Source organism: Oceanicaulis sp. HTCC2633, from assembly GCF_000152745.1.
GTDB lineage: Bacteria > Pseudomonadota > Alphaproteobacteria > Caulobacterales > Maricaulaceae > Oceanicaulis.
Genome location: NZ_CH672428.1, coordinates 1,978,774 through 2,034,742 on the forward strand (window position 1 = coordinate 1,978,774; position 55,969 = coordinate 2,034,742).

56 protein-coding genes and 1 pseudogene (2 of these 57 running past the window's edge) are annotated in these 55,969 nt (G+C 64.5%); 25 read left to right on the forward strand and 32 right to left on the reverse strand.

Annotation, left to right across the window (positions count from 1 at the left end; genetic code table 11):
• The 7 genes from recF to mutM all read right to left on the reverse strand — a co-directional run.
• Nucleotides 1-894: the 5' portion of a DNA replication/repair protein RecF gene (gene recF / locus OA2633_RS09410; protein WP_009802306.1), read on the reverse strand. 273 nt of this gene lie to the left of the window's left edge; only the first 894 of its 1,167 coding nucleotides appear in the window; the start codon lies at nt 892-894; the stop codon falls past the left edge of the window.
• Nucleotides 891-2,009 carry a DNA polymerase III subunit beta gene (dnaN, locus tag OA2633_RS09415; RefSeq protein WP_009802307.1) on the reverse strand — a complete coding sequence of 373 codons (1,119 nt, stop codon included), beginning with the start codon at nt 2,007-2,009 and terminating at the stop codon, nt 891-893. Before dnaN ends, recF begins: the two co-directional genes overlap by 4 nt.
• Before the next feature lie 124 nt (nt 2,010-2,133).
• A complete protein-coding gene (gene dnaA, locus OA2633_RS09420) occupies nt 2,134-3,570 on the reverse strand; it encodes a chromosomal replication initiator protein DnaA (protein ID WP_009802308.1) in 1,437 nt (478 codons plus the stop codon).
• A gap of 457 nt (nt 3,571-4,027) precedes the next feature.
• Nucleotides 4,028-4,297: a 30S ribosomal protein S20 gene (gene rpsT / locus OA2633_RS09425; protein WP_009802309.1), complete on the reverse strand. Its 270-nt coding sequence runs from the start codon at nt 4,295-4,297 to the stop codon at nt 4,028-4,030.
• 120 nt (nt 4,298-4,417) lie between these two features.
• Nucleotides 4,418-5,194, reverse strand: a complete 777-nt coding sequence (locus tag OA2633_RS09430; RefSeq protein WP_009802310.1) for an enoyl-CoA hydratase — start codon at nt 5,192-5,194, stop codon at nt 4,418-4,420.
• A 123-nt stretch (nt 5,195-5,317) separates the two neighbouring features.
• The gene (locus tag OA2633_RS09435; protein WP_009802311.1) at nt 5,318-6,217 is read right to left on the reverse strand and encodes a TraB/GumN family protein; all 900 of its coding nucleotides are present in this window, start codon (nt 6,215-6,217) and stop codon (nt 5,318-5,320) included.
• 109 nt (nt 6,218-6,326) lie between these two features.
• Nucleotides 6,327-7,187: a bifunctional DNA-formamidopyrimidine glycosylase/DNA-(apurinic or apyrimidinic site) lyase gene (gene mutM / locus OA2633_RS09440; RefSeq protein ID WP_009802312.1), complete on the reverse strand. Its 861-nt coding sequence runs from the start codon at nt 7,185-7,187 to the stop codon at nt 6,327-6,329.
• Between the two features lie 46 nt (nt 7,188-7,233).
• Between mutM and OA2633_RS09445 the strand changes: the two genes are divergently transcribed.
• The 9 genes and pseudogenes from OA2633_RS09445 to dut all read left to right on the forward strand — a co-directional run bounded on the left by OA2633_RS09445 (nt 7,234) and on the right by dut (nt 14,972).
• On the forward strand, nt 7,234-7,875 hold the full coding sequence (locus tag OA2633_RS09445) for a hypothetical protein (RefSeq protein WP_009802313.1): 642 nt from the start codon (nt 7,234-7,236) through the stop codon (nt 7,873-7,875).
• A gap of 61 nt (nt 7,876-7,936) precedes the next feature.
• Complete coding sequence (locus OA2633_RS09450; protein ID WP_009802314.1) at nt 7,937-8,710, forward strand: class I SAM-dependent methyltransferase; 774 nt, start codon at nt 7,937-7,939, stop codon at nt 8,708-8,710.
• Between the two features lie 108 nt (nt 8,711-8,818).
• Nucleotides 8,819-9,184 (forward strand): YciI family protein, encoded by a 366-nt coding sequence (locus OA2633_RS09455; protein ID WP_009802315.1) that lies wholly within the window; start codon nt 8,819-8,821, stop codon nt 9,182-9,184.
• Nucleotides 9,181-9,525 carry a YciI family protein gene (locus tag OA2633_RS09460; RefSeq protein ID WP_009802316.1) on the forward strand — a complete coding sequence of 115 codons (345 nt, stop codon included), beginning with the start codon at nt 9,181-9,183 and terminating at the stop codon, nt 9,523-9,525. The genes OA2633_RS09455 and OA2633_RS09460 overlap by 4 nt, the downstream gene beginning before the upstream one ends.
• Nucleotides 9,526-9,556: 31 nt before the next feature.
• Complete coding sequence (locus OA2633_RS09465) at nt 9,557-10,765, forward strand: RNA polymerase sigma factor (protein WP_009802317.1); 1,209 nt, start codon at nt 9,557-9,559, stop codon at nt 10,763-10,765.
• Between the two features lie 366 nt (nt 10,766-11,131).
• Nucleotides 11,132-12,661, forward strand: a complete 1,530-nt coding sequence (gene ubiB, locus OA2633_RS09475) for a 2-polyprenylphenol 6-hydroxylase (protein WP_009802319.1) — start codon at nt 11,132-11,134, stop codon at nt 12,659-12,661.
• Nucleotides 12,662-12,728: 67 nt separating this feature from the next.
• Nucleotides 12,729-13,900 (forward strand): annotated as a pseudogene (coaBC, locus tag OA2633_RS16730) (bifunctional phosphopantothenoylcysteine decarboxylase/phosphopantothenate--cysteine ligase CoaBC).
• Nucleotides 13,901-13,973: 73 nt separating this feature from the next.
• A complete protein-coding gene (locus OA2633_RS09485) occupies nt 13,974-14,465 on the forward strand; it encodes a hypothetical protein (RefSeq protein ID WP_009802322.1) in 492 nt (163 codons plus the stop codon).
• 60 nt (nt 14,466-14,525) lie between these two features.
• On the forward strand, nt 14,526-14,972 hold the full coding sequence (gene dut / locus OA2633_RS09490; protein ID WP_009802323.1) for a dUTP diphosphatase: 447 nt from the start codon (nt 14,526-14,528) through the stop codon (nt 14,970-14,972).
• On the opposite strand, the gene OA2633_RS15410 is transcribed toward dut, so the two are convergent.
• The 4 genes from OA2633_RS15410 to OA2633_RS09510 form a co-directional block, all read right to left on the reverse strand.
• Nucleotides 14,969-15,778, reverse strand: a complete 810-nt coding sequence (locus OA2633_RS15410) for a PIN domain-containing protein (RefSeq protein ID WP_009802324.1) — start codon at nt 15,776-15,778, stop codon at nt 14,969-14,971. The genes dut and OA2633_RS15410 overlap by 4 nt on opposite strands.
• Nucleotides 15,775-17,079 (reverse strand): ATP-dependent RecD-like DNA helicase, encoded by a 1,305-nt coding sequence (locus tag OA2633_RS16615; protein WP_305803876.1) that lies wholly within the window; start codon nt 17,077-17,079, stop codon nt 15,775-15,777. Before OA2633_RS16615 ends, OA2633_RS15410 begins: the two co-directional genes overlap by 4 nt.
• Nucleotides 17,080-17,152: 73 nt before the next feature.
• Complete coding sequence (locus tag OA2633_RS09505; protein ID WP_009802326.1) at nt 17,153-17,608, reverse strand: hypothetical protein; 456 nt, start codon at nt 17,606-17,608, stop codon at nt 17,153-17,155.
• 137 nt (nt 17,609-17,745) lie between these two features.
• On the reverse strand, nt 17,746-18,093 hold the full coding sequence (locus OA2633_RS09510; protein WP_009802327.1) for a hypothetical protein: 348 nt from the start codon (nt 18,091-18,093) through the stop codon (nt 17,746-17,748).
• Between the two features lie 106 nt (nt 18,094-18,199).
• On the opposite strand from OA2633_RS09510, the gene OA2633_RS09515 reads away from it, so the two are divergent.
• Complete coding sequence (locus OA2633_RS09515) at nt 18,200-18,976, forward strand: HesA/MoeB/ThiF family protein (protein ID WP_009802328.1); 777 nt, start codon at nt 18,200-18,202, stop codon at nt 18,974-18,976.
• Here the strand turns inward: OA2633_RS09515 and OA2633_RS16135 are convergent.
• The 3 genes from OA2633_RS16135 to OA2633_RS09525 all read right to left on the reverse strand — a co-directional run bounded on the left by OA2633_RS16135 (nt 18,900) and on the right by OA2633_RS09525 (nt 20,342).
• Nucleotides 18,900-19,154, reverse strand: a complete 255-nt coding sequence (locus OA2633_RS16135; protein ID WP_009802329.1) for a hypothetical protein — start codon at nt 19,152-19,154, stop codon at nt 18,900-18,902. The two genes, OA2633_RS09515 and OA2633_RS16135, sit on opposite strands and share 77 nt — an antisense overlap.
• Nucleotides 19,155-19,216: 62 nt before the next feature.
• On the reverse strand, nt 19,217-19,456 hold the full coding sequence (locus tag OA2633_RS09520; protein ID WP_156776205.1) for a hypothetical protein: 240 nt from the start codon (nt 19,454-19,456) through the stop codon (nt 19,217-19,219).
• A complete protein-coding gene (locus OA2633_RS09525) occupies nt 19,443-20,342 on the reverse strand; it encodes an MBL fold metallo-hydrolase (protein WP_009802331.1) in 900 nt (299 codons plus the stop codon). Before OA2633_RS09525 ends, OA2633_RS09520 begins: the two co-directional genes overlap by 14 nt.
• 139 nt (nt 20,343-20,481) lie before the next feature.
• Between OA2633_RS09525 and OA2633_RS09530 the strand changes: the two genes are divergently transcribed.
• The 3 genes from OA2633_RS09530 to fabB all read left to right on the forward strand — a co-directional run bounded on the left by OA2633_RS09530 (nt 20,482) and on the right by fabB (nt 22,934).
• Nucleotides 20,482-21,072 carry an SH3 domain-containing protein gene (locus OA2633_RS09530; protein WP_009802332.1) on the forward strand — a complete coding sequence of 197 codons (591 nt, stop codon included), beginning with the start codon at nt 20,482-20,484 and terminating at the stop codon, nt 21,070-21,072.
• A 114-nt stretch (nt 21,073-21,186) separates the two neighbouring features.
• Nucleotides 21,187-21,723 carry a 3-hydroxyacyl-[acyl-carrier-protein] dehydratase FabA gene (gene fabA / locus OA2633_RS09535; RefSeq protein WP_009802333.1) on the forward strand — a complete coding sequence of 179 codons (537 nt, stop codon included), beginning with the start codon at nt 21,187-21,189 and terminating at the stop codon, nt 21,721-21,723.
• Entirely contained in the window at nt 21,720-22,934 is a 1,215-nt protein-coding gene (gene fabB / locus OA2633_RS09540; RefSeq protein WP_009802334.1) for a beta-ketoacyl-ACP synthase I, read from the forward strand. The genes fabA and fabB overlap by 4 nt, the downstream gene beginning before the upstream one ends.
• 58 nt (nt 22,935-22,992) lie before the next feature.
• Here fabB and OA2633_RS09545 read toward each other — a convergent pair whose 3' ends face one another.
• Both OA2633_RS09545 and katG read right to left on the reverse strand, forming a co-directional pair.
• Complete coding sequence (locus OA2633_RS09545; RefSeq protein ID WP_009802335.1) at nt 22,993-23,907, reverse strand: hydrogen peroxide-inducible genes activator; 915 nt, start codon at nt 23,905-23,907, stop codon at nt 22,993-22,995.
• Between the two features lie 71 nt (nt 23,908-23,978).
• The gene (gene katG, locus OA2633_RS09550) at nt 23,979-26,153 is read right to left on the reverse strand and encodes a catalase/peroxidase HPI (RefSeq protein WP_009802336.1); all 2,175 of its coding nucleotides are present in this window, start codon (nt 26,151-26,153) and stop codon (nt 23,979-23,981) included.
• Between the two features lie 361 nt (nt 26,154-26,514).
• On the opposite strand from katG, the gene OA2633_RS09555 reads away from it, so the two are divergent.
• The 6 genes from OA2633_RS09555 (at nt 26,515) to OA2633_RS09580 (ending at nt 30,632) form a co-directional block, all read left to right on the forward strand.
• Nucleotides 26,515-27,060: a peroxiredoxin gene (locus OA2633_RS09555; protein WP_009802337.1), complete on the forward strand. Its 546-nt coding sequence runs from the start codon at nt 26,515-26,517 to the stop codon at nt 27,058-27,060.
• Between the two features lie 199 nt (nt 27,061-27,259).
• Nucleotides 27,260-27,790, forward strand: coding sequence for a carboxymuconolactone decarboxylase family protein (locus OA2633_RS09560; RefSeq protein ID WP_009802338.1), 531 nt, complete (start codon nt 27,260-27,262; stop codon nt 27,788-27,790).
• 129 nt (nt 27,791-27,919) lie between these two features.
• Nucleotides 27,920-28,225: a hypothetical protein gene (locus OA2633_RS09565; RefSeq protein ID WP_009802339.1), complete on the forward strand. Its 306-nt coding sequence runs from the start codon at nt 27,920-27,922 to the stop codon at nt 28,223-28,225.
• A gap of 100 nt (nt 28,226-28,325) precedes the next feature.
• Nucleotides 28,326-29,648 carry a dicarboxylate/amino acid:cation symporter gene (locus OA2633_RS09570; protein WP_009802340.1) on the forward strand — a complete coding sequence of 441 codons (1,323 nt, stop codon included), beginning with the start codon at nt 28,326-28,328 and terminating at the stop codon, nt 29,646-29,648.
• A gap of 6 nt (nt 29,649-29,654) precedes the next feature.
• Complete coding sequence (locus OA2633_RS09575) at nt 29,655-30,257, forward strand: hypothetical protein (protein ID WP_009802341.1); 603 nt, start codon at nt 29,655-29,657, stop codon at nt 30,255-30,257.
• A gap of 54 nt (nt 30,258-30,311) precedes the next feature.
• Complete coding sequence (locus OA2633_RS09580; RefSeq protein ID WP_009802342.1) at nt 30,312-30,632, forward strand: hypothetical protein; 321 nt, start codon at nt 30,312-30,314, stop codon at nt 30,630-30,632.
• Here OA2633_RS09580 and OA2633_RS09585 read toward each other — a convergent pair whose 3' ends face one another.
• Complete coding sequence (locus tag OA2633_RS09585) at nt 30,633-33,065, reverse strand: methyl-accepting chemotaxis protein (RefSeq protein WP_009802343.1); 2,433 nt, start codon at nt 33,063-33,065, stop codon at nt 30,633-30,635.
• A 209-nt stretch (nt 33,066-33,274) separates the two neighbouring features.
• Between OA2633_RS09585 and rarD the strand changes: the two genes are divergently transcribed.
• The 3 genes from rarD to OA2633_RS09600 are packed head-to-tail and all read left to right on the forward strand — an operon-like array spanning nt 33,275 to nt 35,920.
• Nucleotides 33,275-34,210 (forward strand): EamA family transporter RarD, encoded by a 936-nt coding sequence (gene rarD / locus OA2633_RS09590; protein WP_009802344.1) that lies wholly within the window; start codon nt 33,275-33,277, stop codon nt 34,208-34,210.
• Between the two features lie 17 nt (nt 34,211-34,227).
• Nucleotides 34,228-35,205: an alpha/beta fold hydrolase gene (locus OA2633_RS09595; RefSeq protein WP_040612601.1), complete on the forward strand. Its 978-nt coding sequence runs from the start codon at nt 34,228-34,230 to the stop codon at nt 35,203-35,205.
• 4 nt (nt 35,206-35,209) lie between these two features.
• Complete coding sequence (locus tag OA2633_RS09600) at nt 35,210-35,920, forward strand: NAD-dependent deacylase (protein WP_009802346.1); 711 nt, start codon at nt 35,210-35,212, stop codon at nt 35,918-35,920.
• Here the strand turns inward: OA2633_RS09600 and ftsY are convergent.
• The 3 genes from ftsY to dapF all read right to left on the reverse strand — a co-directional run bounded on the left by ftsY (nt 35,917) and on the right by dapF (nt 39,416).
• Nucleotides 35,917-37,230: a signal recognition particle-docking protein FtsY gene (gene ftsY, locus OA2633_RS09605; protein ID WP_009802347.1), complete on the reverse strand. Its 1,314-nt coding sequence runs from the start codon at nt 37,228-37,230 to the stop codon at nt 35,917-35,919. The genes OA2633_RS09600 and ftsY overlap by 4 nt on opposite strands.
• Nucleotides 37,227-38,540 carry a tRNA (N(6)-L-threonylcarbamoyladenosine(37)-C(2))-methylthiotransferase MtaB gene (gene mtaB, locus OA2633_RS16385; protein WP_050752867.1) on the reverse strand — a complete coding sequence of 438 codons (1,314 nt, stop codon included), beginning with the start codon at nt 38,538-38,540 and terminating at the stop codon, nt 37,227-37,229. The genes ftsY and mtaB overlap by 4 nt, the downstream gene beginning before the upstream one ends.
• 69 nt (nt 38,541-38,609) lie before the next feature.
• Nucleotides 38,610-39,416: a diaminopimelate epimerase gene (dapF, locus tag OA2633_RS16390; protein ID WP_009802349.1), complete on the reverse strand. Its 807-nt coding sequence runs from the start codon at nt 39,414-39,416 to the stop codon at nt 38,610-38,612.
• Between the two features lie 135 nt (nt 39,417-39,551).
• Between dapF and OA2633_RS09620 the strand changes: the two genes are divergently transcribed.
• The gene (locus OA2633_RS09620; protein WP_009802350.1) at nt 39,552-41,774 is read left to right on the forward strand and encodes a prolyl oligopeptidase family protein; all 2,223 of its coding nucleotides are present in this window, start codon (nt 39,552-39,554) and stop codon (nt 41,772-41,774) included.
• A gap of 149 nt (nt 41,775-41,923) precedes the next feature.
• The gene (locus OA2633_RS09625) at nt 41,924-43,069 is read left to right on the forward strand and encodes a hypothetical protein (protein ID WP_009802351.1); all 1,146 of its coding nucleotides are present in this window, start codon (nt 41,924-41,926) and stop codon (nt 43,067-43,069) included.
• Nucleotides 43,070-43,140: 71 nt separating this feature from the next.
• Here the strand turns inward: OA2633_RS09625 and pheT are convergent, their stop codons facing one another.
• From pheT to OA2633_RS09680, 11 genes are all read right to left on the reverse strand, one after another.
• Complete coding sequence (gene pheT, locus OA2633_RS09630) at nt 43,141-45,531, reverse strand: phenylalanine--tRNA ligase subunit beta (protein WP_009802352.1); 2,391 nt, start codon at nt 45,529-45,531, stop codon at nt 43,141-43,143.
• 25 nt (nt 45,532-45,556) lie between these two features.
• On the reverse strand, nt 45,557-46,114 hold the full coding sequence (locus OA2633_RS15415; protein WP_009802353.1) for a hypothetical protein: 558 nt from the start codon (nt 46,112-46,114) through the stop codon (nt 45,557-45,559).
• Nucleotides 46,115-46,123: 9 nt separating this feature from the next.
• Complete coding sequence (pheS, locus tag OA2633_RS09640) at nt 46,124-47,206, reverse strand: phenylalanine--tRNA ligase subunit alpha (RefSeq protein WP_009802354.1); 1,083 nt, start codon at nt 47,204-47,206, stop codon at nt 46,124-46,126.
• Between the two features lie 140 nt (nt 47,207-47,346).
• A complete protein-coding gene (gene rplT, locus OA2633_RS09645) occupies nt 47,347-47,706 on the reverse strand; it encodes a 50S ribosomal protein L20 (protein WP_009802355.1) in 360 nt (119 codons plus the stop codon).
• 47 nt (nt 47,707-47,753) lie between these two features.
• On the reverse strand, nt 47,754-47,957 hold the full coding sequence (gene rpmI / locus OA2633_RS09650) for a 50S ribosomal protein L35 (protein WP_009802356.1): 204 nt from the start codon (nt 47,955-47,957) through the stop codon (nt 47,754-47,756).
• A gap of 187 nt (nt 47,958-48,144) precedes the next feature.
• Nucleotides 48,145-49,905, reverse strand: a complete 1,761-nt coding sequence (locus OA2633_RS15420; RefSeq protein WP_009802357.1) for a hypothetical protein — start codon at nt 49,903-49,905, stop codon at nt 48,145-48,147.
• A 198-nt stretch (nt 49,906-50,103) separates the two neighbouring features.
• Nucleotides 50,104-50,565 carry a hypothetical protein gene (locus OA2633_RS09660; protein WP_009802358.1) on the reverse strand — a complete coding sequence of 154 codons (462 nt, stop codon included), beginning with the start codon at nt 50,563-50,565 and terminating at the stop codon, nt 50,104-50,106.
• A gap of 107 nt (nt 50,566-50,672) precedes the next feature.
• Nucleotides 50,673-51,611, reverse strand: coding sequence for a hypothetical protein (locus tag OA2633_RS16300; RefSeq protein ID WP_009802359.1), 939 nt, complete (start codon nt 51,609-51,611; stop codon nt 50,673-50,675).
• A gap of 229 nt (nt 51,612-51,840) precedes the next feature.
• Nucleotides 51,841-52,380 (reverse strand): translation initiation factor IF-3, encoded by a 540-nt coding sequence (gene infC / locus OA2633_RS09670; protein WP_040612604.1) that lies wholly within the window; start codon nt 52,378-52,380, stop codon nt 51,841-51,843.
• A 100-nt stretch (nt 52,381-52,480) separates the two neighbouring features.
• On the reverse strand, nt 52,481-53,467 hold the full coding sequence (locus OA2633_RS09675; RefSeq protein ID WP_009802361.1) for a glycosyltransferase family 9 protein: 987 nt from the start codon (nt 53,465-53,467) through the stop codon (nt 52,481-52,483).
• A 4-nt stretch (nt 53,468-53,471) separates the two neighbouring features.
• Nucleotides 53,472-54,590 carry a glycosyltransferase family 4 protein gene (locus OA2633_RS09680; protein WP_009802362.1) on the reverse strand — a complete coding sequence of 373 codons (1,119 nt, stop codon included), beginning with the start codon at nt 54,588-54,590 and terminating at the stop codon, nt 53,472-53,474.
• A gap of 107 nt (nt 54,591-54,697) precedes the next feature.
• Here OA2633_RS09680 and OA2633_RS09685 point away from each other — a divergent pair, with 107 nt between their 5' ends.
• Nucleotides 54,698-55,441 carry a carboxylesterase gene (locus OA2633_RS09685; RefSeq protein WP_009802363.1) on the forward strand — a complete coding sequence of 248 codons (744 nt, stop codon included), beginning with the start codon at nt 54,698-54,700 and terminating at the stop codon, nt 55,439-55,441.
• On the opposite strand, the gene OA2633_RS09690 is transcribed toward OA2633_RS09685, so the two are convergent.
• Nucleotides 55,438-55,969 carry the 3' portion of a hypothetical protein gene (locus OA2633_RS09690; protein WP_009802364.1) on the reverse strand. The gene runs 317 nt beyond the window's last position, so only the last 532 of its 849 coding nucleotides appear in the window; the start codon falls outside the window, past its right edge; its stop codon occupies nt 55,438-55,440. The genes OA2633_RS09685 and OA2633_RS09690 overlap by 4 nt on opposite strands.

A 55,969-nucleotide genomic window follows, 5' to 3' on the forward strand; every position in this document is an offset into this window, starting at 1 on the left:
ATCAGAAGCGGGCTGGGACTTGGCGCGATGCCGCGCGTCCAGCTCGGTGCGATGCGGTCCGGTCAGCGCCCGGCCCGCTGCGCCGTCGCGCGGTCGCACCCGCTGGAGCTCGTCCGCGAACCAGTCTTCCGCCTCGCCCGCCTTCAGACCTTCAGCGAGTTTGGCTTCCACCGCCCCATCAAGCGCCAGGTCCGCCTTGGGAAACTGGCTTTCAGGGCGCGTGTCGATCTCGTCCTGCAAGCGCGCGAGGGCATCGAGCCGCGCGGCGGCCAGCGCCACGCCGGACGCCGCCATTTCCGCCTCCAGCGCGTTAAGCCAGTCAGGGTCCGCCCGGCCGCCTTCGGCGACCCGGTCCAGAAGCCGCTGACGCTCCTTCATGGATTTCTCGTACGCGCTGGCCGAGCTGGCGTGATCCGGCGCGGCGGCCAGCACCAACCGGTCAAAGAAGCGCAAGCGGTCGGCCCGCGGCCCGGCCCAGAGCCTGTCTTCACGCGGGGTCAGCCACAGCATGGGGATCAGGCGCGCCAGCTCGGTCTGGGTCGCGGCGGCGCCATCGAGTTTCGTGCGGCGGCGGGTCGGGTTCTGAGGGTCGGCGCCGGTGGCGAGGCTGACCGGGCCTTCCGGCGTCATCGCCTCGGCATAGACCGCCCAGAGCGGGTCCACGCCCTGATCGGTGCGACGACGCACGGCGTCCGCCCCGGCGGCGCGCAATCCGCGCCCCGGCCCGAGAAAGGACACCGCTTCCACAAGATTGGTCTTGCCCGCGCCGTTCTCGCCAAACAGAGCAACCGGTCGCGCATCGAGCGCGAGATCGAGACGGGCGTAATTGCGAAAACCGGTGAGCTTGAGCCGCGTGACGGCGGGCCCACCGGTATCAGGGCCGCTCGAGGTCACACCCGCAGCGGCATCAGCACGTATTCCGCGTCCTTGTCGCCGGAATCGGTGACGCGGGTGGGCGAGCCGGAATCAGCAAGCTCGAAGATCGCTTCATCGCCTTCGATCTGGCTGGCCACATCCAGCAGATAGCGGGCGTTAAAGCCGATGGTCATCTCGTCCGCGCTGTAATCGGCGACCAGCTCTTCGCTGGCGGCGCCGCTTTCAGGGTTGTTCACGGTGAGGGTGACCTGACCCGGCGCGAGCGACAGCTTCACCGAGCGCGATTTTTCCTGGCTGATGGTGGCGACCCGGTCCACGGCCTGGGCGAAGGGCGCGCGATCAATGCGCATCACCTTGTCATTACCGCGCGGGATGACCCGCTCATAGTCGGGGAAGGTGCCGTCGATGAGCTTCGAGGTCAGCACCGCGGCGCCGAGCTGGAAGCGGATCTTGCCTTCAGAGACAGACACATCAACATCGCCGTCGAGATCCTCGAGCAGGCGGCGCAATTCCTGGATCGGCTTGCGGGGCACGATCACCGCCGGCATGCCCATGGCGCCGTCAGGCAGATCGGTTTCCGCCAGCGCCAGACGGTGGCCATCCGTCGCAACGGCGCGCAGGGTCTTGCGACCATCGCGCTCGGCGGCGTGCAGATGGATGCCGTTGAGATAATAGCGCGTCTCTTCGGTGGAGATGGCGAACTTGGTCTTGTCGATCAGGCGGGCGATCTCGCTGGCGGGCGCGGTGAAGCTGACCGCCAGATCCTCGCTCGGCATGACCGGGAAGTCGCCCGGCGGCAGGATCGGCAGATTGAAGCGCGAGCGCCCGGCCGACAGCAGGATGCGCGGATCATCGCCGCCCAGCTCCAGCGTCACCTGGCTGCCCTCGGGCAGCTTGCGGGCGATTTCATAGAGGGTGTGCGCGGGCGCGGTGATCAGCCCCTCGCGCTCCACACTGGCTTCGGCCTCTTCCACGATCTCCATGTCGAGGTCGGTCGCGGTGAAGCGGGCGAACCCGTCTGACGCATTGATCAGCACGTTGGACAGGATCGGAATGGTGTTGCGGCGCTCCACGACGGCCTGAACGTGGCCCAGAGCCTTGAGCAGGATCGCGCGCTCTATCGTGAGCTTCATGTGTCGCCTCGAACAGAGAATTCAGAACAGGAGGGCGAGAATCGCCTGATTTGGGTCAAGCACCATAGCCTAAAAAAAACGACCGCAAGAAGGGGGTCTTGCGGTCGTTTTTCAATGAAACTGCTTAACCCCGCAAGCGGCGGCGCAGCGCCTCCACATCCTCGGCCAGCACCGCGTCCGAGGTCAGGGTCTCGGTGATCTTGTTCACCGCATGAATGACGGTGGAGTGATCGCGACCGCCGAAGCGGCGACCAATGTCCGGCAAGGACCGCGTGGTCATGGTTTTCGCCAGATACATGGCGATGTGACGGGGGCGCACGACCGCCTTGGTGCGGCGCTTGGAGATCAGATCATCCACCGTGATGGAGAAATAGGACGCGACGCTTTTCTGGATATCGTCCACCGTGATGCGGCGCTCGGCCTTCACCGGCAGCTCGCCCAGCGCCTCCTCCACCGTCTCCATGGTGACGGGGCGGTTCATATAGGCGGTGCGCACGATGATGTTGTTCAGGACGCCTTCGAGCTCACGCGCCGAGCTGGTGACCCGGGCGGCGAGGAAGTCGCGCACGGTTTCGGGCACTTCCAGATCGGGGCAGTGATTGCGCGCCTGGGCGATCTTGCAGTCGAGGATCTTGCGGCGCAGATCGAGATCCGGGCCCTGGAGCGGACAGTTGAAGCCCCCCGCAAGAATGTTGCGCAAGCGATCATCGGAGACGCTGAGCTGGGAGGGCGCGCAATGGGAGGCGAGCACGACCTGCTTCTCGGCGCTGATCAGCGCAGTGACGGTCTGCAGGAACTCGTCTTCCGTGCGCGGCTTGCCGCAAATGAAATGCACATCGTCAATCAGCAGCATGTCGCAATCGCGCACCAGATCCTTGAAGGGCTGGACGTCGCGAGCGCGCAGGGCGGACTGGAAGCCGTTGAGGAATTCCTCCGCCGTCAGGTACAGCACCTTCTTGCGCTTGCCGCTGAGCGAGGCGGAATGAGCGATCGCCGCCAGCAGGTGGGATTTGCCCACGCCGTAATCGCCATGGAAGAAGACGGGATTGAAAGGCGGCGCATCCGCGCTGGCCACGGCCCGCGCCGCGGTCGCCGCCATCATGTTCGCCGAACCCACCATGAAGGTGTCGAAGGTGAAACGGGCCTCGCGCTTGGCCTCGGCCTCAACGGGTTCGGCCGGCGGCAGGGCCGCGGTTTCAGACACGCCGCCGGCATTGAGCGCGGCCACGGATACCGTCTGGGACTTGGCGGAGGAGAGCGTTTTCTCCGTACAGATCACGATATCGCAAGCCTGTTCGGCGACGCTGGCCCAGAGCGCGCGCAGGCGGACGCCCACATTGTCCTCGACCCAGGCGCGGCCGAACTCGTTCGGACAGATCACGCACACGCGGCCCGCCGCATCCAGCTCCACCCGGAGCCGGGCGATCTCGGCGGCGTACACCAGATCTCCGCATTCTTCACGCAAGCGCGCACGGACGGCGCGCCAGACGGTCACGATCGAGCTGGAATCCATCACGTCCATCCCGTCACGTCGCGCCGTCGCATCTTGAGAATACCCCATGTGCCCCAACCTTCATTCCACTCTGCGCGCCCCGGTATGCCCGCGGTCGCGGCTTTAATTTTGAACGCAGTTCTCCCGCACCCAGCACGCATGTTATCGTGCTCGGCAGACTGGCTTCGGTCCGTGTGGGGACAACTCCGTCGAGGTCGTCAGGTTACCGTCGCGAGCGCGCGAATCAACATGATTAACCCACGCATTTTTCGGATTCCGCGCTTGACAGGTTGATTCCTAAAGCAGGTCGGGCGTTTGCGATCTGAAAAAAAATTTCGCTGTTTTCAGGGCTTGCGCCGCGGGGATTTCTTGATCTAGCGACACGACCATCCCTGCTCTGAATATGAAAATTAATCTACTGTTTTTATTGGAATTTTGCATCCGCACAAAATTACCACAGAACAAAAAAGAACGCCCGCACAGCTCTGTGCGGGCGTTCTTTTTTCGTCCGGGTTTGGACCAGCTTTTAAGAAGCCGTCATCGACTTCACGCGGGCCGAAAGGCGCGAGACCTTGCGGGCGCCGGCGTTCTTGTGGATCACGCCCTTGCTGACCGCTTTCATCAGCTCGGACTCCGCGGTGCGCAGGGCGGCGCGAGCCTGATCCTGATCGCCGGTCGCGATGGCCGCGTCGACTTTCTTGACATAGGTGCGCATGCGCGTGCGACGGGCTTTGTTCAGGGCCGTGCGGCGCTCAATCTTGCGCGCCATTTTCTTGGCGGATGACGTGTTCGCCATGAGGTCTCCAGATCCGTATGATCAAGGGCGCCAGGCCAAAGCCGGCCGCCGGGTAAAACTATGAGGCGCGGCGTATACCGGTCTGCGGAGGTGCGGTCAACTGGTATACGCCAAGATTCATCACCGATGCTTGAAATGCGCAGCGCGTTTGTCAGCAAACGCAGCCATGCCTTCGGTCTGATCCTCGGTGGCGAATTGCGACTGGAAGACGCGCCGTTCAAAGCGCACGCCCTCGGCCAGACCCATTTCAAAGGCCATGTTGATGGCCTCTTTGGTCATCATGGCGATGGGCAGGGATTTGGAAGCGATCGTGGTCGCCGCTTCCATGGCGACGTCCAAGAGCTCTTCCGCCGGCACGATACGGCTCACAAGGCCCGCGCGCTCGGCTTCCTCGGCGGGCATCATGCGGCCGGTCAGGCACAAATCCATGGCCTTGGCCTTGCCCACAGCGCGCGGCAGGCGCTGGGTGCCGCCCGCGCCCGGCATGACGCCGAGATTGATCTCGGGCTGGCCGAACTTGGCGGTTTCGCTGGCGATGATGAAATCGCACATCATGGCGATCTCGCAGCCGCCGCCCAGCGCATAGCCGGACACCGCCGCGATGATCGGCTTGCGGAAGCGCGCCACGCTCTCCCAGGATTCCGCGAAGGGATCGTGCTTGTAGAGGGACACGAAGTCCTTCTCCTGCAGTTCCTTGATGTCGGCGCCGGCGGCGAACGCCTTGGCCGACCCGGTGAGGATCACGCAGCCGATCTCTTCATCACGCTCGAACGCGGCGAGGGCGTCCTTGAGCTCATTGGTGAGCTCGTCGCACAGCGCGTTCAGGGCGGACGGACGGTCAAGCGTGATGACGCCCACCCGGCCTTCGGTTTTCACTTGGATCGTATTGTAGGCCATGCGGCCCTCCGATGCGGTTACGCGCTCATCTGCGCGGGATATGCGTCAAAACGGGCGCTCTCATAGCGGAAGCCCGACCGGTGGTCACCCCCGGCGGGCCCCGCTTTTCGCAGACGCAGCGTGCTACTGGACGCGGCGGACCTCGAGACCCTGGTTCTGGAGGAGGGCGATGACGCCTTCCTCACCGGGCATGTGACCGGCGCCCACCGCAATGAGAACATCCTCGTCCCCGTCCAGCGCCGCGGCGATTTCCGGCGCCCAGTTGCGATTGCGCTGAACCAGGATCACCTCGTAGAGCTCCGGCGTCTGCTCGCGCATGTCCGAGTTCATGATCTCGTTGAGACGGTCCATGTCGCCCTCGGCCCAGGCTCCGACCAGATCGTCGAACATGTCGGGGTTCTCCACCGCCTCATGCAGGCTCAGCTCCAGATTGGCGAGCTGGGTCTCATAGGGCATGTCGGCGAAAAAGCGCAGCTGTTCCTCGACGGTCTCGAGATAGTGAAACGTCTTGCCCTGATCGGCCAGGCGCTGGTTGAGCACGACCTCGACGCCGCTGGCGGGATCATATCCGGCCGCCTGCATCTGCAGCACGGCCAGCTGGATCGTGGCGATCCAGGGCTGGTAGGGGTCAAGCGCGGCCCTGAGCTGGTCCGGGTTCGCGCCCAGACGTCCCGCAAACGTCGCCAGATCGGTGTTCGCCTCATCGCTGAGCCTCTGGGTCATCGGCGTGTCTGTGGTGTTGAGCCCCAGTTGCGGGATCAGCGTCGTCATCTGGGCGTTCGCTTCAGGCGACAACGTGTCCGCCTCGAACCAGACCTGCTCGACCTCTTCCAGCACCGTGTCGAGATAGGGCGTTCGCCAGTCCAGGTCAGGATGCAGGATATGAACCGTGCCCAGCAGATAGACCGTGCTGTCCTCGTCTGACATCGCCCAGATGGCCGGGGCCTCCGCCTCGGACTGCGCGACAGCGGGCGATACAGCGAGCATCAGGCCCGCGAGCGCGCCCAGAATTGGCTTGAACATTCAGAACCTCGTTCAGGTTTACTCTTCACCCACAGGGATAAACAGCGCCGCGCCCGGTTCAACCCAAACCGGTATGGTTAACAAAAGTTCATGTTAAGAACAGGTCGGCTCAACGCTGACAGGACGGGCAGAAGAAGGTGGATCGGCCTGACTGCACGATGCGTTCGACACGGCTGTCCTCGCAGCGATGGCACGGCTCGCCCTCGCGTCCATAGACATCGAAGCGGTGCTGGAAATATCCCATCGCGCCATCCGCTCCCGCATAGTCACGCAAGGTGGAGCCGCCCGCCTCGATGGCTTCTGAAATCACGGACCGGACCGCAGGCGCCAGACGCGCGGCCCGGGCGCCGGGGATGGACTGGCACAGACGGCGCGGGCTGATCTGCGCCCGCCAGAGCGCCTCGCAGACATAGATATTGCCCAGCCCCGCAACCACATGCTGATCCAGCAATCCCGCCTTGATCGGACTGCGGCGCCCCTTGAAGGCCGTGTTCAACAGGTCTTCTGAGAAACCGTTCGAGAGCGGCTCAGGCCCCAGATCCCTGAGATAGGGCTGGGCGGCTTCGGCGTCCGTCTCGAAAAGCGTCATGAAGCCGAAACGACGCGGGTCGTTATAGGTGACCGTCACCCCGCCCTCCATCTGGAAGACGACATGGTCATGGGCCGGATTGGCGGGAGCGGCATACACGAAATCCCCCGGCTGGCGGCTGATATCCTCCGCCGTCACCGAAAACCGTCCTGACATGCCCAGATGCATCAGCAGCGTCTCGCCCGATCCCAGGCGCGCCAGGAGATATTTCGAGCGCCGGTCGAGCCGTTCGACCACAGTTCCCGTCAGGCGCTCGGCGAAGCGGTCGGGGAAGGGGAAGCGCAGATCGGGTCGCCGCGCCTCGGCGCGCAGGATGCGTCGTCCCTCCATCGCCGGGATCAAACCGCGCCGCACCGTCTCGACTTCAGGCAATTCGGGCATCTAGACTGTCCTTGAACACCGGATCCTCGGGGGGAGGAGATAGGCCATGAGCGCCAGACGCGCGAGCCTTGTTGATGCGCGACAAGCAGGCCAGTGCGTGCAGGCGGCCCTGGTGGCGTTGACGGAGCGACGCGCGGGAGCGGATGCGCCCGTCGATTATGCCCGTCGGGTCCGCAATCCCTGGACCCGGGACCTGGCGGTCGAGCTGGCGCTGGAGATTGACCGCGTCATCCCGCACTCGGACGCCTTGCGTCAGGAAGTCTCCGCCAAGATGGGACCGCTCAACCGCGCCCTGCCCGAGCTGGGCGTCAGACTGGCCGAGGGCGGGCCCTATCCCGTGAGCTGGCGGGTCTATGCGGCGGATGACAGCGCGCTGCGCGATCAGCCCGCCGTGATCCATGCGCAATGGCGCGGGCAATGGCCCCATCTCAGCCGCGCCTGTGATGATCTGGCCCAGGCCCGCACCGGTTTGCGCGTACTGCTTACCCAGGCCGACCCGACGCGGGAGGTGGACGGGCTCGATCTGGTCACCGCCTGCGCCTATCGCCTCAGCGCCTATGCTCCGCCGGGCGATTGCGTGATGCTGGGCTTTTACAGCCCTGACGGGGGATGGCGGGAGCGCGCGGGCTTCACCCTGTTCCGCTATATGACCGGCGATCAGGCGGTCACCGCGCTTGAGACCGATTGAGGCGTTTGGGCGCGGTAGATCAGGCTGGCGTTGAGCGCTTTCGCGCACTAGCTTGCCCGTCATGACCCAGACCTCAGATCAAGACACCGTCTCCTTCGGTTTCCGCGATGTGGCCCGCACTGAAAAGCAGGGCCTTGTCCGCACTGTGTTTGACCGTTCGGCGCGCAAATACGACCTGATGAATGATCTGATGAGTCTCGGGGTGCACCGGGTCTGGAAGGACATCACGGTCACCAAGGCCGGGCCCCGCCCCGGCGCGCGCCTGATCGACGTGGCGGGCGGCACCGGCGATATCGCCCGGGCCTGGCTCGATCGCGCCGATGCGATGACCCTGCGGCGCGGCACGGATCAGTACGCCGAGGCCGTGGTCGCCGACATCAATGAACAGATGCTGCTGGCGGGTCTGAAACGCGGCGAGCGCGACCGGCTGGACTGGTGCAGGGCCAACGCGGAATGCCTGCCTTTTGACGACGGGGTGGCCGACGCCATCACCATCGGTTTCGGCATCCGCAATGTCACCGACCGCATCAAGGCGCTCAAGGATATGCGCCGCGTGCTCAAGCCCGGCGGACGCTTTGTGTGCCTTGAGTTTTCCCGTCCCACCACGCGTCCGCTTGAAAAGCTCTATGACGCCTGGTCCTTCGGCGCGATCCCCAAGATCGGCGAATGGGTGGCGAAGGATCGCGACAGCTATCAATACCTTGTTGAATCCATCCGCAAGTTTCCCCACCAGGACGCCTTTGCGGCGGAACTGGAAGAGGCCGGTTTCGCACGCGTCAGCGTGACGAACCTGTCCGGCGGCATCGCCGCCATCCATATGGGCTGGAAGGTCTAGGCGGACTTTTTCAACTTTTTTCACGCGCCCTGTCGAAACAGACCTGGCTCGCCCGTCCTTGGATCATCCCTGTCATGCCGGCAGGGAGAAACAGGGAGGGAGAGAGCGATGCAGTTTGCACTCCTGATTTATGAAAGCGCGGGCGATTTCGCCCGCAGGCGCGGGCCGGAGGCTGCGGCCTATTGGTCAAGCTGGGCGGCGTATTCGGGCGCGCTGGATGACCGCATGCCCCTTGGGGCCTGCCTTCAGGCGCCCGAGACCGGCGTGGTGCTGCGCCGTGGCGGGGAGACCCGCCAGATCACGGACGGGCCGTATTCGGACTCGCCTGAGCAGCTGGGCGGCGTCATCATGATCGACATGGACAGTGTCGAGGATGCGCTGAGCTGGGCGGAGCGTTGCCCGGCGGCCCTGAACGGCGCCGTTGAAGTGCGCCCTATCGAGTTCATCAATGACAGCGTGGAGACCCTGATATGAAATACGCCCTTCTGATCTATGGCGCAGAGAGCCAGTGGGCCGCCCTGAGCGAAGCCGAGCAAATGGCCATGTTTGAAAAGCACGGCGCTTATTCTGAAGCCCTTGCCGCAGCGGGCGTCATGGTCGGCGGCGAACCGCTGGACGCAGCTGCGACCGCCAAACGCGTCACCGATGCCGGCGTGCAGGACGGCCCCTATGCCGACACCAAGGAGCAATTGGGCGGCTTTTACGTGATCGAGGCGGACAGCATGAAGACCGCGCTCGACTGGGCGGCGAAATGCCCGCGTCTGCCCGGCGACCAGATCGAGGTCCGTCCCGTGCCCGCCTATGGCGACGCCTGAGACTGAGTCTGGAAACGATGAGGCGCGCGCGATGGCGGAGGCTGTCGCGCGCACGTCCTATGGACGCCTTGTGGCGAGGCTGGCGCGACGCTGGGGCGATCTTTCCCGCGCCGAGGACGCCCTGTCAGACGCCTTCGAGCGGGCCTTGCGCAGCTGGCCCGGGAGCGGACTGCCGGACCAGCCTGAAGCCTGGCTTCTGAAAACCGCACATCGTCGCCTGATTGATGGCGCACGCCAGTCCGGCGTGCAGGCCCGCGCCGAGCCGGAGATCGAGCGCTTGCTGGATGAGTTGACTGAGCGTGATGATCCGGACGCCCTGCCCGATGAACGCCTCGGGCTGATGCTGGCCTGCGCGCATCCCGATCTTGATCCGACGCTTCATACCCCACTGATGCTGCAAGCGGTGCTAGGGCTGGATGCGGCCCGGATCGGCGCCGCATTTCTGATCAGCCCCGCCGCCATGGGCCAGCGGCTGAGCCGTGGCAAGGCGCGCCTGCGCGAGCGCGGCGCCCGGTTCGACCTGCCCGGCAAGGACGAGCTGGCTGCGCGCATCACCCCGGTGCTGGACGCGATTTATGCCGCCTATGGCACGGGCTGGGACGAGATCGGCGCCAGTGAGAGCCGGGTGAGGGGCCTTGTGGGCGAGGCGCTCTATCTGAGCCGGCTTCTGACCGAGCTGGCGCCGGAGATCGCGGACGTCTGGGGGCTTTACGCGCTCATTGCCCATTGCGAAGCGCGCACCCCGGCAAGGCGGGACGCCGAGGGTCGGTTCATCCCGCTCTCCGAACAGGACCCGCAACTGTGGGACGCCGCGTTGATCTCTCAGGCCGAGAACGCTCTGCGCCGGTCGCTCAAGCTCGCCCCGCCCGCACGCTATGCGCTGGAAGCCTCGATCCAGTCGGTTCACGCCGAGCGGCGGGTAACCGCAGAGACCAACTGGCTGGCCGCCGCCGCGCTCTATGATGCCATGATCCGTCACGCCCCTAGCCTGGGCGCCCTGACGGCGCGCGCCTGCGCCCATGGCGAGGCGTTTGGGGCGGAGCGGGCGCTGGACAGTCTGGAAAAGCTTCAGGGTCAGGCGTCGGAGTATCAGCCGTACTGGGCGGCGCTGGCGCACTGGTCAGCGCGAGCTGGAAGACGCGAGGACGCCGCACGCGCCTATGACCGCGCCATCGTATTGAGCGCAGACCCGGCGGTGCGCGTCTATCTTGTCAAGTCGAGGGGCGCTCTACTGCGCTGATAGACGTTCCTGAACCGCATTCGGGCGGCCCATCAGGGCATCAGACGCCCCGTCCAGAAGTGGGTCCATGACAAGCGGGCCCAGAAAGAACACGCCGAAGAGCAGACCAAGCCAAAGGCTAGATGGCAGTCCGAGCCAGGCCCCAGGCTTGGTGTCGTTGTCCTCCATCATGGAGTTACGCTCCTGATCACAGCGCCCAGCTCTATCCAAAGTCGAGGCGTTTCTCCTGAAACACTATCTTTCGCTTGACCACTGAGCAAGCCCGTCGCAAATGCAGCCCCGTGGTCCTGCGGATCACCATGACGCAGCGCGCAAGGCGCCGCGCCCCCTCGCCAAACCCGCCCTAGCGCCCTAAACCTCTCCCTCGTGTTTGGAACCATCTCGAACGTCTTTCGCCTGACGCGCGCCGCCTGGACGCTGGCCCGTCATGACGCGATCTTCCCGGCTGAGTACCAGTCGGCGTTTCCGGCGCCGGCGCGGGTGCTGGGCAAGTTCGCGCGTCTGATCGCCATCCGCGACCGGGCGAAGAATCCCGGCGAACGTCTGGCCCATGCTCTTGAAAAGCTGGGCCCGTCCTATGTGAAATTCGGTCAGGTGCTGGCGACGCGCGCCGATGTGATCGGCGCGGAGTTCGCCCGCGGCCTGTCCCGGCTTCAGGACAAGATGGAGCCCTTCGGCATGGCGCAAGCGCGCGCCACGATCGAGGCCGAGTTCGGCCAGCCGGTCGAAGCGCTGTTGTCCGAGTTTGGCGAGCCGGTCGCCGCCGCCTCCATCGCGCAGGTGCACAAGGCGAAGACGCTCGATGGTCGCGATGTGGCGGTGAAGATCCTGCGCCCGGACGCGGCCGAACGGATCCGCCGCGATATTTCCGCCATGCGTCTGGGCTCAAGGCTCGCAGAAGGCCTGTTCCCCGCCTCCAAGCGCATGGAGCCCCGCGCCTTCGTGGAGACGGTGGCGCGCTCTTTGGTGCTGGAGCTCGATCTTCGTCTGGAAGCGGCCTCGGCCAACGAGCTGAGTGAAGCCGCCGTCGCGGCGCAGAACTTCTTCATTCCCGAAGTCGTCTGGCCTCTGACCGCCAAGAAGGTGCTCACCACCCAATGGATCGACGCCATACCGATGACCGATCTCGACGCGGTGCGCGCTGCGGGCGTGGATACGGTGAAGCTGGCGGGCGATCTCACCGACGCGTTCCTGTCGACCGCGCTCGAGCAGGGCGTGTTCCACGCGGACCTTCATGCGGGCAATCTGTTCGTGACGAAGGAAGGCCTGCTGTGGGCGGTGGATTTCGGCATTATCGGACGATTGGGCCGGGGCGAGCGGCGCTATCTGGCGCGCATCCTTCATGGCTTCCTGACCCGCGATTATGACGGCGCAGCGCAAGCCCATTTCGACGCCGGCTATGTGCCCGAACACCATTCCCGCGCCGATTTCGCGAGCGCCCTGCGCGCCGTGGCCGAACCGATCTTCGGCAAGAGCGCGGGCGAAACGCCCATGAGCCGGGTGCTCATGCAATTGTTCGAGATCACCGATCTCTATGACATGCATCTCCAGCCCCAGCTGGTGCTGCTTCAGAAAACCATGGTGCAGGCCGAGGGCGTCTGTCGCCTGCTGACCGATGACCACAACATGTGGCAGGCGTCAGGCCCCGCCGTGGAGCGCTTCATGCGCCGCGAGCTGGGCCCGCAAGGCCGGATCGAGGATCTCAGCGAAGCCTTTGACCGCGCCAAGTCCGCCATCAAGCGCCTGCCCGACACGCTGGACGAGCTGACCGAGACCGCCCGCGTCATGCGGGAACGCGAAACCCCGGATACGTCCGGCTCACGCTGGCTGATCGCCGGGCTGGGCGTGATCGCCGGCGCCTCAACCGCCATCGCGGTGCTGCTGGCGGTGATGTGATCCGTCCTCAGGTGACGTAAAGGCCTGTTCAGGGTAAGCCTGAGCTGAAACAGCCGCGGGGCATGTCATGGCGGACAAACGCATTCTTCTGATCATAGGCGGCGGTATTGCAGCCTATAAATCGCTCGAACTGATCCGCGAGCTGGCGCGCCGGTCGATCCGGACGCGCGCCATCCTGACCGAGGCCGGCAAGCAGTTCGTCACCCCGATGAGCGTGGGCGCCCTGACCGCCGACAAGGTCTATTCCGAACTGTTCTCGCTGACCGATGAAGCGGAAATGGGCCATATCGAGCTGTCGCGCTCGGCCGATCTCGTGGTGGTCTGCCCCGCCACGGCGAACCTGATGGCCAAGGCCGCCCACGGGCTGGCCGATGATCTCGCCTCCACAACGCTGCTCGCTACCGACAAGGCCGTGCTGATGGCTCCGGCAATGAATGTGCGCATGTGGACCCATCCCGCCACCCAGGCGAATGTGAAGACGCTGCGCAGCTATGGCGTCACCGTGATGGAGCCGGATGAGGGCGAGATGGCCTGTGGCGAGTTTGGTCCCGGCCGCCTGCCCGAACCCGTGCGCATCGCTGACGCCATCGAGGCCGCGCTCAAGTCATGAAGGCCATCGTCACCGCCGGCCCGACGCTGGAACCGATCGATCCGGTCCGCTTCCTTTCGAACCGCTCCTCGGGCCAGCAGGGCTACGCCATCGCCGAGGCCTTGCGCGATCTCGGCTTCGAGGTCGTGCTGATCTCCGGTCCTGTGGCGCTGAACGATCCCAAGGGGCTTCAGACCGTGCGCATCGAGACCGCGCGCGAGATGCTGGCGGCGGTGAATGACCAGCTGCCCGCCGACGTCTTCGTCTCCGTCGCGGCAGTCGCCGACTGGCGCCCGGCGGAAACGGCGGACAGGAAGCTCAAGCTCGACAAGGGCGCGATGGCGAGCCTGCCGCTGGCGGAGAACCCCGATATCCTGAAGACGATCTCTCATTATGGCCTCGGTCATCGCCCGCGTCTGGTGGTGGGGTTCGCCGCAGAGACCCATGACGTGGTCGCCCACGCCCGCGCCAAGCGAGATCGCAAGGGATGCGACTGGATCGTCGCCAATGATGTGTCCGGCGATGTGATGGGCGGGGCGGAGAACGCGGCGCTGCTGATCACGCCCGGCGGCGAGGAAGAGTTCGCTCGGGCGGCGAAGTCAGAGCTGGCCCGAAATCTCGCCAGTCGCATAAAGCAAGCGCTTTCATAGACTTCACACTGGGTTTGAATTCGCCCCTTTTCGCTTGTTAGGCTTGAGAGGTTAAGCAAACTCAGGACCTGACATGAAAACCGTACTGACTGCCCTCGCGCTTGCCGGCTTTGGCGCGACCGCCGCACAGGCGGACTGCTATTCGATCTACCCGCAAGGCGCCGGCCAGGAGCCGGTCCCGATGGTCGGGTACAGCGTGACTGAAGCCGCCGATCTGGAAGGGTTGATGGACGCCCCGCCGCTGGCGGAAGGCGCAAACGCCATCGCGTGTGAACGCGACAGCATCGTGCCGCGCCTGAACGATTTCGAGCTGGTGCGCTATCACTCCACTCCGCTTCTGATCTCCACCGGCGAGGGCGAGAACGCCCAGATGCTCATTCTGGGCTTCCAGCCGGCCATGGAGGACGAGAATGGCGAGATGACCGAGCCGCAATACCGCGTGCAAATGGCCCAGGGCGGGCTCAATGACGACGAGCGGACCGGCATTATCGGCGCGCTGGAAGGCTTTGCCGAAAGCGAGCAGGCGCTGGATGCGTATCTGCGCGCGCAAGAACAAGACAGCTGACTTCGCTCGCTTCAGGCGCTAACCCTTCCCGCACACTCAAGCGGCGGGAAGGGTTGCGTCATGAAGCTGAATGTCAAAACGCTCGAACATTTTGAAGGCCTTGAGCTTCCGGCCTATCAGACGGCGGGCTCCGCCGGTCTGGACCTGCCCGCCGCCGTGCCTGCGGATGAGCCCGTGGTGATCGCGCCGGGCGAATGGAAGCTGATCCCGACCGGCATCTGCATCGCCCTGCCTGAAGGCTATGAAGCCCAGATCCGCCCCCGCTCGGGGCTCGCGGCCAAGAAGGGGATTTCCTGCGTGAACACGCCGGGCACGGTGGACGCGGATTATCGTGGCGAGCTGCGCGTCAACCTGATCAATCACGGCAGGGAGCCCTTCGTCGTCCAGCGCGGCGAGCGCATTGCCCAGATGGTGATCGGCCAGTTCACCCAGATCAGCTGGAACCCGGTCGATGCGCTCGATGAAACCGCGCGCGGACAGGGCGGATTTGGCTCGACCGGCGTCTAGATCCCCAGCTTCTTCGCCAGCGATCCCAGTCGCGAGCGTTGCAAGGCCAGCGCAAAGCGCGGCGCGCTGAGGCCGAGCCTCTGCGCGGCTGTCAGAAGCGCCGCGCGGGCGGTCTCAGGCGCGAGACCCAGACGGGACGCGATGAAATCGCCGGACGGGCGTGCATACAGCCCCAGCGGTTTCAGCGTGGCGCGGGGGAAATCCTTCATGTTCTCGGTCAGGATCACCCGCGCCTGACCGGCGCTGGCGGCCTGCATGACATGGGCGTCGTCCGGATCAGGCAGCTTGCCGGTCACCTTGATCGCCATGGCGTCCTCGGTGGGCACCAGCGCTTCAGGATAGGCATGCTCGAGCGCCAGAACGAGGCGCGCGGCCTCTCCGGGACCATCCCGATCCGGCTTGCCGTCGACAATCCGGGCATGGGCGTGGCCGGTCTCGAACAGCACTTTCTCCGACCAGCGCGGATAGAAGAACCCGGCGTCAGCCAGCGCCAGCACCAGGTGCCGACGCACGGCGCCCGCCAGCACGCAGGCATCCAGAAACACGGCCGGCCGATCAAAGTCTTCTGGTAATTCAACCGCTTCAGGGGCGGCGATCACCGGCGCGTCCGAGCTGGACGGCGCCAGATGCAGGCCATCAATCCCGGCGAGGTCTTTCAGCGCCTGCGTTCGAACCCGGCGGCGCTGCTCGGCCAGCCGTTTGACGCTGCGTTCATCCAGCGCCTCGGCGAACTCGCCCTGCGCGACCAGCTGGTTGAGCCCCCAGGCATCAACCCCCAGCGCGATTTGCGCAGCCTCTGGCGTCATCCGCCAATCCCCAGCGGAGCCGGATCACAGAACGCCTTCACGTCAAACAGGCGCTGATCGGTGATGATGTCGGACGGTCTCAAGGCGCGCGACAGCTCCAGCCCTTCCAGCGAGCGGGCGCGCGACAGGGCCACATAGGCCTGACCATGCGCGAAGAGACGCCGGGATACATCGAGATAGACCTTGTCCAGCGTCAGACCCTGCGCCTTGTGAATGGTCATCGCCCAGGCGAGCCGGAGCGGATACTGGACGTAGGAGCCAATGGTCTCGCGCTTGAGCTTGCTCGAATTGCCGTCCGCCGCATAGCGGATGCGTTCCCAGCTGACCGGTTCGATGGTCACGACCTGATCGTTCACATGCACTTTCACGCCGTCCGAGGAGAAACCCAGAACCTCGCCGATGGAGCCGTTCACATAGCGCCCGCCCGGATCATTGCGGATCATCATCACCCGCGCCCCGACCTTGAGCACCAGCGGGTCATCGGTGGGGAAGAGACGCGGGTCGAACTCGCCCTCGACCTTGCCGGAAAAGCCGCGCGGCTCGCCCCGCAAGCCTTCAAGACGCGCCTGATTGATGGAGGAGGCGGCCTGATTGGTGGGCGTCAGCACCACATGGGTGCCAGACGCTTCGAGCCCGATCCGGCCCGTCACGCGCGCATTGAGGATTTCCGCGAGATCATCGGTCAGCTCGCCGTCGCGCACGGCATTGAGCACTTCGACGAATTCGGGATCCGCCTGGCGGTGGACCTCGGTCAGCTCCACCATGGTGAAACCGGCGTCGCGAAACGCGGGCGCGTGGAAGAAGAAGGGACCGCCATAGGTCTCTTCCAGGAACATTCCCTCCTCGCCCTGGGCGATGGGCGGAAGCTGCGCGAGGTCACCCACAAGGATGATGCGCACGCCGCCAAAGGGTTCATTGCTGTCGCGATTGAGGCGGAGGGAGAAATCGACCGCCTGCATCATGTCAGAGCGGACCATGGAGATCTCGTCGATCACCAGAGTGGTCAACGCCTTCACCGTCCGCGCATTGCGCAAGCGGCGGATATCGCCGGGCGTGATCAGGCGCGGCGGCAGGCGAAAGAAGCTGTGCAGGGTCTGTCCGCCCGCATTCATGGCCGCGACGCCCGTGGGCGCCACCACCGCGGCCTGCGGGCCAAGGCGTTCGAGGATCGCACGCGTGACCGTGGTCTTGCCCGTGCCCGCGCGACCGGTCAGGAACAGGTGCGCGCCGCCGCCAATGGCGTAATCGACCACGGCCTGCTGGTCAGGAGAAAGCGTAATTCCGGGGCGAGGGGTCAGCACGGTCTGGGCTCCTTTGAGGGAGCCCGACCCTGCCCTCATTCGGCGCTGCGATCCAGCGTGGAGCGCGGTGCGCCTAGCTGCGGATCGTCAGGCAGAGATCATTGGCGACCGAAACCGACTGGACGACCCCGTCCGGACCGCTGACCGCCTCGATGGTGCACAAAACCGGCGCATAGGCGGGGTTAGACAAGGGCGCGAAGGAGGATTTGCGCGTCTCGATCACGAGGCCATCGTCATTGTAGACCGATTGGGTCATCGTATAGGTCTGGGAGCGGGGCGCATTGGCCAATTGCGCGCGCGCTTGCGGGCTCAGCTGGCGAAGGTCCTCGCTCGACACGGTCTCGTAGACATAGAGCTGACGCCCGCCCTCAAGGGCCGCCACGCTGACCGGCTCGCCATAGGTGGCGCTGAGCTGGTCAACAGCGACGCCGACGAACTGGCGCGGCATGAAACCGGATGAACCCGTGCTCTGACAGGCCGTCAGAACCAGGCCGCCCAGCGCAGCCACGATCGTCAAGTTCACACGCATGCCGGATGCTCCTTATACGCGCAATAAGCGTCAAATCTCGCGTATCAGGATACAATCGGGTCCGCGTTCAATCATACAGTTCCTCGGCCACAGGCATCGCCGACAAGCGGAAGTCGCGCACGACACCGGCGGGATCATCACGATACGGGTCTCGCATGCACCCAGCGCGACTCGTCAGGCTCATACACCGTCTCGTCATAGCGCTCGATCCGCGTGTGGCGCTCGCCATTGGAATCCACATAGGTGACCCGGCGCTCATTGGGGATGGTGCGATAGCCGCCCGGAATGACGCGCTGCTCCTCGCGCATATAGCTCCAGACCTCGCCGCCATCGCTGAGCTCATCAACGCGGTCGGGCGAGCCGAACTCGACCAGAACCACATCCTGGGTGCGCCCCACAAGCTGGCTCATATGCTGGCGATAGCCCTCGGATGTGGCGCAGGCCGTCAGGACAAGGGCCAGGGCGGCGGCGATCTGGTATTTCATCTGTGCATCCCCATGGTTGGCGGTTCACTCTGAGCTACACTCGCCTTCATGAACGCAGGCTGAGCGCACAGGCGCCGCCCGTCAGCAAAGAGCAGGTCTGACCGAGATGAGCGTGGACGTCAAACGACATGCGAGACACATCGTGCTCAGGGAGCTGGGCGGACCAGGCCAGCAGAGACTGTCCCGCGCCCGCATCACGGTGATCGGCGCGGGCGGGCTGGGCGCGCCGGCGCTGCTGTATCTCGCCGCGGCGGGGGTGGGCCAGCTCAGGATCGTGGATCCCGATACGGTGTCGCTGAGCAATCTGCAGCGACAGATCCTGTTCAGAACCGAGGATGTGGACGCCAGCAAGGTGGAGCGGGCCGAGGCCGCGCTCAAAGCGCTTGATCCGGGCGTCGAGATCGAGGCCCTGAGCCTGAAGGCGACAGCGGACACCTTGCCCGATCTACTGGCGGACGCCGATCTGGTGCTGGACGGCTGTGACGATTTTCCGACCCGGTTTGCGGTGAACCGCGCCGCGATCAAGGCCCGCATCCCGCTTGTGTCGGGCGCTGTGGGCCGCTGGGAAGGGCAAGTCGGCGTGTTCGCCCCGCATCTTCAGGACAACGCGCCCTGCTATCAGTGCTGGGTGCCCGAGATTCCGCCCGATGCCGAGGATTGCGCCGTGATGGGCGTTGTGGGCGCGCTGACCGGCGTCATCGGCTCTATGATGGCCATGGAGGCGATCAAGCTGATTTCAGGGGCGGGCGAGCCGCTCACAGGCCGGATCGGGCTTTATGACGGATTGTCGGGCCGGATGCGGACGGTCAGTCTGCCGGCATCCCGCAGCTGCCCGGCTTGCGCATCGGACAGAACTGGCACCCTCCGCAGCCCCCTCGCTTGATGCGGAACCAGGCAATTCCGCCCAGCAGCAATCCGGGCGCGAGGCCCAGCAGCACCGCGAGCGTGAAGCTGCGCCCCAGAACGCCCACGACCAGCGCCACCGCCATCCCCAGAACCAGGAAGCTCAGAAGGGTCAGATCTGCGCGGCGGCGCGGATAGGTTGCGGTGTTGGTGAACATGGACGGAGGGCCTGAGACAATGTGTCTCTTCCCTACCCCAAACCGCGCTGCAACAGCAAGCGTCAGATCCGGCCGCGATGCTTGCCCTGATGATGCTGGGCGAGCGTTTTCGCGGCCCGGCGCGCATTGACGACGACGAACAGATAAATGCCGCCGGCGAAGACGAGGCCGACGGCCCCGCCATACGTCCAGCTGCCAAGCAGGCCCGTGAAGACGAGCCCCATGACCAGTGCGATCATGACGATCAGGGTCAGAATGCGCGGTTCCGGCATCCAGACCGTTTGAGTCTTACTCGATTTCACCCGTGATATCCCGATACAGCGTCCAGACCATGCGTTCGGTGGTGATGAAACCCCAATTCCAGTCATCATGGAAGTCCGCCAGCGGCGCCGCGTCCTGAACCTGCTGCAGGTTGAGGCCCTGATCCACCAGCGCCTGAACCCGGGCCTTGGCCTCGGTCAGCATGGCGATGCTGGCTTCGAGATCCGCTTCGGTCGACAGCGGCCCATGACCGGGAATGATCTGGGTGTCGGCGTCCGCCACGTCCACGATGGCCTGCATGCCGGCGATATAGCCGTCCACCGTGCCGCCATTATCGAGATCGATATAGGGGAACCAGCCCGAGAACAGCAGGTCGCCCGCATGGATGACATTGGCGTCCTCGAACACCACGAACAGATCGCCATTGGTGTGCGCCGCCGGGGTGTGATGCAGATGCGCGGTCAGACCATTGATCGTCACCACATCGCCGTCATTCACGCCCACGGTCGGCAGATAGCCGCCCGAAAGCGGCTGCGGGGTGGAGCCGGTAAGCTGGGCGGTCACCGGGTTCATCAGACCGTCCCGCACGCTGGGATGGGCCATGATCGTGGCGCCCTGCTCGGCGAAATAGGCGTTTCCGAGCACATGGTCGCCATGCAGATGGGTGTTCAGCACCAGATCCACGGCGCGGTCGCCGGACACCTCGCGCTGGGCCTGGTCAATGGCGGCTGCGAACTGCTCCATCTGGGTGTCGATCATGAACACCCCATCCTCGCCGACGCTGACGCCCACATTGCCCGCCTGATTGGTGGCGAGCATGTAGAGCCCGGATCCCAGATCGGTGGTCTCCACATAGACCTGGTTGTCAGACTGGGCATGGGCCGTGGCGCTGAGAGCCAGGCTGGCGACAAGGGCGGTGCGGATCATGGCGGTTTCCCCGAAAGCTGCAATCTGGGCGCAAGATGGGTGCGGTCCCGCCCCATATCCAGTCCCTGCGAAAAACAATCTTAATCATGCGCCGTCACCCTGAACCGGTGATTCACTCTGACCGGGATGACGCAACCCCATGCGAAAGCTGTTTGCCCTGATCTTGCTGTTGAGCGGCCTGCTGGCCCCTGAAAGTGCAAGCGCGCAAACCTGCGACACCTTCTCGGGCCTGCCGGTGCCGCGCTTCGTCTCGCTGAAATTCAACGAGACCCGCGGGCGCGCCGGCCCCTCCTTCACCCATCCCGTCGCCTGGCTCTATCAGCGCAAGGGCCTGCCCATGGAAGTGGTTGCGGAAACCCCGGACTGGCGCCGGGTGCGCGATCCCGAGGGCGAGGAGGTGTGGATGCACCGGCGCACCCTGACAGGCCGCCGCTCGGTCTGGGCCAGCGAAGCGACCCGCCTGCTGTCGCGACCCGATACAGACGCCTCCCTGATCGCCGACGTGGAAGCGGGAGCCGTGCTCTGGCTTGAACGCTGCCGCGCCGGCTGGTGCCGTCTGGAAGCGGATGATCGCCGCGGCTGGGCGCGCGCAGACGCCTTCTGGGGCGTCTATCCGGAAGAGACCCAGCCGAGCCCCGCGCTTGAGGGGGAACAAGCGTCATGCTACCGCTCTGCGTCTGAACCAGACGTGCTGGGGGCGGACCCGGACAATTCCGCTTCAGCCGACTGACGGATCTGAACCCAGGATGAGAGCCTGGCGCAGTGCGGACCCCGTGCAGCGCTGGCGCGTTCGCCGCAACTCCCGACCCCGGCGCAGTTTTGCCGGACCGGCTCGACGGACCCCATGACAGACCAAAAAAACAGTTACGATTACAATGACCTGATCGCCTGCGGCAAAGGTGAACTCTTTGGTGAGGGCAACGCCCAGCTGCCCCTGCCGCCCATGCTGATGTTTGATCGCATCACCGAGATCACCGCCGAGGGCGGCGCGCACGGCAAAGGCGTTCTGGTCGCCGAACTCGATGTGAACCCCGATCTGTGGTTCTTCGACTGCCATTTCCAGGGCGATCCGGTGATGCCCGGTTGCCTGGGGCTCGACGCGATGTGGCAGCTTGTGGGCTTCTTCCTGGGCTGGACCGGCGCGCCGGGCAAGGGCCGCGCGCTCGGCGTGGGCGAGGTGAAATTCACCGGTCAGGTGCCGCCCAGCGTCAAACAGGTTCGCTATGTCATTGATCTCAAGCGTGTGATCAATCGTCGCCTTGTGCTCGGCATCGCCGATGGTCACGTAGAGGCGGACGGTCAGACCATCTACACCGCAAAAGACCTGCGGGTGGGCCTGTTCCGGCCTGAAGAGATCAACAATGGCGGAGGACAAGCATGAGGCGTGTCGTCGTAACCGGTATCGGCATCGTTTCATCCATTGGCGACAACGCACAGGAAGTCGCGGCCAGCCTGAAAGCGGGCAAGTCGGGCGTCATTGCTGCGCCGGAATACGCCGAGCTGGGCTTCAAGTGTCAGGTGCACGCGCGTCCCAAGGCCGATCCGGCCGAGCATGTGGACAAGCGCGCCTATCGCTTCATGGGTGAAGGCGCTGGCTGGGCCTACATGTCCATGCAGCAGGCCATTGCGGATGCAGGGCTTGAGGAAAGCGACGTCTCCAACGAGCGCACCGGCCTGATCGTGGGCACGGGCGGTCCGTCTGTCGAGGCGATCGTGAAGGCCGCCGACATCACCCGCGAGAAGGGCCCCAAGCGGATCGGTCCGTTCGCGGTGCCCAAGGCCATGTGCTCGACCGGCTCGGCGACCCTCGCCACCCCGTTCAAGATCAAGGGCCTGAACTATTCGATCAGCTCGGCCTGCACCACGTCCCTGCACTGCATGGGCGCGGCCGCCGAGCAGATCCAGTGGGGCAAGCAGGACGTGATGTTCGCAGGGGGCGGCGAAGAGCTGCACTGGGCGCTATCGAACCTGTTTGACGCCATGGGCGCCATGAGCTCGAACTATAACGACAGCCCGTCTGTGGCCTCGCGCGCGTTCGACAAGAACCGCGACGGCTTCGTCATTGCCGGCGGCGCGGGCATTGTGGTGCTCGAAGAGTATGAGCGGGCGAAAGCGCGCGGCGCGACCATCTACGCTGAAGTGCTCGGCTATGGCGCGACGTCTGACGGCCATGACATGGTCCAGCCGTCCGGCGAAGGCGCGGCGCGCTGCATGCAGATTGCGCTGAAAGAAGCCAAGGGCCGCACCATCGACTACATCAACCCGCACGCCACTTCCACGCCCGTGGGCGATGTAAAGGAGGCCGAGGGCCTGCGCGCCGTGTTCGGCAAGGATGTCCCGGCCCTGTCCGCGACCAAGTCCATGTCCGGCCACTCCCTGGGCGCCGCGGGCGTGCAGGAAGCGATCTATTCGTTGCTGATGATGAAAGAGGGCTTCATCGCCCCCTCCATCAATATCGACGAGATGGATCCCGAACTCGCCGATCTGCCCATCGTCACCGAGACGAAACAGGCCGAGCTCAACACCGTGCTGTCGAACTCCTTCGGCTTTGGCGGCACCAACGGCACCATCATTCTGGGCCGCCCGGACTAGGGCTGCACCAGCGCCAAACGAAAACCCCGGCTCGAAAGGCCGGGGTTTTTTGTGTCTCCTAACCCTTCAGCGCCTCTCGCACGGCATCGGCCAGCATGCGCGCCTCGTGCTCACGGGCGCTGCCCTTGCGCCAGGCGACGCCGATTTCCCGTCCGGCAACCGGCGGGTCGAACGGGCGGATGGCGAGATCGAGCCGGTCGGCCAGACCCGCATCAATGGCCAGTTTGGGAAGCAGGGTCGCGCCCAGCCCCGATTTCACCATCTGCACCAGCGTATGAAGCGAGGTGGCGGCGAAGTCGGACCGGGCGTCGTTGGTGTCGGGCTTGCTGGCCGAACACACCGCAAGCGCGTGATCACGCAGGCAATGGCCGTCCTCCAGCAGCAGGAGCGGCTCATCCGCCAGCATGGCCGGATTGAGCTTGTCGACCTTCGCCAGGCGATGATCCGGCGTGGCGGCGAACAGGAACTCGTCTTCCAGCAGCCCTGTGGTCTCGATGCCGGGCGCATCATAGGGCAGGGCGATGAGCGCCGCGTCCAGACGGCGATCCTTGAGCGCCTCAACCAGCCGATGGGTCAGGTCCTCGCGCAGGAAGAGTTCCAGCTTGGGATAATGCTCGCGCAGGCTGGGCAGGGCCTTGGGCAGGAGGAAGGGCGCAATGGTGGGAATCACCCCCAGACGGAACGGGCCGGACAGCGGCTCGCCCGCCGCCCGAGCCACATGGACAAGATCTTCCGCTTCGGTCAGCACGATCCGGGCGCGCGCCACCGCCGCCTCCCCGGCCGGCGTCAGGGCCGCGCCCCGAGCGCCGCGCTCGACCAGGGTCGCGCCGAGAATGGTCTCGAGCTCCTTAATGCCGGCGGACAGGGTGGGCTGGGTGACGTGGGCGGCTTCGGCGGCGCGGGAGAACGAGCCATGCTCGGCCAGCGCAAGAAGGAAGGTGAGTTGTCGAAGCGTGGGCAGGTGGCTGCTCATTCGGCGTCCTGATCGGCTGGTTCAGATAAAGCAGGAGCGCCCCCTGACCCAGGGAGCGCTCCAACGAGGGTCTAGTTCAGATCGAACCGGTCATTGTTCATGACCTTCGTCCAGGCGGCGACGAAGTCGCGAACGAACTTCTCTTTGTTGTCGTCCTGGGCATAGACCTCGGCATAGGCGCGCAGGATGGAGTTCGAGCCGAACACCAGGTCTGCGCTGGTCGCGCCCCATTTCACCTCGCCGGTCTTGCGGTTGCGGATCTCGTAAAGCCCGTCTTCCGCCGGATGCCAGCTCAGATCCATGTCGGTGAGATTGACGAAGAAGTCCGTCGTCAGCGCCCCGACCCGGTCGGTGAAGACGCCAAGCGATGAGCCATTGTGATTGACGCCCAGCACGCGCAGACCGCCCACCAGCACCGTCATCTCGTTGGCGGTGAGGCCCAAAAGCTGGGCGCGGTCGAGCATCATCTCTTCGGCGCTGACCGCATACCGATCCTTTATCCAGTTGCGGAAGCCATCGGCCAGCGGTTCGAGCGGCTCAAAGGACTCCGCATCGGTCTGCTCGGCGGTCGCGTCGCCGCGACCGGGCGTGAAGGGCACGGCCACGTCAAAACCGGCCTTGGAAATGGCGTCTTCCAGACCCACAACGCCTCCCAGCACGATGACATCAGCCACGGAGGCGCCGGTCTCTTCCGCGATGGGTTCGAGCACGGTCAGCACGCGGTGCAGACGCAGCGGTTCATTGCCCTCCCAGTCCTTTTGCGGGGCCAGTCGAATACGCGCCCCATTGGCGCCGCCGCGCTTGTCGGAGCCACGGAAGGTCCGGGCGCTGTCCCAGGCTGTGGCGATCAGCTCGGCCGGGGTCAGGTCGCTGCTTCGGATTTTCGCTTTCACCGCGTCCACATCGTAACCGGTCGGTCCGGCAGGGATCGGGTCCTGCCAGATCAGATCCTCATCCGGCACGAACGGGCCGACATAATTGGCCTTGGGCCCCATGTCGCGGTGGGTGAGCTTGAACCAGGCCCGCGCGAAAGTGTCGGCAAAGTATTGCGGATCCTTGCGGAATTTCTGGCAGATCGCGTTATAGGTCGGATCCATCTTCATCGCCATATCCGCATCGGTCATGATGGGGTTGTGGCGGATCGAAGGATCGGTGGCGTCCACCGGCTTCTGGTCCTCGGGCATGTCGACCGGTTCCCACTGCCAGGCGCCGGCGGGCGACTTCTTCAGCTCCCACTCATAGCCGAACAGATAGTCGAAATAGCCCATATCCCACTGGGTGGGATGCTGGGTCCAGGCGCCTTCAATGCCCGAGGTGAAGGCGTTGGACGCCTTGCCTTGATGGCCTTCATTGGCCCAGCCGAAGCCCTGGGATTCCACGCCGCAGCCTTCCGGCTCCGCGCCGATCTTGTCCACGGCGCCGCGGCCGTGCGCCTTGCCGACCGTATGGCCGCCGCAGGTCAGCGCCGCCGTTTCTTCATCATCCATGGCCATGCGTTTGAACGTCTCGCGCACCATGGCGGCCGTCTTGAGCGGATCGGGATTGCCGTTCACGCCCTCGGGATTGACGTAGATCAGGCCCATATGGGTGGCCGCCAGCGGGTTCTCGAGCGAGGAGGCGTCCTCAAGATCGCCATAGCGCTCTTCGGATTTCGCTAGCCATTGCGCTTCCGAGCCCCAGTAGACATCGGTCTCGGGGCCCCAGATATCCTCACGGCCAAAGCCGAAGCCGAAGGTCTCCAGACCCATATCCTCATAGGCCACGGTGCCCGACAGGATGATGAGATCGGCCCAGCTGAGCTTGTTGCCGTACTTCTTCTTCACGGGCCAGAGCAGGCGACGCGCCTTGTCGAGGCTGGCATTGTCCGGCCAGGAATTGAGCGGGGCGAAGCGGATATTGCCCGATCCCGCGCCGCCGCGGCCGTCCGCGAGGCGATAGGAGCCCGCCGAGTGCCAGGCGAGCCGGATCATCAGGCCGCCATAATGGCCCCAGTCCGCCGGCCACCAGTCCTGGCTGTCATGCAACAGGGCTTTGACGTCCGCCTTCACCGCCTCGAAGTCGAGCGACTTCACTTCTGACTTGTAGTCGAAGTCGGGGTCCATCGGATTGGTGCGTGCGCCGCGCTGGTGGAGAATGTCGAGATTGAGCGCATTCGGCCACCATTTGGTGACCGGCTTGTCCATGGCGGTGTTGCCGCCGTGGTGGAACGGGCAGCCGCCCGCTGATTTCATATCGTGTCCGTCCATGGTCGTGTCCTCCCGGATCAGAACGTCTAGATTGCAGGCAGGATGGCGCGAGGCCCATACATTTATCAAATCGATTTAATCAGGGGAGACCATAGGATATATCGATATGGCGGTTTTGGCCGGCGCAAAACCGCTTCAAGGGCTCGACTGCAGCGAGAACCATCTCAACGGAATAGCCCTAAGTCACTGATCTATATTGCTTTGTTCTACACCCCCTCCTCTATTGATAAATCCTATGGGAGCAACAGGAACAATCCATTGGATTTATCGATAGCTTGCCCTCATATCCATTGGCGTCGAAGGGCGGACCCCGAACCAACCGCCCTCGTCCGAGTTTTCAATCCTGCCAGGAGAGACACACATGCTGGGTATTGGCGACAAGCTCCCCGAATTCGAAGTCGTCGGCGTGAAGCCGAAATTCAATCAGCACGAAGAAAATGGCGAGTCCGCTTTCGAGCCGATCACCAACGAGTCCTTCCCGGGCAAGTGGAAAGTCATCGTCTTCTATCCGAAAGACTTCACCTTCGTCTGCCCGACCGAGATCGTGGCCTTCGCGAACCTGGAAGACGAGTTCGCTGATCGCGACGCCGTCGTGATGACCGGCTCGACCGACAACGAGTTCTCCAAGCTCGGCTGGCGTCGTGAGCACCAGGACCTGAAGGGCCTGAACCAGTGGCAGTTCGCTGACACCACCGGTTCTCTGGTCGATGGTCTGGGCGTGCGCTCCCCCGAGGGCGTGGCCTACCGCTACACCTACATTGTCGATCCCGATGGCGTCATCCAGCACGTCTATGCGACCAACCTCAATGTCGGCCGCAACCCAGACGACACCCTGCGTGTTCTGGATGCCCTTCAGACCGACGAGCTGTGCCCGTGCAACCGTCAGGCTGGCGGCGACACGCTCTAAGTCGAACGCACCGAAGTCGGGCGGCCCTTGCGGGCCGTCCGATGACGGCCAGCCCCGCTACGTTCATGGTCCGCCATGGGCGCAGCCGGACCGGCCGCCCAATGTCCCCCGCCCGAACCTATCCCCCCATCTGGTGACGGGCGCTTCTGCCCTGCCGGACGGCCGGTCCAAACCCTTTGCAAGCATGAAAGGACGCGCCATGAGCCTTGACGCCCTGAAAAACCGCCTCCCCGACCACGCCAAGGACATCAAGCTGAATCTCAGCTCCCTGGCCCGCGAAACCGTTCTGGACGACCAGAAGAAATACGGTGTTTTCCTGGCGTCCGCCTATGCCGTCGGCGAGCGTGAAACCCTCAACGACATCATCTCCGAGGTCGAGGACAAGCTCTCCGCCGAAGCGCTGAGCGCCGCCAAGGCCGCCGCTTCGATCATGGGCATGAACAATGTGTTCTACCGCTTCAACCACCTGGTCTCCGCCAGCGATTACAAGACCATGCCGGCCAAGCTGCGCATGAACGTCATCGGCAATCCGGGCGTCGACAAGGCCGATTTCGAGCTGTGGTCTCTCGCCGTTTCCGCCATCAATGGCTGCGGCATGTGCATTGACGCGCATGAACACGAACTGCGCAAGGCCGGTCTGACCACCGAGCAGATCCAGGCCGCTGTCCGCATCGCGTCCGTGGTGAACGCGGCCGCCGCCGTCATCCGGGCCGAAGCCGCGCTCGGCTAGGCGCCGCCGCTCACGATCTCTCCTGGGCCCGCCGGGCGGTCGCGCAAGGCCGTCACGGCGGGTTTTTTTGTTCACACGCCTTGGAAACGGCATTTTGACAGGGCCTGAACAAGTCCGTATCCTGAGCATATGTCCTATCAGCCCGACCAATCCGAAACAGCCCGCCGGGAGCGGGATTCAGGCTCGGTGAACCGGGCCTGGCGCTGGTTTTCGGAAGCCACGATCCGGACCGCGGAAAGTTATCGCGATCTCAGCTGGCGCGTGGTGATCGGTCATGTGGTCATGGCCAGCGTGCTGGTGGTCCTGTCGCGACTCAACCCGGCTCTGCCCACCGCGCCCTGGATGCTGATCATCGGCGTGTTCTGGCTCGTCTATGGCGTGCGCATGGGCGTGCTGAAGGCTGTCGGCCAGGCGGCCCGTGAATCCGAATTGTGATTGATTTCTGATAACCCTACGGCGTCAGATCGTTGACCTCCTCGCATCCGGGCTTAGGCTGGCGCGGTTCTGATATGAGAGCCGCCGGGGAGGGGCCTGTATGAGAGGTTGGTTTAAGATCGCGCTCTGGCAGCGCGTGCTCGGCGCGCTCGTGATCGGCGTTATTTTCGGCGGCATTCTGAGCCGGATCATGGGCGGGGAAGCCGCCGCAGACTGGCTCGAGACCTTCATCAAACCGGTCGGCGATCTCTTCATCAACCTGATCCGGATGCTCATCGTCCCGCTGATCCTGACCACGCTGGTCTCCGGCGTGGTGGCGCTGGGCGATCCCAAGAAGCTGGGCTCCATCGGTCTGAAGACCATGGCCCTCTATTTCGCCACCACCTTCTTCGCCAACATCATCGGCATCATTTTCGGCCTGCTGTTCAAGCCCGGAGAAGGCGTGGATCTGGGCGGAGCAGACGCCGTGCCGGTGTCGCGCGAGGCGCCGACGCTGGTCGAACGCCTTCTGGGCATCGTGCCGGACAATCCCATCGCGGCGCTGGCGGACGGCGACGTGCTGGCGATCATCTTCTTCGCCGTCCTGCTGGGCGTCGGCATCCTGATGGCCGGTCGCGAGGGCAAGCTGGTGGGTGATCTGTTCACCCAGGCCGCCAATGTGATCCTGAAAGTCACCCATCTTGTCATGGAAGTGGCGCCCTTCGGCGTCTTCGCGCTGGTCGCCCACACTGTTGCTTCGCAAGGGTTCGAGGCGCTGGCCGCCATCGCCGTGCTGATCGCGGCGGTCTATGTGGGCCTCATCACCCACGCCGTGCTGGTCTATGGCGGCTTCATCCGCTTCGTGCTCGGCCTGCCGGTGATGAACTTCCTGCGCGGCATGCTCGACGCCATCGCGGTGGCCTATTCCACTGCCTCCTCGAGCGCCACCCTGCCGGTGACCATCGCCAACGCCAGCGAGAATCTCGGCGTCAAACGCTCCATTGCGGGCTCGGTCCTGCCGCTGGGCGCGACCATCAACATGGACGGCACGGCGCTCTATCTCGGCATTCTGGCGCTCTTCACGGCCCAGGCCTTCGGCTATGACCTGACGCTGGCGAACTATTTCCTGATCGCCTTCACCGCCTCCATCGTCTCGATCGGCGCGGCCGGCATTCCGTCCGCCTCGCTCTTCCTGCTGGCGATCGTGCTCGACACCTTCGGCGTCAGCGCCGAGCAGGTGGCGATCATTGTGGGCTTCATCCTGCCGGTGGACCGGATCATGGACATGGCCCGCACCGCGCTCAACGTCACGGGCGACGCCACCGTGGCGACCGCTGTGGCCAAATGGGAAGGCGAGCTGGATGAAGACTGCTATCGCCATCCCGCCGACCAGCCGTATGAGCCGAAAACCACGCCGGACGTGGCCGACGCTGACCGGGACTAGGCTGCGATGCGCTCAAGCCGCATCCGTCTGATCGAGATCATCGTGGCGGTCGCCGTCACGATCATCTCGGTCGCCTCGCTGTTTGTGGCGGTGTTTCAGGGCGTGGTCATGCAGCGCCAGCTGGAAGCCAGCGTGCTGCCCATCCCAACCATCGCCCACGGCAATTACGACAGCGAGGCTCAGCTCTATCGGGTGAGCTACACCATCGGCAATCGCGGCCTCGGCCCTGTTGATATCCGCTGGGTGCATTTCATCCACGAGGACATCGTCTATCCCCGCCCTCAAGCGTTTTTTCTCAGCCTCGTTGAAGGCCATGACGCCGACCCCGAGGGCCGGTTCGACACTTTGCAGCGCATTTTTGAGGACAATCAGGTGCTCACCAGCCCGGTTGCGCCTGTGCTTCTGGCGCCCGATGACGAAAACAGCTTTCTCGTCTTCACGCGTCCCGCCGAGGACTCGCCCGATCGCACCTATTGGGAGCGTCTGAACGACGCCCGCTGGGAAACCGAAGTGCTGGTTTGCTATTGCTCGGTCTTTGACCAGTGCTGGATCGGACGCTTCCCCCAGAACCAGCGCGACCGCGTGCGCAGCTGTGAGCAGGACAGGTAATCCGAACCGCCTGCCTTCCCGTATGTCCTTGTGAAGCACGTACAGGAGCGGGACATGACCACAGGCTTTCGGATTATCGCGGCCCTGGGCGCTATCGCCCTCGCCTTCGCCATCGTCTGGGCAGGGATGACCGCCGGGCAGTCGCTCTCCGAAGCGGTGGGCTGGCTGGTGTCCGAGCCCTGGGGCGTGGTCAGCCTGATCGATCTCTATCTCGGCTTTGTGCTGATCGCGATCCTGATCTGGGTGTTTGAGCCCAACAAGCTGATTGCGCTTGCCTTCATCCTGCCCCTGCCGATCCTCGGCAATGTCTGGAGCGCGGTCTGGCTGGCCTGGCGACTGGGCGCGCTGATCAACCGGCGGCGCGCAGGCGACTGATCACGCCGCCGCGACTCCGCCGGGCAGAACCGTCAGCCTTTCAACAAAGGCCAGACCACAATAGGTCGAGTCCACATGGGCGACCCGGGCCCGGATCCGTTCTCCGGTCGGGAAACAGATCTCCACCCGCTCGCCCAGGCTGACCTTGATCGGGGGTTCGATCCGGACGCCGCCCAGGCTGATATCACGCAGGGTCGCCTCCAGTGACCGGCCCGACTGGGTGACGACAACGGCCTGGGTGACCTCGAACCGGCGATCCTTGCGGCGGTCATCAAGATCCTGACTGACGGCGGACAGGAAGCTGGAGATGGTCTTCTCCAGCTGTGACCGCGTCCCTGTGACGGTTTCCGCCGATTTGCGGACGCTGGCTGCCCGCTCTGAGGTCTGGGTGATGGAGGCCGAGACCTGAGCGCTTTCCAGGGCGGACCGTTCGGTTCCGCTGGAAGCCAGGGTGATCGCGTTCGAGATTTCCGAGGTGACCGCGTTCTGCTCCTCGATGGCGGAGGCGATGGCGTTGCTGATCTCGGACACCTTTCGGATTGCGTCGGAGATGTTTCCCAGCGCGGAGACGGCGCCCTGCGTCGAGGTCTGCACGGAACTGATCTGGGTCGCAATCTCTCCGGTCGCCTTGGACGTCTGCTCGGCCAGCGCCTTGACTTCCTGGGCGACGACGGCGAACCCCTTGCCGGCTTCGCCTGCTCGCGCCGCCTCGATGGTGGCGTTCAGGGCCAGCAGGTTGGTCTGTTCGGCGATGTCGTTGATCAGATTGAGAATGGCGCCAATCTTCTGAGCGGATTCAGAGAGTTGTTTCACCTGTGCGTCTGCGCCTTCGGTGAGTCCGACCGTTTTCTCCACCACATCCCGGGCGGTTTCGGTCTGGCGCGCAATCTCGGCGATCGAGGCCACAAGCTCCTGTGCCGCGGCCGAGACAGAGGACACCGCTTCGGAGGCCTGTTCGGAGGCCCGCGCGGAATCCGTTGCGCCTGTCGTCGCCTGCTCGGCGGCGGAGCTGACCGCGCTGGCGTCCGCATTCATCTGATCCACTTCGCGCGTAACCAGCTCCATCATGCGCGCCACCTGCGTCTTGAAGTCTGCGATCAGGCGCTCAAGCTCAAGCTGTCGGCGTTTGTCCAGATTGGTGCGCTGGCCCTGCTCGGCCTTCAGTACAGCCTGTTCCTGCAGATTGCGCTGGAAAGCCTGAACCGCACGGGCTAGGCCGCCGATCTCATCCTTCCGCTCAAGGTCCGCATGGTTGGTCTTCACCACGCCGCCAGTCGTGACGGCGTCCAGCGCCAGGCTGACCCGCCCCATGGGCCCGCTCAGCGTTCTGGCCGCCCACAGGCCCGCCATGCCGATCAACAGGCAGGCGAACAGCAGTACAACGCCAATCGCGCTGATCATGACCCAGATCGGCGCGTCCCGCTCGGCTGTATCCTGCAAGGCGACAAGCGCCCAGCGCACGCCGGCGAAATCAAAGGCCGCGGTTGCTTCGCCCACGGTCCGTCCCTGAAAAGTCACGCGCGGGGCAAATGCGGGCTCGCCGGTCGACAGGGTGCGGGCGACCGCTTCCGCATCAAGGCGCGCCTGAAGGATGTCGCTGTCCGCGGTATAGCGTGAATCATTGCGCAGGAGACGGTCCTGACCCACGATCAGGGCTTCCCCGGTTTCGCCCAGCCCGCTGGTGTCGGACATGATCGTGTTGATGCCGTCGATCGGCATCTGAAAGGCCACAACGCCAATGCGCTCTCCATTCTCGAAGACCGGCATCGACATGAAACTGGCGGGCGCGTCATTGCTGGGCGCGTAGGGCGCAAAGTCAAAGAAGGCGAACCCTCCGCTTTCCAGCGCCATTGCGCCGCGGAAGGCCGCACCCAGATCGGTCCCCGACCATTCTCCGCCATTGCGAGCGAAATTCGTCGCGAAATCCTCTTCCTTGAAGACCGAATAGATCAGGTCTCCGCGGGTGTTGAAAAAGAAGATGTCGTAATACCCATTGTCCAGAAGATGAGCCCGCATCCAGGGGTGATACCGGGCATGCACATCATCATAGGCCGTGCCCGTCATCGCCGCGTCAAGCAGGTGCTTTTCTCCCAAAGGATTGGGATTGTTGCGAATATAGGCGGCCTTCAGGACCTGCGTCGCAGACCCCTCCGTCGCAAGTCCGGCAAACGCCTCGTTGAATTCGGAAAGCGCGATCCGGGTCGTGGGATCAGAGGCGACCGAGTGGAGATCGGTCCTGATCCGCTGGAAATAGCGCTCGAGTTCATGCGCCCGGGAGCTCGCCACCGCCGACAGCCGGTCCTGGTTGAGACGGGCGATCGTCCGGGTCGCCGTCACCGTGCTGGCAGCCGCGACAGCGGCCATGCCCAGCAGGGCGAATCCCACGATCAGCAAGGGCAGTTTTCGGGACAGTTTCAGATCAGACCAGCGCATGGCCGCACTCCGCAATACAGGCGATCGTGACTATGTCCTCGCATCGGGTTACTTATTCACTACGCACTCAGATGCGGCTTTGGTCTTATCTCGCTCCCATCGGAGAGCGGCGCCCTCAAAGCCCCGGGCCGAGTCATCCGGATCACGAATTCGCACGGATGCAGCACCCTTCAGGTGACAGATCGGTCGCGCGCGCCTAAATGGCGGGCATGAGCCAGATTCCCCCGCCTGTTCCTGACCGTCTCGACCCCAAACAGGCTGCGCTCGCCGCCTTTTCGGGCTATTTCATCTGGGGCTTGTCGCCGATCTTCTACAAGTTCCTGGCGTTCGCGAACCCGACCGAGATCGTGCTGCAGCGCGTGGTCTGGTCTGCGCCCATCTTGCTGGCGATCCTGTATGTCAGTCGCCGGCTGGGGCCGGCTCTGGCCGTGCTCAATGACCGCAAGACGCTGCTGGTGCTGGTGTGCACCTCGCTTCTGATCGGGACCAACTGGTGGGTCTACATCTTCTCGGTCAATTCCGGCCATGTGCTGGAAGCCTCGCTGGGCTATTACATCAATCCCTTGATGAATGTGGCCGTGGGCGTGTTCGTCGCCCGTGAGCGCTTCTCGCGCCTGCGCGCCATCGCCATCGGGCTCGCGGTGCTGGGGGTGATCAACCAGATCGTCACCGTAGGTCATCTGCCCGTACTGGCGCTGTTCATGGCGGGGTCCTTCACCGCCTATGGCTATGTGCGCAAGACCATTCAGGTGGATGCGCGCGTCGGCCTGTTCTGGGAGACGCTGATCATGGCGATCCCCTCTCTCCTGGTCCTCACCGTGTTCGAGATTCAGGGCGGGGAGAACGCCGGCCATTTCTTCAATGGCCCGAGCGAGGCGATCCTTCTGATGATGACGGGCCCGATGACGGTGTTGCCGCTCCTGCTGTTTCTCACCGGAGCGCGCGGTCTGAGCTTTGCGATCATCGGGGTTCTGCAATTCGTCGCGCCCACCCTGCAATTCATCGTGGGGCTCGTCTATGGCGAACCCTTCAGCCTCGCCTATCTCGCCACCTTCATTTTCATCTGGTCGGGGCTGGCCGTCTTCGTGTTCGAGCTTCTACACTTCGAGCGAAAACAAAAACGTGCGGGGATGCGGCCCGCCTGATTGCGCCGGAGGAATTGATGTCACACCCACCCATGCCGCCCGCCCAGAGGATCGATGTGGGGGAGGTGACGCTCTCGGTGCATCTGGCCGGCCCCGAGGACGGCGTGCCGGTGCTTCTGATGCATGGCTGGCCCGAGCTGGCGCTGAGCTGGGCGCAGCAGATCGAGGATCTGGCGAAGGCGGGATACCGGGTGATCGCGGCGGACAATCGCGGCTTTGGCGCCTCTGACGCGCCCCATCCGGTCGAGGCCTATGGCGTGGATCATCTGGTGGGCGATTTCACCGGTTTGCTCGACGCGCTCGGGATCGAGAAGGCGGTCTGGGTCGGCCATGATTGGGGCGGCATTCTGATGTGGCACGCCGCCTGTCTGGTCCCCGAGCGCTTTCTGGGCGCGATCGGGGTGAACACCCCGCACCTGCCGCGCGGCTCGGTCCCGCCCACAGAGGTTTTCCGCGAGCGCGGTGGCGAGGATCATTACATCGTCGCCTTCCAGGACGAGGCCATGGATGATTTCTTCGCAGGCCGGGAAGAGGATTTCTTCGCCTTCAGCTTTGCTGGCCCCGCCCCGAGCGCCGATCTCGACAAGCTGCCCGATTCCATCACCCATCTGCCCAAGCGGTTTGATAATTTCGTCGCGCGTGGCGGTTTGAAAAGCGAGGACGATTGCGTGGTCCCGCCTGAGGTCCGCAAGGTCTACGCCGAGACCTATGCCAGGACCGGCTTTCGCGGCGGGATGAACTGGTATCGCAATTTCGATGCGAACTGGGAGCGGTTGGGCGGCGTCGACCACCGGCTCTCCATGCCGTGCCAGATGATCTCGGCGGAATGCGATTACATGCTGCCGCCCAAGCTTGCGGGCTGGATGCCCATGCTGTGCAAGGATCTCGACATGAATGTGATCGAGGATATCGGCCACTGGACCCAGTATGAAGCGCCCGCAGAGCTGTCCGAGCTGATGCTGGGCTGGCTCCAGACCCGTTTCCCGAACGGCTGATCTGATGGCGCGGTTTGAGAACATCGTCATCCTGACCGGCGCGGGCGTGTCGGCGGAATCCGGGCTGGGCACCTTCCGTGAGGAAGGCGGGCTGTGGGCGAAGTTCGACCCGATGAAGCTCGCCACGCCCGAAGCCTTCGAGGCGGATCCCGACACCGTTCTGGGGTTCTACAACGCCCGCCGGGCGAACCTGTCGGACGCCAGGCCCAATGCGGCCCATTTTGCGCTGGCCGAGCTTGAACAGAACTGGCTGCTCGATGGCCGGGCGAATTATCTGCTGGTCACCCAGAATATCGATGATCTGCATGAGCAGGCGGGCTCGGCGAACCTTCTGCACATGCATGGCGAGTTGTTGAAAACCCGCTGCACCCGGTGCGGCCATCTGTTCTTTGACCGGGAGGACATGACGCGAACCCGTGCTTGCCCCGATTGCGGCAAGGCCGGCGGCCTGCGCCCCCATGTGGTCTGGTTCGGGGAAATGCCGCTGGGGCTCGATCAGATCTATCAAAGCCTTGAGCGTTGCGAACTCTTTGTCGCCATCGGCACGTCCGGCACCGTCTATCCCGCCGCCGGCTTCGTCTCCGAAGCACGCCGCGGCGGCGCCCATACGGTCGAACTGACCCTTGAGCCGGGCGAAATCAGCGATCTGTTTGAAGAGCAGCATTACGGTCCGGCGACCGAAATCGTGCCGGACTGGGTGAGGAGGCTGGGTTAGCCCTCAAGCCCGGCCAGCGCCCGCGCGAACGCTTTCGCCTTGAAGGCCTGAAGATCGGCTTCACCCTCGCCCACGCCAATAAAGTGGATGGGCAGCTTGAAGCGTTCGGCCACTTGCACCAGCGCGCCGCCCTTCGCAGTGCCATCAAGCTTGGTCATGATGACGCCGGTGACATGGGCGGTCTCCATGAAGGCTTCGGCCTGGGAAATGGCGTTCGAACCCACCGTGCCATCGAGCACCAGCAGCACGTGATGGGGCGCGGTGTCGTCAATCTTCCTGATGACCCGGATGATCTTGCGAAGCTCATCCATCAGCTCGGCCTTGTTCTGCAAACGGCCGGCCGTGTCGATCAGGACGGCGTCGGACTTCTCGGTGCGGCCCTGCTGGATGGCGTCATAGGCGAGGCCCGCCGCATCCGCGCCCAGCTCCCGCGACAGGAATTTCGCGCCCGCGCGTTCTGACCAGACCTGAAGCTGCTCGACGGCGGCGGCGCGGAAGGTGTCGCCTGCCGCCGTGATCACGTCCGCGCCCTCGCGCGTCATCTTCACCGCGATCTTGCCCAGGGTGGTCGTCTTGCCCGAGCCGTTCACGCCCACGAACACGACAACACTCGGCGTCGCGCCGGTCATGTCCAGCGGCTGCTCATAGGGCTGGAGCGTCTCAGCCACCACATCGGCCAGCGCTTCGCGGATCTCGAGATCGCTGACATCCTTGTCAAAGCGATCCTTGGCCAGACGCGCGACGACCTTGGCGGCGGTGGGCGCGCCGATATCCGCGGCGATCAGCAATTCCTCAAGCTCGTCCAGCGCCTCCTGATCGAGCTTGCGCTGGGTGAAGAGCGAGCTCAGTCCGTCGCTGAGCCGGGAAGAGGATTTCTTCAGACCGGCGGCGAGGCGGGCGAAGAAGCCCTTCTTCTCTTCAACCGGTTCAGGCTGAGGCTCGGCCCCTGGAGGCATTTCTTCCGCAACCGGATCAATTGACTCGGGCTCGGCCAGAGTTTCGGCCAAGGCCTCGAGACCGCCTGCGTGCGCAGGCGTTTCCGCGATTTCATCCGGGTTCGGAGTATTTTCAGAGACGACCTCTTCGGCGCGGTCTTCAAGCTCCGGTTCCGGGTCCGCCGGCGCCGGAGCCGGTTCCGCCGGACGCGGCTCATCGAGGCTTTCGGGCGCTTTTTCGACTTCGGCGATCACCGCGGATTCAACGGGCGCTTCGGATTCGGCGTCAGTCTCTGGCGCCTCGAGCGCCGGAGCCTCGGACGGGGTCTCGTCCTTTTGCTTTTTCTTGCCGAAACCGAATTTGAACCAGCTCACCGGGCAGCCTCCAGCGGTGTTGCGAACAGGGCTTTCTCGTCATGCCCGGTGATCATCGCCCGGACAAGCGCGCCGGGACGGGCGCCCGATTTCATGCGCACGGGGGTGAAGTCATCGGCGCGCGCGAAGCCGGGCTTCTCGACCAGCACCGTCATCTGTTTGCCAACGCGCGAGGCGAGATGGCGTTGCAGCGCCTCATGCGATTTGGCGCGCAGACGGGCGGCGCGCTCCTTCACCACTTCGCGGTCCACTTGCGGCATGCGCGCCGCGGGCGTGCCGGGACGCGGCGAATAGGGGAAGACATGGACGAAGGCGAGATCACACTCATCCACCAGCCGCAGCGAGTTCTGGAACATCTCTTCGGTCTCGGTCGGGAAACCTGCGATCAGGTCCGCGCCAAAGGCGATGTCCGGGCGCACCGCGCGCAGGCGTTTGGCCAGCGCAATCGCGTCATCGCGCGAATGGCGGCGCTTCATGCGCTTGAGGATCATGTCATCCCCCGCCTGAAGCGACAGGTGCATGTAGGGGCAGAGCCGCTCTTCCTCGGCGATGGCGCGGAACAGGTCTTCATCAATCTCGATGGCGTCGATCGAGGACAGCCGCAAGCGCTGCAGATCGGGAACCTGCTTGAGGATGGCGCGCACCAGACGGCCCAGCTTGGGCGTGCCCGGCAGGTCCTGGCCCCAGCTCGTCATGTCCACGCCCGTCAGCACCACTTCGGAATGCCCGGTCTCGACAAGACGTTTGACCTGATCGACAACCTCGCCAGCGGGGGCGGAGCGGGCATTGCCGCGGCCATAGGGGATGATGCAGAAGGTGCAGCGGTGATCACAGCCGGTCTGCACCTGAACATAGGCGCGGGCGCGGCCGTCCAGCCCGTCCACGAGATGACTGGCGATCTCGCTGACCGCCATGATGTCATCCACCTTCACCTTGTCCCCGCCACCAATGACGGTGGACTTGAAGGTTTCCGGCCGCAGCTTCTCGGCATTGCCAAGCACCTGATCCACCTCGGCCATCTTCGCGAACTGCTCGGGATCGATCTGGGCGGCGCAGCCGGTGACGATCATGCGGGCATCGGGGCGCTCGCGCTTCATCCGGCGGATGGTCTGGCGCGCCTGACGCACGGCTTCGTTGGTGACCGCGCAGGTGTTGATGATCACCGCATCGGATAAGCCGCCCGCACGCGCATGATCGCGCATCACTTCGGACTCCCAGGCGTTCAGCCGGCAGCCAAAGGTGACGATCTCCACATCGCGCCCCTCTGATGCGTCAGGGGACGGGGCCGGGTTTTCCACAGGTGTGCTCATGGCCGCGCAAAGTGGGGTTGAGAGGCCCTTCGGTCAAGCGGGGAAGGGAGTCTGCAAGGCGGGTATGCGTCAGAGTCCTCGCAGATCAAGTTCGCGTTCCAGAACCACCGGGCCGGACAGATGCACATGGCCCTCAGTGTCCCAGCGCACGGGCAGCTTGCCGCCATCGGCCTCAATTACGGCCTCGCGGTTCACAAGCCCCTGACGATGCAGGGCGACGAGGGCCGCGCAAGCGCCGGTGCCGCAGGCCAGCGTCAGGCCCGCGCCGCGTTCGAACACCTTCAGGCGGATATCATCGCGGTCGCGCACCTGCGCAAAGCCGGCGTTCACACGGTCGGGAAAGAGCGGATCGTGCTCAATGCAGGGGCCGATCTCGGCGAGCGGCAGGGCCAGCACATCGTCCACAGCGAACACCACATGGGGATTGCCCATGGAGACCGCGCCGGGACCTTCAAGGCGTCCGCCATCGGGCAGGTTGACGCCGAAATCGAGCCGCATCGTGTCCATGGGCAGGGAGAGCGGGATGTCTCGCCAGTCGAGCCGCGCCGGGCCCAGATCCACTTCCGCTGCGCCATCGCTCAACCGTTGCGCCCTCATGGGGCCGCCGGACGAGGTGAAGCTGAGCTGCGGTTTCGCGCCATCCTCGAACAACAGCCAGGCCGCGGCGCGGGTGCCATTGCCGCAGGCGCCGACCTCGCCGCCATCGCGGTTCCAGACCCGCAGGTCTGCATCGGCGTCTGATGAGGGGTCGAGCACGATCAGCTGATCAAAGGGATGCACGTCCAGCAGGGCCGCAATCCCGCTCTCCCCATAGGCGGCGGGACCGGATGCGTCGCGGCGATCAAGCACGATGAAGGCGTTGCCCGCCCCGTTCATGGCGTAAGCTCTCATAATGTCAGCGATACGCCGGTCCTGCCCGGCCTGCAAGAGAAGGCTCGCTGAAGCAGGTTCACTTTGACCCGGAGACCGATGCCCTGTTGAATGCGCGCAGTCGCTCAACAAGGGGAGAGCATGATGCGCCGCTGGGGTTATCACCTGTCCGCCGCCGCCGCCGTTCTGGCGCTCGCGGCCTGTTCGCCGTCCGAACAAAACAATACGACTGAAACCGAGGAGTCCGGTGTGACCGACACCGCCAACCTGCCGGGCGCAGAGCTGAACGCTGCGATCCAGGCGGAAGAAGAAAGCCTTGTCTGGCTGGAAGAGGTGGAAGGCGAACGCGCCCTCGCCTTCGCCAGCGAGATGAACGAGCGCTCGCTCGACCGCCTCACCTCCGACCCGCGCTATGACACGCTCTACAATCAGGCGCTCGAAGTGCTGCAGTCCACTGACCGCATCCCCTATGTCGGCGTGCGCAATGGCGAGCTCTGGAATTTCTGGCAGGACGCCGACCACGTCAAAGGCCTGTGGCGCAAGACCTCGGTCGAGAGCTACGCCACCGAAAACCCGGAATGGGATGTGGTGCTCGATCTCGACGCCCTGGGCGAAGCGGAAGGCCATAACTGGGTCTGGCGCGGCGCGGATTGCCTCGCGCCCGATTACACCCGCTGCATGATCACCCTGTCCGATGGCGGCTCTGACGCCGCAGTGCGCCGTGAATTCAACATGGAGACCCGCGAATTCATCGAGGACGGGTTCACCATCGACGAGACCAAGGGCTCGACCGCCTGGATCGACGAAGACACGCTGCTGATCGCGACCGCGCTGGATCCGGCCGAAGCCACCCAGTCGGGCTATCCCTTCGTGGTGAAGCGCTGGAGCCGCGGCACGCCGATCGAAGAGGCCGAAGTGGTCATCACCGGCGAAGAAAGCAATGTGGGCGTCTGGCCCGCCCGCTTCGAACAGGCGGACGGCACGGCCTACATGATGGCCATCCAGGCCGCGAGCTTCTTTGAAAGCGTCTATTTCTACCTGCCTGACGGCGCAACCGGCGAGCCGGTGCAGATGCCGCTGCCGCGCAAATCGAGCCCGCAAACCCTGTTTGACGGCCAGCTGGTCTTCTCCATCGAAGAGGAATGGACCCCGGTCGAGGGCGGCATGACCTACCCCACCGGCTCGATCCTCAGCTTTGACATGGCCGAGTTCGTCGAAACCGGCGAACTGCCGGCCGTCGAGGTTGTGTTCACGCCCAATGCGCGCCAGTCCATCGATGGCGTCGCCACCACCCAGAACCACCTTCTGATGGTGATCAACGACAATGTTGTGGGCGGCCTTGAAGCCTTCACCCGCACCGAGGCCGGCTGGACCAGCGAAAGCGTGGAAACGCCGGAGAACGCCTCGCTCTCCATCGTCACCGCCGACGAGCAATCCGATCTCGCCTATGTGAATGTGGAAGGCTTCCTGGAGCCTGAAGCGCTCTATCGCCTCACCGCCGATCTCGAGCTGGAACCGGCGAAATCCGCCCCGTCCTGGTTTGACGCCGAAGGCCTTGTGGTCGAACAGCGTCAGGCCGAGAGCACTGACGGCACGATGATCCCCTATTTCGTGGTTCACGCCGAAGGCGCGGAAGGCCCGCAACCGACGCTTCTGTACGCCTATGGCGGTTTCCAGGTCAGCCTGACCCCGTCCTATTCGGGCACGCGCGGCCGCATGTGGCTGGAAAATGGCGGCACCTATGTGCTGGCGAACATCCGCGGCGGCGGCGAGTTCGGTCCGGCCTGGCACCAGGCGGGCCTGCGCACCAACCGTCAGCGCATCTATGACGATCTGATCGCGGTCGCCGAGGACCTGATCGATGACGGCGTCACCACGTCTGACCAGCTGGCGGTTCAGGGCGGCTCCAATGGCGGCCTTCTGACCGGCGTGATGTACACCCAGCGACCGGATCTGTGGGGCGCGGTGATCAGCCAGGTGCCGCTGCTGGACATGCTGCGCTTCCACACGCTTCTGGCGGGCGCGAGCTGGCAGGACGAATACGGCTTCCCGGACGAGAACCCCGAAGAGCGCGCCTTCCTGCGCTCGATCTCGCCCTTCCACAATGTGGAGACCGGCGTCGACTATCCGCCCATGTTCCTGCTGACCTCCACCAAGGATGACCGCGTCCATCCGGGTCACGCCCGGAAACTGGCCTATCTTCTCAACGAGATGGATCAGGACGTGCTGTATTATGAAAACATGGAGGGCGGTCACTCCGCCGCCGCCAATCTTCAGGAAAGCGCGCGTCGTCTGGCGCTCGAATACACCTTCCTGATGGAAGAGCTGATGGATGAGGACGAGGGCGACGCCAGCGAAGGCTAGACCCTTCTCTCATCCTGACGATCAGGCCCCGGCGTTCCGCGTCGGGGCCTTTTCTTTACCTTTGAGAAACCCTCAGAACCGGTCGGGCGCCGCAGGCTTTCGCTGAATCTGTATACTCTGATGAGACGCGAGATGTGCAGAGGTGCGCGATGGTCGCCGATATACAAGGCGGTGCGGGCTATCTGGTGGATCTATACCGGACGCCGCCCCGCGAGTCTGACCCCGTTCTGATCAATTCGACCGGCGCCAGTGATGCGGCGGCGGTTCGGCCTGTGGATCGTACGGAAGCGCCTCAGGAGCGACAGGACCGCAACCCGGCCCGGAACCGATCTTCCGAGGAGGAGACGCCGAACCGCTCCGCCGCAGCGGAAGGGTTCGCCCAGGTCAGTCAGGACCGTCTCAACGCCTCCACCAATGCCGCGCTTCTCGAAGCTCAGGAGCAGCGTCTCGCCGTTCGCCCGGAACCGCCGCAACCGACCCGTGAGGCGTCTGAAGCGAGTGTTGTCCAAGCGAGAGAGACCGCTGAGCCGGCTGCAGACACGCCCAGCGTCGCCGAACGACTGAGCGAGGCGCAGGCGCAAGAGGCCGCCCGTCAGCAAACGCGCACGGACGCGGTCCAAGCCCGCGAGCAGCGCACGGATCAGATTCGCACCGTGGTCGAAGATGATCGCGTTCAGACCGATCAGCTTCGCGAGGCCCAGCGCGATAACGCCGGAGCTCGCCAGGAACAGCGCATTGAAACGCGCATCGAGGACAATCTCGAGCGCTCTGATGCTTTCGCCCGCGAGCGTCAGCCCGAGCTGAACGCCCGCCCCGAAGCACCCGCCCGCGAGCCTGAAAACCCGGCCGATGACGGCCTGAACGCCAGCGCCCGCGCCGCACAAGAGGTGAACCCGACCACAGCGGCGCTGGAAGAGGCGCAGTCGCCTGAGGACAGCCCATCGCTCCGCGTTGACGCCGCTCCGGCAGAGACGGATGACGCCCCTGATGAGGCGCGCGATCCTGACGCCGTGACCCGGCCGGAAACCGGGGCCAGCCTGGGCGACGCCGAGACAGAAATCACAACACCCAACACCCGGTTTGAAACGCGGTTCGACCGCGCCGACAGCGGGCTCTCCACCCGTGATAACGGGCTCAGCCAGCCCGATCCGACCCCCTCACTCGTGGATCGGCTGAGCGAGACCGCTCAGGAGCCCCAGCGCGTCCGGCAGGTGACCCAACCGCTTGATAACAATCTTGATAGCGCCGTGACGCCGCAGGAGATCGCTCGCAGCGGTCTCAATCTGAGGGTCTAGCGCGACAGGGACGGGGCTGGGCGATGTGAGCGCCCCGGAGACCTCAAGCCTCCGGGGCGTTTTCTTGTGCTCTAGCCGCGCAGCGACGCGCCGGCCTTCTGGGCATTGGCGATGATCTTGGCGCTGATCGCCTCGATCTCCTTGTCCGTCAGGGTCTTGTCGGTCGGCTGTATGGTGACTTCCAGCGCCAGCGAGACCTGACCTTCGGGCACGCCCTGGCCCTGATAGACGTCAAACAGCGCCACATCGGTGATGAGCTGTTTTTCCGCGCCCTTGACCGCCTTGATCAGCTCCGCCGACGGGGCCGACGCGTCCATCAGGAAGGCGTAGTCGCGCTTGACCGCCATCAGACCAGACAGTTCCAGCGGCGGCCGCGCCTTGAGCGCCTTCTTCTTGGTCGCCGGGATGGCGTCCAGGAACACTTCAAACGCCAGCACGCGGCCATCCACATCCAGCGCCTTCAGAGTCCGGGGATGGATTTCGCCAAACTCGGCCAGCACTTTCGGACCCAGACGCAGAACGCCTGACCGACCCGGATGCCAGTGATCGCGCGCATCGGCGGTCACCTGCAGCTTGTCGACGGGCGCGCCCGCCGCCTCCAGCGCCGCCATGGCGTCCGCCTTGATGTCAAAGACATCCGGCGCGCCTTCGCCCCGCCAGTCGCGCGCGGCGACCACGCGGCGCACGCCGGCGACCACGGTCTGCTGACCATCGGGCGCATCATTGAGATAGATCGGGCCGGCTTCAAAGAAGCGGGCATCGTCAAAGCCGCGATCGGCGCTTTTCTGCACGCTGGTCAGAAGATGAATGAGCGCGGTCGGGCGCATCACATCCAGTTCCGAGCTGATCGGGTTTTCCAGCACCAGACCCTCGCCGACGCCGCCAAACAGATCCGCCTGATCCGACCGGCAGAAGGACCAGGTAATGGCTTCGCGATAGCCGCGATTGGCCGCAGACCGGCGCGCAGCGCGCACCCGGTTCTGGAGCTCGGTGGCCGGGGCCTCGAAACGCTCGCCCTCGGGGCGACGGAAGGACACGACCGGCAGATTGTCATAGCCCGCAATACGCGCCACATCCTCGATGAGGTCAGCCTGCTGGGCGCAATCGCGACGCCAGCTCGGCACGCTCACCGTCCAGCGCTCGCCGCGGGTCACGCCAAAGCCCAGCGAGACGAGGATCTCCTCGATCCGGTCTTCAGACAGCTCGAGGCCCAACAGGCGTTTGATGCGGGCCGGATCGAAAATGATGTCGTCCGGACGCGCCGGCGCTGTGCCCGACACCGTCACGTCAGAGGCTTCACCGCCGCCATATTCAAGGATCAGCGCGGTGGCGAGCTCGATGCCGTCGACCGGGCTCTCGGGATCCACGCCGCGCTCGAAGCGGTATTTGGCGTCGGAATCGATGCCCAGCTCGCGCGCGGACTTGCGAATGATCGCCGGATCAAACCAGGCGCTCTCGATGAAGACATCCGTCGTGTCCGACGAGCAACCCGAATACTGGCCGCCCATGATGCCACCCAGGCCCAGAGCCCGCTCATCATCGGCGATCACGCAATGGCTTTCGGACGGGGTGTAGGTCTTCTCGTCGAGCGCCACATGCTGGTCCGCCTCGCCCCTGCCCTTGCGGGCGTAGAGCACCGGACCGATCTTGGCCATGTCATAGACGTGCAGCGGGCGCGCATAGTCGAATGAGACATAATTGGTCACATCGACTAGCAGGTTCTTGGGCTTGATGCCAATGGCGTTCAGGCGCTTCTGCATCCATTCGGGCGACGGGCCGTTCTTGACGCCCCTGATCACCCGGCCCGCAAAGATCGGGCAGGCTTCAGGCCAGTCGAGTTTCACCGTCACCGGGCAGGGGAAGCTGCCGGGAACTTTCTTGACCGGGCCGGTTTTGAGCGTGCCCGCGCCGGCCGCAGCCAGATCGCGCGCAATGCCGTAAACGCCCAGCCAGTCGGGGCGGTTCGGCGTGACTTCAAAGTCGATGACCGGGTCATTCAGCCCCAGCGCCTCGGCGGCCGGAGTGCCCACCGGCCAGTCGCCTTTGAGGTCTGCAATGCCGTCATGATCCTCGCCCGCCTCGATCTCCTTGGTCGAGCACATCATGCCATGGCTCTCGATGCCGCGGATCTTGCGCGGCTTCTTGTCGAGGCTGAAATCCAGACCCGGAATATAGGCGCCCAGCGGCGCATAGATCGCCGTCATCCCTGCGCGCGCATTGGGCGCGCCGCAGACGATCTGCTTGATCCCGTCCCGGGTCTCCACCGTGCAGACGCGCAGCTTGTCCGCATCCGGGTGCGGCTGGGCGTCCTTCACATAGGCGGTTGAGAACTCGGCGAGCTTGGCGCCCGGATCCTCGATCTCCTCGATCTCCAGACCCGCCATGGTCATCGCCTCGTCGAGCTGGGCGAGGCTGAGATCGGTGTCCAGATGCTCTTTGAGCCAGGAATAGGTGAATTTCATCGGTCAGGTCCAAAGGGTCGGGGAGTTAGAGGTTGCTGACGCCTTCAAGAGGGCAAGCGTCCACAGATTCAGGTTTCGGGTTGGCGGACCCGCTGGTGTGCGCCATCCAGCACTCGTCCAGAACCGAGCAATAGCACACGTCCACGGTATAGTTGCTGGCGAGGTCGTACATCATCTCGACCGCATCATCGCCTTCTGAGCGCGGCGCCTGGAAGGCGAAGACTTCCACCGTGTCGCCCGCGCCAATGATGCGCCCGGTGACGCTGGTCGCGGAACGACCGGTATGGCCCGGAAACAATTCGGACAGGGCCTCGAGATCAGCAACGAGCGCGCCTCGATAGAAGATGGCGATGGAATCGATCCGCGCCGGGCCCACGCCGGCGTTCTGGATGTTCAGCCCCTGGACGATGGCGTCATCACGCTGGGTCGAGAAGCCATCCACCTGCAGGGCCGGCCAGACCGAGGCGCGGATCTCCTGACGCATGACGCGGCCCTGATCCCAGGCGACAAACAGCGCAATGAGCGCCGCGATCGCGGCGGCCAGGGTGCCGAAAGCCTGAAGGTGATCGGAATTGAGCCGCATCGCCGTGTCCTAGCTCAAACCGGTGGCGAGGTTCGCCTGCAGGAGCGGGCTGAAGCCGTAATGGCTGAGCCAGCGGGCATCAGGCTCAAAGAAGGGGCGCAGGTCGGGCATGCCGTATTTGAGCATGGCGAGGCGATCCACGCCCATGCCGAAAGCGAAGCCCTGATATTCCTCCGGATCCAGCCCGCAGGACTTGATCACATTGGGATGGACCATGCCGCAGCCCAGGATTTCCATCCACTTGTCGCCCGAGCCCACTTTCACCGCATCGCCCACACGCTCATAGCGCACATCCATCTCGGCGCTCGGCTCGGTGAAGGGGAAGTGGTGGGGGCGGAAGCGCGCCTCCACGGTGTCGGTCTCGAAAAAGGCCGCGACGAAATCCATCAGGCACCCCTTGAGGTGGCCCATATGGGTCTCCTTGTCGATCACGAGGCCCTCGACCTGGTGGAACATCGGCGTGTGGGTCTGGTCCCAGTCACAGCGATAGACCCGGCCCGGCGCGATGATGCGGATCGGCGGCTTGGAGTTGAGCATGGTGCGGATCTGCACCGGGCTCGTATGGGTGCGCAGGACCTTCGCCGTCTCGCCCTCGGCGGCCTTCATGAAGAAGGTGTCGTGGGTGTCGCGCGCGGGGTGATCGGGCGGGAAGTTGAGCGCGGTGAAGTTATGGAAGTCGTCTTCCACGTCCGGGCCTTCCGCCACCGCAAAGCCCATATCGGCGAAGATCACCGCCAGCTCTTCCATCACCTGCGCCACCGGATGCAGCGAGCCTTGCGCCTCGCGCTTCACCGGGCGGGTGACGTCCACGCTCTCGCTGGCCAGAGCCGCATTCATCGCGGCGTCTTCCAGCGTCGCCTTGCGGGTCTCCAGAAGGGTGTTGAGGCGATCCTTGAGGCCGTTGAGCGCCGGGCCCATCACCTGACGCTCTTCCGGGCTCATCTTGCCCAGTTCACGCATTTTCAGGGATACCTCGCCCTTCTTGCCCAGGGCGCCCACGCGGAGGGCGTCGAGCGCGGCAAGGTCGGACGCCGCTTCAATGTCAGCGGACAGGCGCGCTTCCAGCGCATCAAGATCGGAAGAGGCGGTCATCAGTCACTCCGGGGATCGGACGAGCGGTTATTCAGATAGGGGTTTAGCGAGGCCCGCGCCTGATCTCAAACGCGAAAACGCCCGCCTGCAGCATCTGCAGGCGGGCGCTTGTCACAAGCTGTCGAACAATAGGGTTCGACTTAGCCCTGCAGAGCCTGCTTGGCCTGTGCGACCAGAGAGGCGAAGGCTTCGGGCTCATGCACGGCGATATCGGCGAGAACCTTGCGGTCCAGCTCGATGCCGGCCTTGTTGAGCCCGTCCATAAAGCGGGCATAGGTGAAGTCGTTCAGACGCGCAGCAGCGTTGATCCGCTGGATCCACAGCGCGCGGAAGGTCCGCTTTTTCGCGCGGCGGTCGCGATAGGCATACTGACCAGCCTTCTCCACCGCCTGGTTGGCGGTGCGGAAGGTGTTCTTGCGACGGCCATAATAGCCTTTCGCTTGGGAAATGATCTTCTTTTTCCGGGCGTGACGGGCCGGACCGGAGGACACGCGAGCCATAGGGCTGTCTCCTAAATCTCGTTACAAGGTGGGCTGAGCCGTCCGCCTTAGCGGTTGTACGGCATGTAGGTGCGCTTGACGACTTTCGCGTCCGGAGCTGCCAGGGCGGTGGTGCCGCGCTTCTGACGGATCTGCTTCGGGGTGCGTTTGATCATGCCGTGGCGCTTGCCCGCCTGGCCGGCCAGAACCTTGCCGGAGGCCGTGACCTTGAAACGCTTCTTGGCGCTCGACTTGGTCTTCAGTTTCGACATTTCGCTCTCCATTCCTGCGGGGAAATCGGGTCTGCGAAGACCTGTCATTCCAGCGTTCTCGGCTGCCCGGCATGTCGATAAGGCCGGGGTGGCCGGTGAGTAAGAGCGGGGGTTATACGCGTCCCCGCCCAAAATGCAAGGCGCCCCGGACGGGCCGAGGCGCCTTTTATTCCCATGCCGCGCAGCCCTAGTCGGCGGGTGCGTCGAACTCGGAAATCATCAGTTCGGCCGAGGCCGGTTCGCCGCTGAACACGCCCACATAGATGTCGTAGACGCCGCTCATGGCGTTATCGAACTCCAGCGCCGGGCTGAGGCCCGGACCGCCATCGTCATTACAGCGCCAGCTGCCGTCGGGCATGTTGATGGCCAGCGTCGTGTCGCGCTCGCCCTCGACATAGATCGAGAGCGGGCCGTTCTGACCGGACCAGTCGAGCTGGGCGGTCGGCGCCTGGGTGTAATATCCGCTGCACCAGTCCGCGTCGGAGTTGATGCCGGAGCTTTCTGAGTCGATCGGGCCCCCCGCCTCGACCTGAATGCGGTAGGGGTCAGGCGTGAAGCCCGCTTGCAGCTGATGATCGCCGAACAGGGCGGGCAGGGCGATATCCACCCGGGAATTCACCGGGTCCGCGCCGCCGCCGATCTCGGAAATGTAGAGCGTGGCGGGCGAGGTCTCGCCGTCGCCGAAGAACCGGCCCACATAGATGTCATAGACGCCGCTGGGCGCATTCTCCACCGTCAGCAGCGGATTGACGCCCGAACCGCCGTCATCATCGCACATCCAGGCGCCGTCGGGCCCGTTGACCACCAGGGTGGTGTCGTCATCAGAGATCGCGGAGATGAAGAGCGGCGCATCCTCGCCGCCGCGCCAGGTCAGCTCATAGGTCGGCTCACGGGTGATGTCGCCCGTGCAATACCCGATCGCGGTGACGCCATCCTCGACCGCCATGCTGGACTGGATCGGCCCGCCGGCCTCGACCTCGATCGCTTCGGGGTCGGGCAGGAAGCCGGCCTGGAGCGTTCCGGAGCCGAACCGCGGCCGCGCCGTCAGGTCCAGACGCCGGTCAACGCCCTGATAGCCGATCTCCGAGATCGACAGGACTGCGGATTCGGTCGCGCCGCGATCCCCCAGAAGACCGGCCCAGATCAGGTATTCGCCGCGCTCGGGGCTCTCCAGATAGACGCCCGGATTCAGGCCCACCGCATCGTCATTGCACAGCATCTCGCCTGACGGGGTCTGCACGGCCAGCACGCCATCGCGCTCACTGTCCATGGCGATGTAGAGCGGCAGGGATCCGGCGCGGAAATTCAGCGCCACATCCGCTGCTTCGCCCGCATAGCCGTAGCACAGGGCGCCCAGGGTCTCGAGCCGGGCCTCGCCGCCAGCGGTCACCTCGATTTCATGGGGATCATCGCGGAAGCCCGAGCGCAGGCGCACGCTCTGCTCGCCCGGCAGGGACGGGTTGGGGGACACGGTATAGGGATTGGACGTGTCGAACCCTGTCGTGGAGGCGTGGAACCGGACCGGCGGCGTGCCCATGCCGGCCGCATACGTGCCGATCCAGACTTCATAAAGACCCGTTTCCGCCTTGGCGAAGACCAGTCCGGGGTTGAACTCGCCGGCGCCGTCATCATCACAATGCAGGGAGCCGTCCGGCGCGCGCACGACCATGGTCGTGTCCTCGTCCGCGCCCGCGGACAGGTACAGGTCCGCATCACCTTGATAGTTGACCGCCAGGGTCGGAATTTCGGTGATGTAGCCGTTGCAGCCCTGGCTGAGGATATTCGCGCCCCAGGCCCCGCCGGCGCGCACGCCGGTTTCCGCGGCCCCGGTCTGAAGCGACAGCACGCCATAGGCCGGTTCGCCCTGGAAGGTCTGGGCGAGCGCCGGCGCGTTCGACGCCAGAAGCAGAGCCGCCGCGCAAGCCGTGAGTTTCAATGATGGCGTCATGTCGTCCCCCTTTGTGTTTGAACTTCGAGATGCATCAGAGCATGTCCCGCAAACAGGCCAGATCATGACCATCTGGCGCCGCTACGGCGATATTTTGCCCCCAAGCGCGCCTGCCGCCGCCTGGCAAAAGGCCGGCGGGATTCCCCCGCCGGCCAAACCTGTGCGCCGCCCCCGCAGGACGGAAAACGGCGCGGAACCCTACTGGCTGTAGAGTTCGGAAATGTGCAGTTGGGACGCCTGGGTGGCGCCGCTGGAATAGGTGCCCACCCAGATGTCATACTGGCCCGATTGCGGGTTGTTGAAGCGGATCGACGGATTGGTGCCGTTGCCGCCGTCATCATTGCACGACCAACCGCCGCTGGGCGTGTTGATCACAAGGGTGGTGTCCGCCGAAGAGTTCACCGAGATGATCAGCGGCAGCGAACCGCCAGCGCTGTAGTTCACGCGGAAATCCGGCGCATTGGCGATATAGCCCGAGCACCCCACATTGGAGGCCGAGAGCGAGCCGCCCGCCTGCACGTTGATGACATACGGATCCGGCGTGAAACCGCTGTTCAGGCTGACGCTGCCATAGGTCGGGCTCAGCGAGTAGTTCTGAGCCTCGGCGGCAAAGGCCATCACGCTGACGGCGGCGGCGGCGGTGAGAATGCTGCGAAACATGAGTGTCCCTTTCCTGTCCCCGTTTCGGCCCGTCCTCTGCGTCGGGCCTGCAGACGGCGCACCGTCTGAGTATTCGCAGGCGAGCCCAGCGCCCGCCTGCGATCCTGTTATTTCCGAGACGGCAGATAGCCCATTTCAATCTCGGAAATCATGAGCGTCGTCTGGCGATCGCCCTGCGAATAGGTGCCGACATAGATGTCGTAGACGCCCTGGGTGGCGTTGTTGAATTCAAGACCCGCATCGGTGCCGATCTCGTCATCCGAACAATACCACTGGCCGTCCGGTCCATTGACCACCAGCGTCGTGTCCGCGTCGCCATTGGTGTAGATGAACAGGTCGCCATAGCCGGTGTAATCGAGCTCCACGCTCGGCTCGCGCGTGACATAGCCCCGGCAGCTGCTGGTCTGGAAATCGAAGGAATCCGACACGGACACCGGACCGCCCGCGGTCAGTCGCAGCTGGTACGGATCCGGCAGGAAGCCGCCATTGAGCGTGATATCGGCGAACCGCGACGCCAGGCTGATGTCCAGGCCCGAGCCATAACCCGAATTGCCCGACTGGGAATCCCGGGTGTACTCGCCCAGTTCAGACACGAACAGCGTGGCGGGAACGCCGGCGCCGCGCGAATAGGTCCCGACCCAGACGTCATAACGGCCAGATTGCGGATTGGAGAAGCGCACCAGCGGGTTGAGCGGGCTTTCAGCGCCGTCGTCATCGCAATACCAGCGCGCGTCCGGGCCATTGATCACAAGCGTGGTGTCCGCGTCGGAATCCACGGTGAAGATCAGCGGCAGCGAGCCGGCCGTGTAATTCACGGAGAAATCAGGCGCATTCGCGATATAGCCGCGGCAATCGGAAAACCGGTCCTGCGCGCGGATGGAGCCGCCCGCCGTCAGATTGCGAACATAAGGATCCGGCGTAAAACCCGAGCTGAGGCTGACACGGCCGAAGGAAGGCGGCTCGGTGTAATCCTGCGCCAGAGTTGCGCTCGCCATCAATGCGGCGGTCACAGCCCCCACCGTCAAGGCGCCAATCGTTTTGAACATAGTCACGTCCCCCATAGTCCCCCGCAGCGTGTCGCGGTCTGTCCGGACACCCTAAGCAGGGTTGGTTAAAAGGGCCAGACGAAACAGACGGCCTGCGACCCTTTTGCGCTCATGCGTCAGGGGAAGGATGACCGGTCCAATCTGAACGGCGCATGAAAAAACCCTATCGCCGAAAAGCGATAGGGTTTTCTTCAAAGTCGGCGGCGTGGAAACGCCAGGTCAGGGCGCTCTAGCGCGGCGCCATGACCATGATCATCTGACGGCCCTCGAGCTTGGGTTCAAGCTCGACCTTGGCGACTTCAGAGAAGTCTTCCTTCACGCGCTTCATCACATCCATGCCGCGTTCCTGGTGCGCCATTTCGCGACCCCGGAAGCGCAGGGTGACCTTGACCTTGTCGCCATCCTCGAAGAACCGGGTCATCGCCTTGGTTTTGACCTGGTAGTCGTGGATGTCGATGTTCGGACGCATTTTGATTTCCTTGACGTCCTGGGTCTTCTGTTTCTTGCGGGCTTCGGCCTTCTTCTTCTGCTCTTGGTATTTGAGCTTGCCGTAATCGACGATCTTGCAGACCGGCGGGTTGGCGTTCGGCGAAACCTCTACAAGGTCAAGCCCGACTTCGGCCGCCGCTTCCAGCGCGGCGTCGATCGGCATTTCACCTTGTTTTTCCCCAGATTCATCAATTAACAGAACCCGCGGTACGCGGATTTCTCTGTTGATGCGCGGCCCTTCTTTCTTAGGCGGGGGCGCGGCATGCGGACGTCGTGCTATGCGTCTTCTCCATGGCGACTGCGTGTAAAGTGCGCAAATTAACCGATTTTGCGCGGGATCGGTAGCGAATATCGCGATCAGGGCGCGAAAATCAAGGTGTTCAGGCCGCGTTTGACGCGTCTGCGAAGCCTCCAGCGCAGCGCATGGCCTGAACCGCCTCCTTGGCGTTGATCTGCGCCAGGGTCGGCGCGTGCATCAGCAAGGTGGGCGCAAGCCCGCGCGGCGCGCTGTCCAGCGGCGCGTTTTCCCCCGGATGAAAGAGGACGGCAGGCGAGCCCGCGGCGGCCATCAGGTGCAGCAGACCGGCGGATTCGCCAAAGGCGCACCCGGCCTTGCGGCCCAGGCCGGCCAGCTGGATCAGGTTGGCGCGTCCCGTCAGATCCCGGGCGCCCGGCGTGACATGAGCCACATAGCGCCCGACTTCACGCGTGTTCGGCCCGCCCACGATCACGGGTTCGACGCCCGCTTCCAGAAGCTCATGGGCCAGCGACGCCCAGCGTTCCTTGGGCCAGCGCTGCGCCGGCAGCACATCATCGCCGGCAGGGGCGAACAGGGCGTAGCGCCCCAGAAGACCGAAATATTCCGGCTCCAGCGTGCGGGAGCGCTTGGCGACGAAGTCGATCCAGCTCAGATCCGGCGGCGTCGCCTCGCCCAGACGATAATGCGCCGGCCCCAGACCCGCCTCTCCCAGACGCCCCGCCATCTGCTCGAGCGGATGACCGGCGCGATCCGGACGCGGGGCGGCGTTCACCCAGCGCGTCCGTGCAAAGCGAACCGCGCGGCCGATCTTCTTGGCGCCTTCGGTTCCGCACAGGTCATAGATGACGTCAAAGCCGGAATTGCGCGCGGCCTTGAGACGGTCGAAGAAGTTACGCTTGGCGGTGTCCTCGAGATTGGTCTCCACCACGTTGAAGTAGGGACAGTGCTTGAGCAGCCCTTCATACTCCTCGCCGCACAGCAGGGTGATGCGCGCCTTGCGGTGATGCTCGCGGATCATCTTGGCGGGCGCGAGCATGCGGACGACATCCGTCAGCTCGCCCTCATGGATCACCAGGATCTGTTCTTTTTCAGCGTCGTCTTCAGACATGGGCTTAGTCTAGAAGCTCCCGATAGACCCGCAAGGTGGCTTGTTGCAGTTGCGTCTTTGAAAAATGCGTGCGCACCCGCTTGCGCGCCGCCTGGGCCAGAGTGTTGGCGCCTTCGGCGTTCAGTGACAAGGCGGCTTTGACCGCCTGCCCCCAGGCGTCCGGGTCGCCCGGCGCGGCGCGCCAGCCGGTTTCGCCATCCCGGACGACTTCACGGGCGCCGCCATGGTCGGCCACGATGACCCGCGACCCCATGGCCTGCGCCTCCGCCGCCGTACGCCCGAAGGCTTCAGGCTCCAGCGATGGACACACCACAAGATCCGCCGCCAGATAGGCGGCGGCGATGTCGGTGGTATGGCCAGGCAGGGCGAGATCGATGCCCGCCTGTTCTGCTGCGGCCTTGAGTTCAGCCTGATAGTCGAGCTTGTCGCCGCCCTCTCCCAGACAGACCAGCAGGGGCGCAGGATCAAGCCTGAGCCGGGCCAGCGCCTCGATCATCAAACCCTGCCCCTTCCAGCGGGTCAGGCGTCCCGGCAGCATGATCGCCAATCGCTCCGGCGACGCGCCCCAGTTTGCGCGTTGGGCCTTGATCCGGTCCGGACTGATCTTGGCCGGATCGAACTGATCGAGATCCACGCCGCGCGGGATGACGCGCAGACGCGTGTCCTCGATCTCGTGCTCGTCGCGCACATGGGCGGCGGTGAATTCGGAATTGGCGATGACGAGATCGCCCTGCGCCATGATGGAATTGTACCAGCGCTTGAGCCTGCCCCTGGCCTTGTAGAAGCCGTGATAGGTTGTCACGAAGGGGATGTGGGTGCGTCGCGCCGCCCATTTCGCGCTCCAGGCCGGGGCGCGGGAACGGGCATGGATGATGTCGATCTTCTCGGCCCTGACAAGCTGGGCCAGCCGGGCGGCGTTGTTCCAGATCTTCAGCGGGTTCTTCGTCTTCATATCAAGGGTGACATGACGCGCGCCCACCGCTTCGAGATCGGCGACCAAACGCCCGCCGCACGAGACGACAATCGCCTGACCGCCATCCTCGACAATGGCTTGCGCCACCTCGATCACCGTGCGCTCGGCGCCGCCCGCATGCATCTGGGGGATGACCTGCAAGATATTCAAAGGGTGCGCCTTCTGATCGGGCGAACCGGTTGACGGCCCGCAAGCCCTTCAGATAACCGCGACCGGGCGGGTCCGTAAACCATGACGGCGCCGCCAGGGAGAGCCATATGACCGAACCCCGACGCCTCAACCGCCCCGACCAGCCCGGCCTGGCCTATCACCGCCGCGAAGGAGCAGGGCCGGGGGTCATGTTCCTGGGCGGCTTCAAGTCGGACATGTCAGGGACCAAGGCCACCGCGCTTCAGGACTGGGCGGACCGGACCGAGCGCGCCTATCTGCGGTTTGACTATAGCGCCCATGGCGCCTCGAACGGGGCGTGGGAAGACGCCACGATCAGCCAGTGGCGCGAGGATGCGCTCGCCATGCTGGATCTGGAGACCGATGGCCCGCAGATCCTCGTCGGCTCGTCCATGGGCGGCTGGATGGCCTTGCTGCTGGCCCTGGCGCGTCCGGAAAAGGTGAAGGCGCTGGTGCTGGTCGCCCCGGCGGCGGACTTCACAGAAGCGCTGATCTGGGAGCAGCTGCCCTTCCATATCCGCCAGCAGATCGAGGACGAAGGCCAGTGGCTGCGTCCCAACCCCTATGGCGCCCCCTATCCGATCACGAAAACCCTGATCGAGGATGGCCGGAACTGGAGCGTGCTCGATGCGCCCATCCCGTTTGAGGGCCCTGTGCGCATCCTGCATGGCTGGCATGACCGGGATGTGCCCTGGAGCCATGGCCTGCGGGTGCTCGAACAGCTCACGTCAAAGGATGTCCGCTATGAGCTCTCCAAGGCGGGCGATCACGGCATGAGCGCGCCGGAGGATCTGGCCGCGCTTTTCCGGATGATTGAGGATGTCAGCGTCTAGCGCTGATCCCAGATCGCCTGAAGCCCCTCCCGCCAGCTCGGATAATTAGGCCGCCAGCCCAGCGCCGCCTTGGCGCGGGCGTTCGAGACGCGACGGCATTCGGCGTAGAAGCTCGCCTGCATCGGACTGGCCTTGTCCGGATCGAAGGGTTCGATGCGGGGGCCGGGCAGGCCTGCAATCTGCGCGGCGCCCGTCATCACATGGGGCTGGGTGTCCGGCCAGTCATCGGAGAGATTGAAGGCGCCTGAGACCTCAGGCCGGGCGATGGCGAGCGACACGGCCCGGGCGATATCGTCCACGTGGATGCGACTGAACACATGGCCGGGCACGTCAAAGACGATCTTGTCCGCCTCCAGCCGGTCAAAGGCTGAGCGCCCCGGACCATAAATCCCCGCCAGCCGGAACAGCCGCGCGCCGCGTTCCAGCCAGTGCGCTTCCGCCTCGGCGCGCCGGATCGAGCGATCCTGCCCGGGCGTCGTCGCCTCATACTCGAACGCCCAGCCGCCCTGACGGTCGCCATAAACCCCG

Coding starts and splice junctions, on each gene's coding strand:
- mutM (WP_009802312.1), bottom strand. CDS start 7,187: ATGCCCGAATTGCCTGAAGTCGAGACGGTGCGGCGCGGTTTGATCCCG.
- OA2633_RS09525 (WP_009802331.1), bottom strand. CDS start 20,342: ATGATCCGCACCGCCCTTGTCGCCAGCCTGGCTCTCAGCGCCACGGCC.
- OA2633_RS09595 (WP_040612601.1), top strand. CDS start 34,228: ATGTCACACCCACCCATGCCGCCCGCCCAGAGGATCGATGTGGGGGAG.
- OA2633_RS09565 (WP_009802339.1), top strand. CDS start 27,920: ATGTCCTATCAGCCCGACCAATCCGAAACAGCCCGCCGGGAGCGGGAT.
- OA2633_RS09675 (WP_009802361.1), bottom strand. CDS start 53,467: ATGTCTGAAGACGACGCTGAAAAAGAACAGATCCTGGTGATCCATGAG.
- pheT (WP_009802352.1), bottom strand. CDS start 45,531: ATGAAATTCACCTATTCCTGGCTCAAAGAGCATCTGGACACCGATCTC.
- OA2633_RS15415 (WP_009802353.1), bottom strand. CDS start 46,114: ATGCGGCTCAATTCCGATCACCTTCAGGCTTTCGGCACCCTGGCCGCC.
- OA2633_RS09545 (WP_009802335.1), bottom strand. CDS start 23,907: ATGAGCAGCCACCTGCCCACGCTTCGACAACTCACCTTCCTTCTTGCG.
- OA2633_RS09560 (WP_009802338.1), top strand. CDS start 27,260: ATGAGCCTTGACGCCCTGAAAAACCGCCTCCCCGACCACGCCAAGGAC.
- dut (WP_009802323.1), top strand. CDS start 14,526: ATGAAGCTGAATGTCAAAACGCTCGAACATTTTGAAGGCCTTGAGCTT.
- OA2633_RS09455 (WP_009802315.1), top strand. CDS start 8,819: ATGCAGTTTGCACTCCTGATTTATGAAAGCGCGGGCGATTTCGCCCGC.
- OA2633_RS16300 (WP_009802359.1), bottom strand. CDS start 51,611: ATGTTCAAAACGATTGGCGCCTTGACGGTGGGGGCTGTGACCGCCGCA.
- mtaB (WP_050752867.1), bottom strand. CDS start 38,540: ATGAGCACACCTGTGGAAAACCCGGCCCCGTCCCCTGACGCATCAGAG.
- OA2633_RS09435 (WP_009802311.1), bottom strand. CDS start 6,217: ATGTTCAAGCCAATTCTGGGCGCGCTCGCGGGCCTGATGCTCGCTGTA.
- rarD (WP_009802344.1), top strand. CDS start 33,275: ATGAGCCAGATTCCCCCGCCTGTTCCTGACCGTCTCGACCCCAAACAG.
- fabB (WP_009802334.1), top strand. CDS start 21,720: ATGAGGCGTGTCGTCGTAACCGGTATCGGCATCGTTTCATCCATTGGC.
- OA2633_RS09555 (WP_009802337.1), top strand. CDS start 26,515: ATGCTGGGTATTGGCGACAAGCTCCCCGAATTCGAAGTCGTCGGCGTG.
- OA2633_RS09460 (WP_009802316.1), top strand. CDS start 9,181: ATGAAATACGCCCTTCTGATCTATGGCGCAGAGAGCCAGTGGGCCGCC.
- OA2633_RS09575 (WP_009802341.1), top strand. CDS start 29,655: ATGCGCTCAAGCCGCATCCGTCTGATCGAGATCATCGTGGCGGTCGCC.
- OA2633_RS09445 (WP_009802313.1), top strand. CDS start 7,234: ATGAGCGCCAGACGCGCGAGCCTTGTTGATGCGCGACAAGCAGGCCAG.
- OA2633_RS09465 (WP_009802317.1), top strand. CDS start 9,557: ATGGCGGAGGCTGTCGCGCGCACGTCCTATGGACGCCTTGTGGCGAGG.
- OA2633_RS09505 (WP_009802326.1), bottom strand. CDS start 17,608: ATGCGTGTGAACTTGACGATCGTGGCTGCGCTGGGCGGCCTGGTTCTG.
- OA2633_RS09450 (WP_009802314.1), top strand. CDS start 7,937: ATGACCCAGACCTCAGATCAAGACACCGTCTCCTTCGGTTTCCGCGAT.
- OA2633_RS09685 (WP_009802363.1), top strand. CDS start 54,698: ATGACCGAACCCCGACGCCTCAACCGCCCCGACCAGCCCGGCCTGGCC.
- OA2633_RS15410 (WP_009802324.1), bottom strand. CDS start 15,778: ATGACGCCAGAGGCTGCGCAAATCGCGCTGGGGGTTGATGCCTGGGGG.
- OA2633_RS09620 (WP_009802350.1), top strand. CDS start 39,552: ATGATGCGCCGCTGGGGTTATCACCTGTCCGCCGCCGCCGCCGTTCTG.
- OA2633_RS09530 (WP_009802332.1), top strand. CDS start 20,482: ATGCGAAAGCTGTTTGCCCTGATCTTGCTGTTGAGCGGCCTGCTGGCC.
- dnaN (WP_009802307.1), bottom strand. CDS start 2,009: ATGAAGCTCACGATAGAGCGCGCGATCCTGCTCAAGGCTCTGGGCCAC.
- OA2633_RS09625 (WP_009802351.1), top strand. CDS start 41,924: ATGGTCGCCGATATACAAGGCGGTGCGGGCTATCTGGTGGATCTATAC.
- OA2633_RS15420 (WP_009802357.1), bottom strand. CDS start 49,905: ATGACGCCATCATTGAAACTCACGGCTTGCGCGGCGGCTCTGCTTCTG.
- rpsT (WP_009802309.1), bottom strand. CDS start 4,297: ATGGCGAACACGTCATCCGCCAAGAAAATGGCGCGCAAGATTGAGCGC.
- OA2633_RS09485 (WP_009802322.1), top strand. CDS start 13,974: ATGAAAACCGTACTGACTGCCCTCGCGCTTGCCGGCTTTGGCGCGACC.
- rpmI (WP_009802356.1), bottom strand. CDS start 47,957: ATGTCGAAACTGAAGACCAAGTCGAGCGCCAAGAAGCGTTTCAAGGTC.
- OA2633_RS16135 (WP_009802329.1), bottom strand. CDS start 19,154: ATGTTCACCAACACCGCAACCTATCCGCGCCGCCGCGCAGATCTGACC.
- dnaA (WP_009802308.1), bottom strand. CDS start 3,570: ATGGGGTATTCTCAAGATGCGACGGCGCGACGTGACGGGATGGACGTG.
- OA2633_RS09585 (WP_009802343.1), bottom strand. CDS start 33,065: ATGCGCTGGTCTGATCTGAAACTGTCCCGAAAACTGCCCTTGCTGATC.
- OA2633_RS09570 (WP_009802340.1), top strand. CDS start 28,326: ATGAGAGGTTGGTTTAAGATCGCGCTCTGGCAGCGCGTGCTCGGCGCG.
- pheS (WP_009802354.1), bottom strand. CDS start 47,206: ATGACCGCCTCTTCCGATCTTGATGCGCTGGAAGCGCGCCTGTCCGCT.
- katG (WP_009802336.1), bottom strand. CDS start 26,153: ATGGACGGACACGATATGAAATCAGCGGGCGGCTGCCCGTTCCACCAC.
- rplT (WP_009802355.1), bottom strand. CDS start 47,706: ATGGCTCGCGTGTCCTCCGGTCCGGCCCGTCACGCCCGGAAAAAGAAG.
- dapF (WP_009802349.1), bottom strand. CDS start 39,416: ATGAACGGGGCGGGCAACGCCTTCATCGTGCTTGATCGCCGCGACGCA.
- OA2633_RS09580 (WP_009802342.1), top strand. CDS start 30,312: ATGACCACAGGCTTTCGGATTATCGCGGCCCTGGGCGCTATCGCCCTC.
- OA2633_RS09600 (WP_009802346.1), top strand. CDS start 35,210: ATGGCGCGGTTTGAGAACATCGTCATCCTGACCGGCGCGGGCGTGTCG.
- OA2633_RS09430 (WP_009802310.1), bottom strand. CDS start 5,194: ATGGCCTACAATACGATCCAAGTGAAAACCGAAGGCCGGGTGGGCGTC.
- OA2633_RS09510 (WP_009802327.1), bottom strand. CDS start 18,093: ATGAAATACCAGATCGCCGCCGCCCTGGCCCTTGTCCTGACGGCCTGC.
- OA2633_RS09660 (WP_009802358.1), bottom strand. CDS start 50,565: ATGTTTCGCAGCATTCTCACCGCCGCCGCCGCCGTCAGCGTGATGGCC.
- OA2633_RS09515 (WP_009802328.1), top strand. CDS start 18,200: ATGAGCGTGGACGTCAAACGACATGCGAGACACATCGTGCTCAGGGAG.
- fabA (WP_009802333.1), top strand. CDS start 21,187: ATGACAGACCAAAAAAACAGTTACGATTACAATGACCTGATCGCCTGC.